This is a genomic window from Pseudarthrobacter sp. CCNWLW207, from assembly GCF_037203945.1.
GTDB lineage: Bacteria > Actinomycetota > Actinomycetes > Actinomycetales > Micrococcaceae > Arthrobacter.
On sequence record NZ_JBBCBS010000004.1, the window covers coordinates 57,672 to 115,342 of the forward strand.

General features: G+C 60.8%; 32 protein-coding genes (2 of these 32 cut by a window edge). 17 read left to right on the plus strand and 15 right to left on the minus strand.

Annotated features, from left to right (window positions below; translation table 11 throughout):
* The 5 genes from nrdE to V9L17_RS08235 form a co-directional block, all read left to right on the plus strand.
* Positions 1–1,956 carry the 3' portion of a class 1b ribonucleoside-diphosphate reductase subunit alpha gene (gene nrdE, locus V9L17_RS08215; RefSeq protein WP_337351259.1) on the plus strand. Its footprint begins 165 nt before the window's first position, so 1,956 of the gene's 2,121 nt are visible here — the last part of the coding sequence; its start codon lies beyond the left edge, outside the window; it ends in the stop codon at positions 1,954–1,956.
* A 96-nt stretch (positions 1,957–2,052) separates the two neighbouring features.
* On the plus strand, positions 2,053–3,027 hold the full coding sequence (nrdF, locus tag V9L17_RS08220) for a class 1b ribonucleoside-diphosphate reductase subunit beta (RefSeq protein ID WP_066291871.1): 975 nt from the start codon (positions 2,053–2,055) through the stop codon (positions 3,025–3,027).
* A gap of 368 nt (positions 3,028–3,395) precedes the next feature.
* On the plus strand, positions 3,396–4,592 hold the full coding sequence (locus V9L17_RS08225) for an SAVED domain-containing protein (RefSeq protein WP_337351083.1): 1,197 nt from the start codon (positions 3,396–3,398) through the stop codon (positions 4,590–4,592).
* Entirely contained in the window at positions 4,589–5,941 is a 1,353-nt protein-coding gene (locus V9L17_RS08230) for an SMODS domain-containing nucleotidyltransferase (protein ID WP_337351084.1), read from the plus strand. Before V9L17_RS08225 ends, V9L17_RS08230 begins: the two co-directional genes overlap by 4 nt.
* A 75-nt stretch (positions 5,942–6,016) precedes the next feature.
* Positions 6,017–6,826, plus strand: a complete 810-nt coding sequence (locus V9L17_RS08235) for a hypothetical protein (protein ID WP_337351085.1) — start codon at positions 6,017–6,019, stop codon at positions 6,824–6,826.
* A 67-nt stretch (positions 6,827–6,893) separates the two neighbouring features.
* On the opposite strand, the gene V9L17_RS08240 is transcribed toward V9L17_RS08235, so the two are convergent.
* A complete protein-coding gene (locus tag V9L17_RS08240; protein WP_337351086.1) occupies positions 6,894–7,100 on the minus strand; it encodes a hypothetical protein in 207 nt (68 codons plus the stop codon).
* A gap of 428 nt (positions 7,101–7,528) precedes the next feature.
* On the opposite strand from V9L17_RS08240, the gene V9L17_RS08245 reads away from it, so the two are divergent.
* The 4 genes from V9L17_RS08245 to V9L17_RS08260 all read left to right on the plus strand — a co-directional run bounded on the left by V9L17_RS08245 (position 7,529) and on the right by V9L17_RS08260 (position 13,420).
* Positions 7,529–8,299, plus strand: coding sequence for a TnsA-like heteromeric transposase endonuclease subunit (locus V9L17_RS08245; RefSeq protein ID WP_337351087.1), 771 nt, complete (start codon positions 7,529–7,531; stop codon positions 8,297–8,299).
* Positions 8,296–10,299, plus strand: a complete 2,004-nt coding sequence (locus V9L17_RS08250) for a hypothetical protein (RefSeq protein ID WP_337351088.1) — start codon at positions 8,296–8,298, stop codon at positions 10,297–10,299. The genes V9L17_RS08245 and V9L17_RS08250 overlap by 4 nt, the downstream gene beginning before the upstream one ends.
* A 113-nt stretch (positions 10,300–10,412) precedes the next feature.
* Positions 10,413–11,321 carry a TniB family NTP-binding protein gene (locus tag V9L17_RS08255; protein WP_337351089.1) on the plus strand — a complete coding sequence of 303 codons (909 nt, stop codon included), beginning with the start codon at positions 10,413–10,415 and terminating at the stop codon, positions 11,319–11,321.
* Between the two features lie 545 nt (positions 11,322–11,866).
* Positions 11,867–13,420 carry a zinc-ribbon domain-containing protein gene (locus V9L17_RS08260; RefSeq protein WP_337351090.1) on the plus strand — a complete coding sequence of 518 codons (1,554 nt, stop codon included), beginning with the start codon at positions 11,867–11,869 and terminating at the stop codon, positions 13,418–13,420.
* A 272-nt stretch (positions 13,421–13,692) separates the two neighbouring features.
* Here the strand turns inward: V9L17_RS08260 and V9L17_RS08265 are convergent, their stop codons facing one another.
* The 3 genes from V9L17_RS08265 to V9L17_RS08275 all read right to left on the minus strand — a co-directional run bounded on the left by V9L17_RS08265 (position 13,693) and on the right by V9L17_RS08275 (position 16,745).
* A complete protein-coding gene (locus tag V9L17_RS08265) occupies positions 13,693–14,466 on the minus strand; it encodes a metallophosphoesterase family protein (protein WP_337351091.1) in 774 nt (257 codons plus the stop codon).
* Positions 14,467–14,885: 419 nt separating this feature from the next.
* Positions 14,886–15,275: a hypothetical protein gene (locus V9L17_RS08270; RefSeq protein WP_337351092.1), complete on the minus strand. Its 390-nt coding sequence runs from the start codon at positions 15,273–15,275 to the stop codon at positions 14,886–14,888.
* A 150-nt stretch (positions 15,276–15,425) separates the two neighbouring features.
* Positions 15,426–16,745, minus strand: a complete 1,320-nt coding sequence (locus tag V9L17_RS08275) for a hypothetical protein (RefSeq protein WP_337351093.1) — start codon at positions 16,743–16,745, stop codon at positions 15,426–15,428.
* A gap of 73 nt (positions 16,746–16,818) precedes the next feature.
* Between V9L17_RS08275 and istA the strand changes: the two genes are divergently transcribed.
* Together istA and istB are read left to right on the plus strand one after the other, a co-directional pair.
* Positions 16,819–18,036, plus strand: coding sequence for an IS21 family transposase (gene istA, locus V9L17_RS08280; RefSeq protein ID WP_337351094.1), 1,218 nt, complete (start codon positions 16,819–16,821; stop codon positions 18,034–18,036).
* Positions 18,036–18,824 (plus strand): IS21-like element helper ATPase IstB, encoded by a 789-nt coding sequence (gene istB, locus V9L17_RS08285; RefSeq protein WP_337351095.1) that lies wholly within the window; start codon positions 18,036–18,038, stop codon positions 18,822–18,824. The genes istA and istB overlap by 1 nt, the downstream gene beginning before the upstream one ends.
* A 328-nt stretch (positions 18,825–19,152) precedes the next feature.
* Here the strand turns inward: istB and V9L17_RS08290 are convergent, their stop codons facing one another.
* The 7 genes from V9L17_RS08290 to V9L17_RS08320 all read right to left on the minus strand — a co-directional run bounded on the left by V9L17_RS08290 (position 19,153) and on the right by V9L17_RS08320 (position 37,370).
* Complete coding sequence (locus V9L17_RS08290; protein WP_337351096.1) at positions 19,153–21,285, minus strand: DEAD/DEAH box helicase; 2,133 nt, start codon at positions 21,283–21,285, stop codon at positions 19,153–19,155.
* A complete protein-coding gene (gene brxD, locus V9L17_RS08295) occupies positions 21,282–22,634 on the minus strand; it encodes a BREX system ATP-binding protein BrxD (RefSeq protein WP_337351097.1) in 1,353 nt (450 codons plus the stop codon). Before brxD ends, V9L17_RS08290 begins: the two co-directional genes overlap by 4 nt.
* Positions 22,627–25,383, minus strand: coding sequence for a BREX-2 system phosphatase PglZ (gene pglZ / locus V9L17_RS08300; RefSeq protein WP_337351098.1), 2,757 nt, complete (start codon positions 25,381–25,383; stop codon positions 22,627–22,629). The genes brxD and pglZ overlap by 8 nt, the downstream gene beginning before the upstream one ends.
* Positions 25,380–29,171, minus strand: coding sequence for a DUF6079 family protein (locus tag V9L17_RS08305; RefSeq protein ID WP_337351099.1), 3,792 nt, complete (start codon positions 29,169–29,171; stop codon positions 25,380–25,382). The genes pglZ and V9L17_RS08305 overlap by 4 nt, the downstream gene beginning before the upstream one ends.
* On the minus strand, positions 29,168–32,704 hold the full coding sequence (gene pglX / locus V9L17_RS08310) for a BREX-2 system adenine-specific DNA-methyltransferase PglX (protein WP_337351100.1): 3,537 nt from the start codon (positions 32,702–32,704) through the stop codon (positions 29,168–29,170). Before pglX ends, V9L17_RS08305 begins: the two co-directional genes overlap by 4 nt.
* Positions 32,701–36,918: a BREX system serine/threonine kinase PglW gene (gene pglW / locus V9L17_RS08315; RefSeq protein WP_337351101.1), complete on the minus strand. Its 4,218-nt coding sequence runs from the start codon at positions 36,916–36,918 to the stop codon at positions 32,701–32,703. Before pglW ends, pglX begins: the two co-directional genes overlap by 4 nt.
* Before the next feature lie 131 nt (positions 36,919–37,049).
* Positions 37,050–37,370 carry a hypothetical protein gene (locus V9L17_RS08320; RefSeq protein ID WP_337351102.1) on the minus strand — a complete coding sequence of 107 codons (321 nt, stop codon included), beginning with the start codon at positions 37,368–37,370 and terminating at the stop codon, positions 37,050–37,052.
* Between the two features lie 446 nt (positions 37,371–37,816).
* Between V9L17_RS08320 and V9L17_RS08325 the strand changes: the two genes are divergently transcribed.
* Positions 37,817–38,803: a PGN_0703 family putative restriction endonuclease gene (locus V9L17_RS08325; RefSeq protein WP_337351103.1), complete on the plus strand. Its 987-nt coding sequence runs from the start codon at positions 37,817–37,819 to the stop codon at positions 38,801–38,803.
* A 729-nt stretch (positions 38,804–39,532) separates the two neighbouring features.
* Positions 39,533–41,761 (plus strand): hypothetical protein, encoded by a 2,229-nt coding sequence (locus tag V9L17_RS08330; RefSeq protein WP_337351104.1) that lies wholly within the window; start codon positions 39,533–39,535, stop codon positions 41,759–41,761.
* Positions 41,762–42,031: 270 nt separating this feature from the next.
* Here V9L17_RS08330 and V9L17_RS08335 read toward each other — a convergent pair whose 3' ends face one another.
* Positions 42,032–44,167: a CHAT domain-containing protein gene (locus V9L17_RS08335; RefSeq protein ID WP_337351105.1), complete on the minus strand. Its 2,136-nt coding sequence runs from the start codon at positions 44,165–44,167 to the stop codon at positions 42,032–42,034.
* A gap of 221 nt (positions 44,168–44,388) precedes the next feature.
* On the opposite strand from V9L17_RS08335, the gene V9L17_RS08340 reads away from it, so the two are divergent.
* Together V9L17_RS08340 and V9L17_RS08345 are read left to right on the plus strand one after the other, a co-directional pair.
* Entirely contained in the window at positions 44,389–46,296 is a 1,908-nt protein-coding gene (locus V9L17_RS08340; protein WP_337351106.1) for a hypothetical protein, read from the plus strand.
* A 2-nt stretch (positions 46,297–46,298) separates the two neighbouring features.
* Positions 46,299–48,218, plus strand: a complete 1,920-nt coding sequence (locus V9L17_RS08345) for an ATP-dependent DNA helicase (RefSeq protein ID WP_337351107.1) — start codon at positions 46,299–46,301, stop codon at positions 48,216–48,218.
* 807 nt (positions 48,219–49,025) lie between these two features.
* On the opposite strand, the gene V9L17_RS08350 is transcribed toward V9L17_RS08345, so the two are convergent.
* On the minus strand, positions 49,026–51,182 hold the full coding sequence (locus tag V9L17_RS08350; protein WP_337351108.1) for an amylo-alpha-1,6-glucosidase: 2,157 nt from the start codon (positions 51,180–51,182) through the stop codon (positions 49,026–49,028).
* Positions 51,183–51,856: 674 nt separating this feature from the next.
* Here V9L17_RS08350 and V9L17_RS08355 point away from each other — a divergent pair.
* The gene (locus V9L17_RS08355) at positions 51,857–52,780 is read left to right on the plus strand and encodes a LysR family transcriptional regulator (RefSeq protein ID WP_337351109.1); all 924 of its coding nucleotides are present in this window, start codon (positions 51,857–51,859) and stop codon (positions 52,778–52,780) included.
* Between the two features lie 214 nt (positions 52,781–52,994).
* Here the strand turns inward: V9L17_RS08355 and V9L17_RS08360 are convergent, their stop codons facing one another.
* Both V9L17_RS08360 and V9L17_RS08365 read right to left on the minus strand, forming a co-directional pair.
* Positions 52,995–54,392: a peptide MFS transporter gene (locus tag V9L17_RS08360; RefSeq protein ID WP_337351110.1), complete on the minus strand. Its 1,398-nt coding sequence runs from the start codon at positions 54,390–54,392 to the stop codon at positions 52,995–52,997.
* Positions 54,393–54,674: 282 nt separating this feature from the next.
* Positions 54,675–55,982: an aspartate aminotransferase family protein gene (locus V9L17_RS08365; protein ID WP_337351111.1), complete on the minus strand. Its 1,308-nt coding sequence runs from the start codon at positions 55,980–55,982 to the stop codon at positions 54,675–54,677.
* Positions 55,983–56,720: 738 nt separating this feature from the next.
* Between V9L17_RS08365 and V9L17_RS08370 the strand changes: the two genes are divergently transcribed.
* On the plus strand, positions 56,721–57,671 hold the 5' portion of the coding sequence (locus V9L17_RS08370; RefSeq protein ID WP_337351112.1) for an acetolactate synthase catalytic subunit. The gene runs 768 nt beyond the window's last position; the window shows 951 of its 1,719 coding nt (coding positions 1–951); it begins with the start codon at positions 56,721–56,723; the stop codon falls past the right edge of the window.

Sequence of the window (57,671 nt, forward strand, 5' to 3'; positions counted from 1 at the left end):
AAGCTCGACTACCTGGTGAAGAACCAGTACTACGAGCGCGAAACGCTCGACCAGTACACGATGAACTTCATCCGCGAGCTCTTCAACCGCGCGTACAAGAAGAAGTTCCGCTTCGAGACGTTCCTGGGCGCGTTCAAGTTCTACACGTCCTACACGCTGAAGACGTTCGACGGCAAGCGCTTCCTTGAGCGCTACGAGGACCGCGTCTGCATGGTGGCCCTGCACCTGGCACGGGGCGACGAGCAGTTGGCCTTGCAGATGGTGGACGAGATCATCGAAGGCCGCTTCCAGCCGGCCACTCCCACGTTCCTGAACGCCGGCAAGCGCCAGCGCGGCGAGCTGGTCTCCTGCTTCCTGCTCCGCATCGAAGACAACATGGAGTCGATCGGCCGGTCCATCAACTCCGCGCTGCAGCTGTCCAAGCGCGGCGGAGGAGTGGCGTTCGCGCTGACCAACATCCGCGAAGTCGGCGCCCCGATCAAGCAGATCGAGAACCAGTCCTCCGGTGTTATCCCCGTGATGAAGCTCCTCGAGGACAGCTTCTCCTACGCCAACCAGCTCGGTGCCCGTCAGGGTGCCGGCGCCGTGTACCTGCACGCGCACCACCCGGACATCTACCGCTTCCTGGACACCAAGCGCGAGAACGCGGACGAGAAGATCCGCATCAAGACCCTCTCGCTGGGCGTTGTCATCCCGGACATCACGTTCGAGCTGGCCAAGAAGGACGAGGACATGTACCTGTTCTCGCCGTACGACGTCGAACGCGTCTACGGCATGCCGTTCTCCGACGTCTCGGTCACCGAGAAGTACTACGAGATGGTGGACGATTCCCGGATCAAGAAGACCAAGATCAAGGCGCGCGAGTTCTTCCAGACCCTCGCCGAGATCCAGTTCGAATCCGGCTACCCGTACATCATGTTCGAGGACACCGTGAACCGGGCCAACCCGATCGACGGCAAGATCATCATGTCCAACCTGTGCTCCGAGATCCTCCAGGTCTCCCAGCCCACCACGTACCACGATGACCTGTCCTACGACCAGACCGGCAAGGACATCTCGTGCAACTTGGGCTCGCTGAACATTGCGAAGACCATGGATAGCCCGGACTTCGGCCTGACCATCGAGACGGCCATCCGCTCGCTGTCTGCAGTTTCCGACATGTCCAACATCACCTCGGTGCCGTCCATCGCCCGCGGCAACGACCAGAGCCACGCCATTGGCCTCGGCCAGATGAACCTGCACGGCTACTTGGCCCGCGAGCGGGTCCACTACGGTTCCGAAGAGGGCCTGGACTTCACCAACATCTACTTCTACTCGGTGGTGTTCCACGCAGTCCGCGCCTCCAACAAGCTGGCCATCCAGACCGGGCAGACCTTCGGCGGTTTCGAGAAGTCCAAGTACGCCTCGGGCGAGTTCTTCGACAAGTACACCGAGCAGGAATGGGTGCCGCAGACTGAGAAGGTTGCGGAGCTGTTCAAGAACATCCACATTCCCACGCAGGATGACTGGCGCGAGCTGAAGGCTTCCGTCATGGAGCACGGCATCTACAACCAGAACCTGCAGGCTGTACCGCCGACGGGCTCGATCTCCTACATCAACAACTCCACCTCCTCGATCCACCCGGTGGCGTCCAAGATCGAGATCCGCAAGGAAGGCAAGCTGGGCCGCGTGTACTACCCGGCGCCGTACCTGACCAACGACAACCTGGAGTACTACCAGGACGCGTATGAAATCGGTTACGAGAAGGTCATCGACACCTACGCCGCTGCCACGCAGCACGTGGACCAGGGCCTGTCCCTGACGCTGTTCTTCAAGGACACCGCCACCACGCGCGACATCAACCGGGCCCAGATCTACGCCTGGAAAAAGGGCATCAAGACCATCTACTACATCCGTCTCCGCCAGCTCGCGCTGGAGGGAACTGAGGTTGAGGGTTGCGTTTCCTGCATGCTGTAGTTGTAGATTCAACTAAATTGTGACAGTACGACGGCGGGCGCCCGCCCGCCGTCGTACGCTTAACTTCAAAGAACAACCCAACATTTAGGGGATGACATGACCGAGAAGGTCAAGCTGCTGACGCATGTCGAGGCAATCAACTGGAACCGCATCCAGGACGACAAGGACGTGGATGTCTGGAACCGCCTCGTTAACAACTTCTGGCTGCCCGAGAAGGTGCCGCTGTCCAACGACGTCCAGTCCTGGAATACGCTGACGCCGGCTGAGCAGCAGCTCACCATGCGCGTTTTCACTGGCCTGACGCTGCTGGACACCATCCAGGGCACCGTCGGCGCCGTCTCCCTGATCCCGGATGCGCTCACCCCGCATGAAGAAGCTGTGTACACGAACATCGCCTTCATGGAGTCGGTACACGCCAAGAGCTACTCCTCCATCTTCTCCACGCTGGCCTCCACCAAGGAGATCGACGAGGCATTCCGCTGGTCCACCGAGAACGAGAACCTTCAGAAGAAGGCCCAGATCGTCATGGACTACTACCAGGGCGATGACCCCCTGAAGCGCAAGGTAGCGTCCACGCTGTTGGAAAGCTTCCTGTTCTACTCGGGCTTCTACCTGCCCATGTACTGGTCTTCACGTGCCAAACTGACGAACACGGCTGACCTGATCCGCCTGATCATCCGCGATGAGGCCGTGCACGGCTACTACATCGGCTACAAGTTCCAGAAGGGCCTTGAAGGTCTCTCCGAGGAGCGCAAGCAGGAAATCAAGGACTACACGTTTGAGCTGCTCTTCGAGCTGTACGAAAACGAAGTCCAGTACACGCACGACCTCTACGACGGTGTGGGCCTGGCCGAGGACGTCAAGAAGTTCCTGCATTACAACGCCAACAAGGCGCTGATGAACCTGGGCTACGAGGCCATGTTCCCGGCTTCCGTCACCGACGTGAACCCGGCCATCCTCTCGGCCCTGTCCCCGAATGCCGACGAGAACCACGACTTCTTCTCGGGGTCAGGTTCGTCTTACGTGATCGGCAAGGCCGTTAACACAGAAGACGAGGACTGGGACTTCTAGCACACGACAAGGTCCCCTCAGCCTTGTAATGCCCCGGACGCCAAGCGTGCTGTGAGATTCCAAGCTACTTGAGCCTGTTTCATTTTAGTTGAGCCAGCGTTTCAAGTTAGTTGAACCCGCTGCCGTAATTCGACGTCGGATGGGCCGCTGGGGCCTCTGCAACCGGAGGGTTTTGCGATCTCGTTTGCGATCCTGCAGAAGGCTTGGCTTTTAAAGATAAAGACGTCGGGCTTAGTTGTGCGACCCCCAACTAAGCCCGACCGTCTCCCCAGTTGGCGGTACACACTTTCCACTAAGAGCCTTCTCGACCGAGACGGCGACGGCTACATTGCTGGCGTGCTCGCATCCAGACTGCAAAGGATTAGATATTGGCCGAGGAACGTGACACCAAGATCGCTCGTAGCAATATTCCCGATAATGTGCGCGAACGTATTTGGGGACGAGCGGCGGCGAGGTGTGTTCTCTGCTCGGAGTGGTTGATTGATTCAACCGAATTTTGGCATTCAGTCCCTACTGGCGAGATTGCCCACAATGTTGGTGCTACGTCCGGGCCTAACTCGTCCAGGAGCAAGTCGACCTTGACCGCGGAGGAGCGGGCCTACGAATCGAATTTGTTCCTCCTGTGCCACACCTGCCATAAGAAGATTGACTCCAGGCACCACAGAGACAGCTATACAGTTGACTTCCTGGCGGCCAAGAAAAAGGAACACGAGGACCGAGTAAGGCAGGTAACAGACTTCGCCACGCTGAGGCCGGCGACCGTAATCCGGCTCGCCGCGGCTGTGCGCGGAACCTTCAGCCCGGTGCCCCCGGCCCAGGTCGCAGAGGCGCTGCGACGGGAAGGCCTGACGGGAATGGGGGACGACACTCGGAACGGCATCTTTGACATTTCTCTCCCTGACCCTGAAAGCGCAACATGGTCATGGGCTCGTGCCGAGGACCAAATCAATAAGACAGTCGATAGGGTGTTTGAGGCCATCGGTGCCGAGGACACCTCAGTTTTGAGCGTGTTTGCGATCGCTCCCGTTCCCGTTCTCATTTATCTGGGCTCGCGCCTAGATGATAAGACCGAAACCGTTCTGCACCGGCGTAAACGCGCGGACACGGTGGATACCTGGGCCTGGCCATCGATTGACAGCTTGACGACAAGTCCTGCTTTCGTCGTCGAAGACGCATCCACGCCGAGCAGTGAGTCTGTTGTGGCTGCCGCCAACGAGGTAGTTGTACTGGTCAGCGTCACTGCCAGAGTAAGCGGTGAACGGATACCGGAAGCGCTTGCAGATATGCCGGTATTGGAGCTCCGCCCCGGAACTCTGACTCCGGGTCCGGACCTGATCGACAGCCGCACCGCATTGAACGCCTTCGCGGAGTCATGGCGCGTGGCATTGAGCTTGCTCGAAGCGACCTATCCCAACGCCCGCAAGATTCACCTAATCGCCGCAGTGCCGAACACGGCCGCCATCACTATGGGGCGGCATCACATGCGTGACGCACATCCGGACCTGGTCCTGTACCAGCGCAATAAGGACAATTCCTATGAACCAGTAATGGAAATCACAACATGACAGCACGAATCAGGGAGATCAATTTCTTCCTGCGCGACTACGTAAATCTCGACGCAACCCGCACAAAAACGCTGCATTCGAGGGTCGCCGCAGTGAACAATTTCCTTGCGAGCCATTCGGGCTTGGATGATCTCGTCGTGGGAGATGTCATCCCTCAAGGGTCATTCGCCCACAAGACGATCATTCGGCCCTTCACAGGGAATGACTTCGACGCAGACGTTCTGGTGCCCATGGCCGAGCAGGGTGGTTGGGAACCGAAACACTACACGCAGGCCCTGCATAAAGCGCTGCAGTCGTGCGCCCGATATAGCGACAAGGCGGTGCTCGGAAAACGCTGCGTGAAGTTGGATTACGCGGGCGACTTCCATATTGACCTGGTTCCATTTGTGACCCGGGACGATGGAAACACCTACATCACGCACAGAACCCGGAATGAATTTATCCGCCAGGATCCGGTCGCATACACCTCCTGGTTCGAGGACAATAACCGGACCACCCACGGACATTTGGTTCGCGTTGTCCGCCTCATGAAGTACCTGCGAGATCGCAGTTCGATCGACGTACCATCCGTCGTCTTGTCCGCATTGCTGGCAGAGCGCGTGAGGTCCTTCGCAGGCGTGAATGAATATGACAACGTGGCGACCTCACTCACGTCGCTCGTGAAGGCCCTGCATGACTACCTGGACCCGATGTCCACGCCTCCATGGGTCGACGACCGCATTGGACAAAACCTCGCCGACCGGCTCACCCAGAGTGGATTCGACAACCTCAAAAGCCAGCTCAGTACCTGGTCGAAGCTTATGGTTGCAGCACTGGAAGCCGACGCGGACGAGAGCGTGGAGAAGTGGCGGAAGCTTTTCGGCGACTCATTCGGCTCAGCTGTCCGAAAGACCAGCGAGAGCGGAGCGCTGACGGCATCGGCGTACAGCTACTACGAAAAGGCGCCAGCTCCTGGCGAACAAGATCTCCTTCGGGATCATGGCATTCGCACTAATCTGGATCCCTCGCATCGAGTGCGCGTTGCCGGCCGGGTGTCGCCGAACCGAAAGGGCGTAGGCCGCTATCGTCCACTCGGTGGCCGCGGCAACCTCGTGCCCTTGGGCAGGTCGCTTCGGTTCACGATAGAGGATTGCACCGTTGAAAAACCTTTCCATGTGTACTGGAAGGTGCGCAACGCCGGTGAGGAAGCAGCCCGCCGGAAGATGTTCCGTGGCGAAATTAGGAAGCTCGGTGAGCAGATCACCGAGTCGAGCAGTTTCCATGGCGAGCATTGGGTGGAAGCGTGGATCGTCAAGGACGGAGTTGCGGTCGCAAGAGATAGACAAGAGGTGACGATCCTGCCCGACTGAGCTTCAAACTGGGCCGTCGTCGACTTTACAAATGACCGTCAAGGCTGAAGTTCGCAATTAGAAGGGGGACAGGGCATGTCAAAAGAGGCTAGGACGGCGGCGGCTCTCCGAACGATTTCAAGGTTCGTGCTGCGCGCACGCCTGGTCCAGGAGCACTCCCTGGCTCAAGACAAAGTGGCCCTCGAAAAATACGCAGCATGGACCATGACGTTCAACCTCATCGTCAACACCAAGACTGGTGAGAGGTCGGTGGAGATGAAGCCTGCTCCTTTGCTCCCGACGGAGCAGGTGGAGTCCGCTGCGGCACGGGTTCGCCCGCCCTTTTTGAAGGACGATGGCGTCCACTACGACAAGGTCCTTAACGCCCTTTCCGAATCGGTTGCCGAGTCACCGGCTTACCGGAAGGAGATCGAAGATCTCACGGTGAAGTTCAGGATTGCCGACCCTGACTACCCTAACGGCCGACTCAAGGCGGCGCGCTCGGAGCCGAGCATGTCGAACAAGGAGGTTGCTGGTGCATGGCTGTATGGACACCTACTGCATGAAGATGAAGTCCGCCGGTCCTATGCCAGTGGTATCAGTGCTGAGGAGATGTTGCTGAACGCCACAAAGACCGTGTGTAGTGAGATGGTGGCCGTCGTGGAGACACTCCACCTCGTGGAGCGCCTCGTCGTGGATGGCGTTTTGGACCTTCCGGAAGATTTGTTTACAGCGCCTGTGACAGTCTCGGCCAGCGAATGGGCGCCGACTCTCCTTGACGCCTACGTTGCCGACGTGGGCACACCGATGCCAGCGAATCTGAACGAACCGTTGGACGGTGCATGGCGGAAAGTCCATGACGAGTTCGGCCCGAGGAACGTCAGCGTTCCGCAATCCAACTCATAGCCTCGAATTCCCTCAACATCGCTCGTGCCGGCCGTCACGCACCTGAAGCTGAGGCCATTTAAGATCCTTACTCAGGACTCTCCTTGGAGAGGGCAATGATCCATTCGGGCGTCTCGTCGCGCGTCAATCTGTCGAGCGTGACCCTGGCCCGGGCCGCAGCAATCTGGACCTTCCGATCCTCAGGGTCGACCGATGCCGGCCGCCGTGATGCCAGGATGGCCTCATAGTCAGCGCGGGACAGTCCGCGGTGTCTGCCCAGGCATAAGATCATCATTGCGGACCTCCACTTGGCCTGCCATCATCCTCATCTTCTCATTGTCGTCAGTTCTTGCGCCGCAATCCAGCGCTGCCGGATACGCCTCACAAGTTGGGAGATGCGCAGCCTATCGTGTGAAGCCGGGCTGCTACTTGGAAGCGCCAAGAGCTTCCCATCTCTACTAAAGACGTTTGGACATCAGAATCGGCGATTGACCTGTGCAAATAGCTCTTAGGGTGGCCGGGTGCTGTTGGCGTCAAATCGCCATACTGTTACACTAAATGCGAGGAGGTCGTCACGTCCTTATTTTGTTGTGCCCCCACGCTTGATTCTGGTGCCAGTGAGTCACATACTAATGGCTAGGGCGAATACTCAGCTCATCCGAGAAGTCGGACGACCCTGGCAGGTGGGCACTACGAACCTTTCTTTCAACTCATTGCAGTGACATGGAACGCGTCACCGTGGCGTTGCGAGCGGCCCTGAACAACTGGTCAGAGGGCTCTATGCCGCGTGACGTCCTGTTCTGGGCGGACCCCGAAGTGCGCATCCACTCCGTAGAGGCGACTGTTCTCGCAACTACGTTGCCCTTCGAGACAGCACTCCCGGCCCGAGAGGGCACCAACTACCCAGGCAGACTGAACCACGCCGGCTATTACTGGTTTGCCGGGTCGAATCGTCATGTTCGGCATGAGTCGATGCTGGAATACACGGCGCTGATGTGGCTCGACTACACGCATCAAATTAGGTCTATAGCGGCCCAACCCATGGTGATCCGTTTCCGGGACGGAACAACCCATGTTCCTGATTTTTTCGCTGTTGAGAGGTCGGAACGACGACTGCTGATTGACGTGCACCCTGTCGACCTGATGGACGACATAGCTGTAGCCCAGTTCGACAAGACGGGGGCCATCTGCCGGCGAGTGGGATGGACCTACATGTTGTTGACGGAATTCAGGACCGGCTTCGTGAATAACCTCGAATGGCTCGCAGCCTATCGACATCCACGCTATGCCCCTACGTCGGACCTCACTGAAGCAGTGTGTCAGTTCGCCGCCCGGGCTACCAGCCTTGATGAGGCACTCGCGTGGCTTAAGACGGCTTACCCGGCAGCGGGTATGGGTGTTCTGTACAACTTGATGTGGCAGCGGGTCCTGTCCTTCTCCGAAGACGTGCCTCTGTCCTGGTCGACGAAGGTGTGGGCAGGACGGACGGCATGAGGCAGGTAAGGATCGGCGATGCAGTTCAGCTCATCGATGGCGCTTACCGGGTGACCGATTACAGCAGCGGCCAGATCATGCTGCAAAGCTTGGAAGACGGAGCGGAAGTTGCCATGGACTCCAGCATGATGGCCTTACAGCTGCAGGACGCGAGGGGGCGAGTCACTGCACCTCACCCCCGGGCCTTGGATCTGGCAAAGCCGGAGGCGCGCCGCCGAGCACTGCTGTGGGCGGACCATCTTGATGAGGTCCTTACTGGCAGACAACGTCGCGGGAAAGAGGGCGAGCCCCGGGTTGCTTATGACCCAAGTTTGACCCTCCACGATCGACTGGCGAGCAAGGCTCGCGAGCTGCAGGCGATGGGTTTGCCGTGTTCGGTCTCTACGTTAAAGCGGAAACTGCGGGCGTACAGGGTTGCGGGTGCGGCAGGTCTCTTGGACGGGCGGCAGTTACGTCGGGACCCGCCGCTTTCCCATGTCGACCCTCGTGTGGTTGAGGCGCTGGTGTCCGTAATTGCAGGCGAGACGAACCAGTCAACGGCCACTCGTGAGCGCTTTCGTTACCGTCTCAGGAAGGAACTGCTGCGGAAATATCCGGGCGAAGATGTCGTCGTACCCCCGCGCACTTCACTGTGGCGATATACGACGATCCTGACCAAGGGCAAATACACGTTTGGCAGCGCTTGGACAAGACGCTCTGCCGCGACCGTGCCGGGAAGAATGTTCAACCATCGTTTGAGGTTTTTCCCGGGACAGGAAGTCCAAATGGATTCGACTAAGCCGGATTTCCTCGCTCTTGACTCCCTGGGTAGGCGCAGGAAGGTAGTGATGACCATCATGGTGGACACTACGACTGAAAAAGTAGTGGCAAGTACTATTCGGCTCGGCGGGACTAAGGGTTTTGACCACACTGTTTGCTTGGCCCGGTGTCTTGTGCCGCGTGGCGTTCGGCCAGGGTACCCGCGACTGAAAGCAGCCGTCTCGACAATCGCGAACGGCACGCCTGCCACACCTGAAGGTCAGCCTGAAGGGGCGCTGCTGCAGCCGTTCATCTTCCCGCACCGCATTGTCACGGACAACGGCAAGGACTACCTATCGGAGGTGTTCCGGGCGGCCTGTGCCAAGTATGGGATCAGCCTAACGGAAGCGTCACTGCATACCGGAAGCGATAAGCCGATTGTCGAACGGTGCCTCGAGTCGATAAAGACTGAATTTTCCCAGTACTTGGGAGGCTATACGGGAGGGTCGACCATAATGCGGGGCGCGCATCCCGAGCGTGAAGATGTGTTGGACATCTATACCTTGAACGAGGTTTTTGAAGATTGGCTGGAGAACGTTTGGGATAACCGGCCAAGGAAGGGGCTTAGTGACGCCCTATTCCCCGGGGTCGTCATGTCCGCCAGGGCGATGACCATTGCCCTGCATGAAGTGACTGGAGAAGTCCCGGTCCCCTTCACGCAGAATGACTTTATCGACCTGATGCCGATACATCTTCTCACTATTCAGCCCAAGGGAATCACGCACCAAGGAAGAACGTATGACAGCGTGCGGTTGTTTCCTTTCCGGCTCCAGCCATGCCCTGAAACCCATAGCCGGAAGTGGCCTGTCCATTACAACCCGTACGATCCGTTCGCAGTGTGGGTCAAACACCCTGATGACGGGACGTGGATCGAGTGCACCTGGACAGGCGCCGGGCGTCTGAGTACACCCTTCAGCTCATTCGTCCGCCGCGAAGGACGCCGGATAGCCGAAGAAATAGGCGTCCTGGACAATGACCGGGCAGTGGAACTCACCATGGACATCATCCAGCACGGTCAACAGGAGCAGGATCGGATGGCCAACATGCAGGCCAGAAGCAAGGTGGCCCTGGAATACGAAAAAGCCAACAACATGCCAATACCCACGATGCCAGAAACTCCACCTGACCCGCCGCCCGAGGAACCGAGTGGCCGGGAACCGGGGATCCTGGAACCGTTCGACCCTGAAAGGGATCTGCTGTGAGACTTTTCACGGAAGAAATGCGGCAACCTCTCACCACCGTCGAAGGTCTGACCAGCTTCCTGTCCGGCACGGACGAGCCACCCTTGGTTCCTGACCTTGACGGCTACCTGCGCATGAGTCCTGACGAACGCGAGAAGGTGAATCGCGAGCGGATCGACCGTCTGGGGAACGGGCTCACTATAACAACGCCACAGCTGGAGTCTGTGATCCGCAAAGTCCTGCGCCTGATACTTCTCAACCGCTCCCGGTCGTCTGGCCGTGCAGGCCTCATGATCTCCGGAGAATCTGGAACAGGAAAGACGACCGCTGCTAAGGCCGCAATGAAGTATGTCTACGTGAGGTACCGGAATGACCTGCCGGATTTCGAGGCGCTGAACCGGATACCGATCGTTTACGTTGAAGTCCCACCGGGGTCGACCGGAAAGGCACTTGCGGCCCAGTTCGCTCGTTTCCTTGGACTGCCCCTTCACACACGTGACACCCTGGAATATCTGCTGCACCTCGTTTCCAGCGCACTGACGGAGGTCGGAACCAGACTTGTCGTGGTGGACGAGATCCACAATCTCCATCGAAGAAACCCAGGCAACAGCGAGAGCGTCGATGTCCTCAAGAGCCTGTCCAACCAGATCCCGGCCACCTTCGTTTACTCCGGAATCAACATCCACCAAGGCCACCTCCTCACCGATGAGAGAGGTCGCCAAATCGCCGGCCGTTTCGGTCTGGAACGGTTGGGAAGCTTCGGCATAGCAAATCCGTCACAAATGAATATGTGGAAACTGCTCATCGAATCCTTTGAGCAGCAACTGGGCCTGTTCAACCACCGACCCGGCGACCTCAAGGAACTGGCCAGATACCTGCACGACCGCACGCAGGGATCCATTGGCTCGCTCTCGCATCTGCTGCTGGGCGCAGCACAAGGGCTGATATTCGCCGGCACCCCTCCAGACCAGGAGCTCATCACCAAAGAGGTACTGGACGAGATCAGCCTGGACATCGCCGCCGAAATGACGAGCGAACCATGAAAAAGAACCCATCCGGAAAAAACCGAAACTGCGACGACAGGCCCTCCGGCGGCGCCGACCCTGGTAACAGGTCACCCAAGACGCAATGGGCGCAAAAGGAGCTGATGGCCGCGCGGGAACTTCACCGGCCATTCCCCATCAGGCCACGGTTGCTGGCACTGGAAACGCCGGAAAGCTACCTTCAGACGCTCCTTGCCGCCAATCACCTCTCCCCAGGTATTCAGTCAGTACTCAAGCTGCAGGCGAAGCTGGCAAGGCCCGGACTAACGCCTGAAGGCATCACCTCAGTGATCGCGGAAGCGAAGGGCAGCCTCAACCCGAACGCTTTCCCCAGGGCTCGTGCTGTCATGCCACAGCATGATGACGGTACACAGTGCTCCCGCTGCTTCGTAGGCATCGACCACAGGTATATGTGCAGACTTTGCTCACAGGGGCGGAAAGTAGAGCAGTACCCCCACCTGCAAGCAAACGTCTGCAGTCGGCACCATCTGTGGGTTGGCCCGGGGACCGAGCCGGCCAACCAGGCGAAAGTCGGGGCGGGGGCAGTGGCCAGCGACCTGATCTTCCAAAAACTGAAGAATCAAAAAGCACTGGATGCTCTGCGCTACATGGAACTCCGCGCGATATTCCGACGGTGGGCCGCCGCAGACACCAGGGAGACCACAAGGTTCGAGGAAAAGGAACCACAGCTGTATCCAATGATGATGGCAGCCGCTGCAGCAGTCCTGCTGCCTGCCGCGCTGAAAAAAATCCTCGATCCCCGCGCAACATACGCGTCAGCGTACAGCCTGCTCCACACCACACTGTCAAAGAATGTCGTCAAAAACATTGATGTCCTGACCGACGGGTTCTGGCTGCTGCTGCGCCCAGCCTTCCTTTCCGTGAGAGAGCGGATTGAAAGCGCTCACGCCCAGGAGTCCACGGACCCACACTCCATCCGACCACCTGATTTCCCCGACTCAGTCATAAGCCAGGTCATCCGCCCTCTCGAACCTTTCAGCCGCTACCTGAATCAACTGAAAACTTGCGATGTCGACCGCTGGCGCGACGTGAACCTCCGCTTCTACGACTATGGCCCGTTGCCCGTGACACACGAGAACGTGCCCAGGAAAAGCTACTTGTCAGCGAATTACATATGCAACCGGGGTCACCGTCACCAGAAGGCACCCAACACCATGGCGGCCGCCATGAAACAAAACCGTGCGGGTTGCCCCTACTGCACAAACGCCCTGCCACTGGCCGGATACAACACCTTGGCCGAAACAGACCCCTCCTTGGCAACCGAATGGCATCCCAGCCTGAACAAGACTGCAACCCCATCTGACATTATTGCGGGCGGCAACTCCAGGAAATATTGGTGGCTCTGCCCCCGGGGCCACGCGTACCAGGAAACCCCGAACAACCTTTCACGCTCTGACCGGCGGCACTGCCCGTACTGCTCCGGGCGGCTGCCCATTCCTGGCGAAACGACTCTCGATGTAACAAACCCACGGCTGGCATCGGAATGGGCTACAGAACTGAACCATGATCTAACACCGGGAATGGTGTCTGAAGGCTCCGGCAGGAAGGTCTGGTGGCTCTGCCCAAACGGCCACTCCTACCTCGCCGACATTGCTTCCCGCAAACGGACCGGATGCCCCTACTGCGCCAATCTCAAAGTCTGGCGGGGATACAACGACCTCGCAACCACCCACCCGCGGTTGGCGGCAGAATGGCATCCCACACTCAACGACGATCTCAAACCCACCGACATTGTCGCAGGCACCAACCGCAAGATCTGGTGGCTGTGCCCCCGACAGCATGCATACCAATCGGCGGTCTACAGCCGCGCGGCCGCAGGCAAGAAAGGCTGCCCCTACTGCGCTAACCAGCGAATCTGGCCCGGGTACAACGATCTAGCCACCGTCGCTCCGGGCGTGGCCTCGCAATGGAAATACGATGCGAACGCTGGCCTTAAACCCATTGATGTCGGGGCCGGCACACCCCGGAAGGTCTGGTGGATCTGTCCGGAGGGACACTCCTACCAGGCTGCTGTGAATGGACGCGTTGCTGGTTCAGGCTGTCCGGAGTGCTTCAGGCTCAAGCGCGCTCGGCACTAATAACACGGAAACAGGAACTAGTACGACATTTACCCGAACGGCAGGCGAAACAAATGACTACCTCGCCGACTCCAGGACTTATCCACATCATCATTCACACTGCTCCTGCCGAGTGGTGGCAAATTCTCGCCGTTCTAGGTCCATACGGAGTGCTGCTCGTTGCTGAAATCTGGTGGTGTATCGAACTTATCAGGATCAGGAAGAGACAGAATGCCGCGCTCCGCGGACTCACAAAGGCTCCGCCCTGACGGGATGATCGAGGGGTACTGTTGCTAACCGCCTCGGATGGCCAGAGGTTCAATGAGCAGCGGTGGATCGCCTGGCGATACGAGGATGCCGTTTCCCATGCTGGAGTTCTCCATGTCGAGCACGTCCACTCGCGTGATCCGTCCGTCCGGGTGGGAGATTTCGTGTATCCGTCGCTGGTGCCAGTGGCCGCAGAAGACATGAGGAACAGCTGTTGCGTTAATTACCTCCCGCAGCAGTATGCGGGTCTCTTCCGCTTTCTTGGCGAGTGCCGGCGGGACGTTGACGTCACTAGTGAGTGGCACGCCTGCGGGCGCATCGTGGGTGATGAGTACATCGAGAGGTCCGCCGCTGACTAGTTTCTCAGCCTCAGCAGGGGTGGGTTCTTCGGTGGACCACCAGTCTTTGCCCTCTGTCCGATGCCGATAGTCAACACTGAAGGCGCCTCCCAGAGCGCCAATAACGAGGCCCTCCACGGTGGTACGGCCTCCCCTGGGTAGAACCCGGATGTTGGACCGAACGGTCGCAAGGCCGTCATTTTCAACCGGCAGCTCTCTCAGTGTGTCCCAATTGTCATGGTTACCTCCGGAGACGACCAGCATGACTCCAAGATCTGAGAGATATTTGTTCACCTTGGTTTCGTGGCGCCCGCGCTTCGCCCCGGGCCAATCGAGGCCGAAGTCGCCGACATGGAGGGCAGTATGGGCCCCTGCCCGGGCAGCTGACCGGACCGCGGCCACCGCCCAACCGGTGTCGCCATGCCAATCACCGAAGACGGCAATGGGGGAGAACATTGGCATTTGTCCAGCATACGGAAAGGACGTTCGGCTGGGGGCAACCAAGAAAATGTGGTCCTAAACTATGCTGATAGGGCATGCCCTCAAATCCCCTCCAGCGAGGATTTTCGAGTACAGCGCGATAGTCCAGCCTGTATTCGTCTCGGGATATTGTCCTACGCCCGGCCGAAAAATAAAGCCGGTCGAGGACGTCTTCGAAACTTGCTGAACCCATGGGAAGTATCTTGCCTTATAGGCACGAACCCGGAGCAATTCGCCCACTTCCGACGTGCCGACCTGCCTTCCGACACGCTGACGCCGCACAGGGGGTTTTTGCTGTCCGGATCACCTGAGGATATGACCCGGAATCCTACTCCTGACGGGCAATGCCTGCCTGCGGGCAGAAAAGCCAGTCCTGGGCTGGAAGCAGCACCAAGCGTCCCTTAGGCTTGAATCACGGATTCGGCGCGGCTGAGAAAGCCCATGCCCGGGTGGAGTCGAAGGGCCTTAATTCCCCGCGTCGTCCCAACCACTAACAGCACCACGGGAAGGTCCCTCTGGACGAGGAGCTGGAAGGCGCCCACAAGAACGGGAAGGGCCGTCGGAATGGGTACGTCGACATCGCGAAGAACGACGAGGCCGGTCTCTGTCAATACTGACGGATCCGGCTCGACATTCATCACGGAGAGCTCATAGACGGGCCAGCCGGCCATCGCCGCAACACTTTTGGCTGTTTCAATGACTGCATCCCGTCCTGCGGCGTCCTTATAGCTCGCCACGGTCATCTGTGCCAGTCCATGACCATAGTGGGCCAATGTATCCGCCAGCTCCACAGCCCACTCCGCGGCGTTCAGCCCGGCACCTCCATTCCAACTGAGACGTGCTTCATTCCGCTTCCCTAATCGCATCGTGAATTGCCGGACAGCCAATGAAGAGGCCCGTTGCCCCACAGGAGTGTATATGTGGCGGCCCGCTGCGTCGTATTACGGGGCTTCATTTGTCGCTGCCGTGTCTGCCCGTTCACTTCCTCTCAATGTCAGAATCAATGTCCGTGACTGAAGCGGCTTCCAACCCCTGAACTGGGTCTCAATCCGTCCGTCTTCCATTAGCCGGTGGTGGGCCGCGTCTGGAAGGAGTCCCGGCTCAAGGGGATGTTTAGCCTGCGGATTGTGATACACATCCATGCCCTCAATCCAGGTCTCCGGATCGTCTCTGACTACGAAGTGAACGTACGGCACAGGCTCTGATGCGTCCGGATCGGGATCTGCGAAAAAGCCTTGTCGAATGAGTACGGTGTCGTCTGATCCAAAACCAGCGCCCACCCCCATTCGGTTGAACTTCGAGATGGTTGCGCTGCTATTGAAGATGACCGCGCTGATGTTTTCGGCCCCAGGAAACGAAAAGAATCCGGAAGGTATGGTCTTCTGTCCCCACGTGTGCTCGGTGATCTGCCGAGGCACAACTGTGAGGGCGCCCGTTGAGTCTCGTTGCGCCTCGTGCGTAAATCCGTACAGGTATATCGCCAGCGCAGTTCCGCTATATGTCATTGACATCGTTTCGTGGAAGTCCTGGATGGCGAAAACCAAAGGCTTGTCAGCTGCTGCGGGCTTGGTCCAGTACTCCTTGCGCAATTTGGCGGTCAGGGGTCCTGCATATCTGATTGGCAAATAGTGCTGAACGTAAGATGCAATGTCTGATTCATTGCTCGGCCTTTGTGATGCTGTCGGCTTTCCATCTGGTCCCACACTTGGATTGATAGTGGTTGCTTCCAAGGCGAATTCTCCATTGGGTCCCCGAACAAGAAAATCGGGGGCAGGGGAGGGTCGCTCAATGAACAAGCCGGCTTCAGTCAGAGCAGCGAAGAGATACAGTTCCCAGAGACGCGCATCGAAGCCTGTGGTTTGGAACTGCTCCACGAAGTTTCCGTCAACGTCCTCGTTCCAGCGCATCATTGCGCTGATGATGCCTCTTGCGGCCGAGAATCCCTCTGAAGAAGCCATTTGAAGGAAATCAGAACTGAGCTTCTCTTTGGACGTAAGAGGAGCGAAGAAGTCGATTGGCTTACCCGTCTCATCACCTTGAACGCGTAGCCGATCCAAATCGGGACCAATCTCTACGAGCCGTTGGTGGAGAGCCGCCAGCGCTCCCTCTGGGGTCTTCACGAAGTTCGTTGCTCCGATCCACCGGAACCGTTCGTCTAGGTCTCGGGCAAGGATCATCGCACCATATTCGTCGTCTGTGTCCACTATGATCGTCGCGATAGTCTTCCCATCGGCGACCTCGAACCACGCCAGTTCCTGCATTGTCGGTGACGGTCGAAAAGTGAGCCATTGTGACGGTTGAAAACTGAGCCACTCGTTCCAAACGATTGGGTGGGTGATCACAGTGGAGGATTGGGCGCTTATTCGGCGGTTGCATCTTGCCGAGGGTGAATCGATGAGGTCGATAGCGGCACGGCTGGGGATTTCCCGGAACACGGTCGCGAAAGCTGTCAGTGCTGACGGACCGCCCACCTATGTGCGTTCCCCGCAGGACTCCGGGATCAAGACGGTGGAACCGGCCATCCGTGCGCTGTTGAGGGAGAACCCGCGGATGCCGGCGACGGTACTCGCGGAGCGTGTGGGCTGGTCCGGGTCCCCGGCATGGTTCCGGGAGAACGTGGCCAGGATCCGGCCGGAGTATGCCCCGGCAGATCCCGCGGACCGGATCAGTTACGAACCCGGGGACCAGGCGCAGTGCGACCTGTGGTTCCCCGAGGTCCGGATACCCGTCGGTGCCGGGAAGCCCCGGGTTTTGCCGGTGCTGGTGATGGTGTCCTCGCATTCACGGTTCATCATGGCCAGGATGCTCCCGTCCCGGATGACCGGGGACCTGCTGGCCGGGATGTGGGAACTGATCGGGTCCCTCGGTGCGGTTCCGCGGCGGCTGATCTGGGACAACGAAACCGGCATCGGGCGGCGGAACACCTACGCCGCAGGGGTCGCGGCGTTCGCAGGGGTCCTCGCGACCAGGATCGTGCAGGTCAAACCCTACGATCCGGAGAGCAAGGGCGTGGTGGAACGGGCCAACCAGTTCCTGGAAACCTCGTTCCTGCCCGGCCGGACCTTCACCTCACCGGAGGATTTCAACGCCCAACTCGCCCAGTGGCTGCCGCTGGCCAACGCCCGGCTGGTCCGGCGGACCGGGGCCCGGCCGGCGGACCTGATCCGGCAGGATAAGGCGGCGATGCTGGTGTTGCCGCCGGTTCCGCCCGTGACCGGCTTCGCCGCCCGGGTCCGGCTGCCGCGGGACTACTACGTCCGGATGGGATCCAACGACTACTCCGTCCACCCGCAGGCCATCGGCAGGTTCATCGACGTCACCGCGGACCTCGAAACAGTCACAATCAGCCTCGACGGGCGATGCGTCGGAAACCACACAAGGTCTTGGGGCGCCGGCCTGACGATCACCGATCCCGACCACGTCGAAGCAGCCCGGACGATGCGGAAAGCCTTCCAAAACCCCGCACCGTCCATGGACACGGCCGGGCTGCGGGACTTGGCTGATTACGACCGGGCCTTCGGGGTCGTCCTCGATGACGGGCAGGTCGCGTGATGACAAACGCGAAGGAAACCGCCGGCCAGATCGAGTACTACTCCCGGGCCATGAAAGCGCCAAGGATTCGGGAAGCAGCAGCCAGGCTCGCGGACCAGGCCCGCGAGACCGGCTGGACCCACGAGGAATACCTCGCCGCGGTCCTGTCCCGGGAAGTCGCCGCCAGGGAAGCTTCCGGCGCCGAGATGCGTGCCCGGGCCGCCGGATTCCCTGCCCGCAAACCGCTCGAGGACTTCAGCTTCGACCACCAGCCCGGCCTCAAACGCGACACCATCGCGCACCTGGCCACCGGCGCGTTCCTCACCGAAGCCTCCAACATCGTGCTGCTCGGACCTCCCGGCACCGGCAAAACCCACCTCGCCACCGGGTTGGGGCTGCGGGCCACCCAGCTGGGACACCGGGTCCTGTTCGCGACCGCCATCGACTGGGTCGCCCGGCTCCAGGCAGCGCACCAGGGCGGCCGGTTGCCGCAGGAGCTGGTCCGGCTGCGCCGCTACGGGCTGATCATCGTCGACGAGGTCGGCTACATCCCGTTCGAACAGGACGCCGCGAACCTGTTCTTCCAGCTCGTCTCCTCACGCTACGAGCACGCCTCGCTGATCCTGACCTCGAACCTGCCGTTCGCCCGCTGGGGAGATGTGTTCGGTGACCAGGTCGTCGCCTCCGCCATGATCGACCGCATCGTCCACCACGCCGAAGTCATCACTCTCAAAGGCTCCAGCTACCGGCTCAAACACGCACAGACAGACTCGCTGCCCTCGACAAGACCGGAAAATACGGCAGAATAACCAACGTCAACGTGGCTCAGTTTTCAACCCACGAAATGGCTCACTTTTCGACCAGCGCTGACACTGCATAAGGAACATTGCTCTGGGGGAGCGGGCATAGGCTGCAAGGGCATCGAATCGGGAGCGCGAGATCGATCGCATGGGACTCCTCTTCGTCCGGGGTTCAGCGTCTATCGACATAAGCCAGGAGTCTAGCGTGTTCCAATCGGCTCAAGGAGTGACCCTGTATGCGTTTCCCTGCTTGCGTATAGTCGATTCCTTAGGCTGAAGCTACCGAATAGTGTGCCCGCCGTCAGGGAGGCCGTGATGTGGCGCCTGGACACCGCATCTACCTGGATGCGAGCTGTCTGGTGGAGATCGCGGCGGCACCTGCGTGATCGCTGTTTCGCTCTGCCAAGGTGCCCACAGCCAATGAAGGAGGCAGTAGTTCCGCGAACTTCAGTGTTCTGAGCGCACGCTCATCAACCTGCGGCAGGAGCCTCTGCGGCTCGTCTTGAAGAACATCACGGATTTTGCGTAGGGCCTCAGCCAGAGTGGAAGCCTTGGTGTCGCCACGCAATCCGATTTGCCAGTTGTTGTAGGCCCGAGATTCGTCCAGCAACGCAGGTGCGAGGTCAAGCAACCCAGCGGCCAGGACGGCGTTCGCGCGGGCGCCTGCCCAGGTCCACCACCGGAGCCTCCCGTTCGACTCACGGAGCAGGACTGTGGAACCATCCAGCACCCGCTGGGAATACTCCTCCCGGAGTTCATCTAGCTTGGTCAGAGCCCTTTTGGACAGCAGCACGTCGGCGGGAGTGGCACCGAGCAGCACCCGCCGAGTTGCATCGCTCAGGGCATAGGACTCTGGCTGCGGCATGCTGGACCATTTGGAGTCCGCGGCGTTTGCAGACGGTTCTACGTACGCGCGGTGACGCTTCCAATCGACGTAGTTCACCTGCCATGCCCGACCTCCCAGAGTTAGGAGCCGAGGACCGTCGACTTTTCGCTGCAGCACCATCGGATCCACGGAGCCGATTCCCTCGCGACCGTGCAAAATTACGACTTGTGGGTCCGCGGTGAACACGGCCATGAGGTCCCGGTAGTGAATGCCGCCGTACTTTCGCTCAGCTGCCGGGCCCATAAAGAGCATCCCTTGGTCGGAATCGAGGTGTCCGGTTTCCACCAGCCATACCGCGATTTGTTGCCAACTATCGGCCACGGCTAGCCCGAGCCCAGAGAACCACTCGAGCCAGGTGTTGGCCCCGATTCGCCGTTCCTGGAGGGTCAGTCCCAAGAGTTGTTGTGCGGCTACATGCAGAGGCGACGGCGGGGGAATGACCGGCTCCACATAACCCTCTGACCACAGAAGCAAGAGGCCGCAGGCTCGGAGGAATTGCGCGTCGTCGGTGGACAGGAAAAGCATGTTCCGTGCGGTCCCCGGTCTGCGGCCGGTGCGGCCGAGCCGCTGCAGTACCGAGGCCACGGTTCGCGGTGCGCCGATCTGGAGGACCCTATCGAGGTCGCCCACGTCGATGCCGAGTTCCAGCGTGGAGGTAGACACGATGACGCAGTTGCGGGCCTGCGAAAACGCGGTTTCAGCTTGTCGCCGGGCATCGACGGACAAGGAGGAGTGCGAAACGAAAGTCTCCACTTCAAGTTCCCGCAGCCCCAGCGACACCTTTTCCACCGTTCGCCGAGAATCGGCAAAGACAAGCCGCTTTTCGCCTTGATGCAGGGCAGCGATCACTTTGGCGGCATTCAGGTCGCTCCCCACGAAGTCGAGTTGCATCTCCGGTAAGGCCGCAGAGCCACCGTCCGGAGCAACGACGGACGCAGCTTTCTCCGAGATCCGATTGCTACCTTGCAGCCAATACAAGAGCTCCGGCGCATTGCCCACCGTCGCGGACAGTCCGATCCTCTGGAGGGGACGGCCAGACAGCTTAGAAATGCGTTCCACAACTCCCAAGAGGTGCCAACCCCGATCGTCACCGGCAAAGGCATGTACTTCGTCGACGACGATGGCACGTACATCTGCAAAGAGTTGTCGCGGATCCGCCAGGGTGGAGACCAGCATGGACTCGAGCGATTCCGGAGTGGTCAGCAGGATGTCCGGACGTTCGAAGACTTGGCGTTTGCGGGCACCTGCAGGCGTGTCGCCGTGCCGGACCGCCGCGGTGCGCCCGAGCCATCCGGCGTAGGAAGCGACCCGTGGTTCCAAGTTGTTCAGCAGCGCGCGCAGGGGACACACGTAGAGCACAGAGGTCCCTGTCCACGCCTCCTCGGCCATACGGGTCAGCAGCGGGAACAACGCTGCCTCGGTCTTACCGCCGGCAGTGGGAGCCAGGAGCAGGCAATCGTTGCCGGCCAGTAACGGACCGATGGACTCTGACTGCAGCGGCCGCAGCCCGCTCCAGCCCAGGGTGTTGGCGATGTGGTGCTGGACCACCGTGTGGAGCGCGTCGAACCCTGCGAGCTGGGTCATAGGTCGAGTTCGACGTCGTCCGCGGTCGCCGCATAGCTGCCGACCATTCCGACGCTGCCGCCAACGGCATTCCGTTCCTCGGGGCTTAGGTCCTCGCGGGCGAGGGTCAAGGCGTAGTGCTGGCGCGGGTCGAAGTCAGCGAACTGGTCAACGCGGTCCAGTACGTCACCGATGAGCTTTTTAAGGAAGATCCTTGGCGCGATGCCCACCTTGCCGCCCAGACCGCCGGTCACCGCGCCGGCCAGATCAGAGACGTAGGGATCGTCGACGAGCTGGCGGATACGATCCGGAGCATCGGCACCGAGAAGGTAGAGGTCCCGTACCTTGATGCCCAATGCTTCAAGCGCTTCACGGTCAAAGCCAGCCAAACGGATCTGTACGGCGCGAGGGTTGTCGAAGCGCGCATCGGTGCCGAAATCCGTAGCTAGGCGCTGTGCAAGGGGCGCTAGGCGTGGCACTCCCGATGGGCCGGTGAAGAAAGCCGGTGTTCCGGTCAGGACCAGATATAGCCCGGGGAAGCGTCCGGAGTCTACTTCGTCCATGAGTTGGCGCAGTGCGTTGAGGGCTTTGTCCCGTACATCCGATCGCATTCGTTGCAGGGTCTCGACCTCGTCCAATACCACCAGCAGGCCGGGATGCCCGGCGTCGCGCAGAATCAGGAGCAGACCCTGCAGGAAGCCCAAGGCGCCGAAGTGGTCAAGATCGCCACGAATTCCTGCCCCGCGCTTGGCCGAAGCGCCCACATGGGGCTGGCCGCCGAGCCAAGCGGCAAGCCCATCCGCAACGGCAGCATCTCCAGTGGCTACGGCTGCCCGGTAACCGCGCAGTGCCTGGGCGAAGGCAGGTGTCTTCGCAGTCACCTCTGCCAAACGACGGTCCAGCAGCTCATCCGCGGCGGCCGCCAAGTCACCCGCCGAGGCGCCAGCCAACGCGGGGTCTGCGGCGATGGCATCGTCCTCAAGGGTGAACAGCCAAGCATCCAGGACGGAACGGAACGCGCTGGGCGCCACCGAAGCAGTGCGCAGCGATTCGGTAATCCGCCGGTAGACGGTTTCAAGCTTGTGCAGCGGTGTCTCGGTCTCGGAAATCTGCACCTCGGCGGCGGCGAAGCCCTTCCTAAGGGCCTTCTCCGCAAGATGGCGGGTATAGAAGGTTTTTCCCGTGCCGTACTCACCACGGACTGCCTTGACCACGGCACCACTACCCGCGACCGTTTCGAGTTCCTCGTCCACGGCGCGCTGGAACCGGTCCAGACCGACGGCGAGCAGGTCGAGTCCGTTGGAAGGAACCGTGCCACGCCGCAGCGCGTCGATCACTTCACGGCGCCTGCGCGGCGAGACGTCAGCCACGATTTGTCACCCCGAACTGTTCGCGGAGCAGCCGTGAGTCCAGGACCAGTATGGAACCGTCGACGCGCAACACCCCGTAGCCTTCGACGTTGAGCAGCTTCTGCAGTTGGGCCACCGCGCCATCCATGCGCGTGGGTGCAACCTGGAGGACGACGGCGGCAGCGTCCTTGGCCAAGCGGGTCCCCGGCCCGGCGGCCAGCGCATCCAGCAGCGAAGCGACTTGGTTGTCGGAGACTGCGAGTCGGCCCGCGATCGCCTTCTGCGCCTTGTACATGGTTGAGGACACCACGGCGGCGCCCAACCGCGGCGCGGCGGGAACCGGGTCGGGGGAGTCGAGGATGTCGAGCAGCGATGGGGTGTTGTCCTTGGCTGTCTTCGTTAGTCCGGCACCGGTACTTGCCGGGCGCGCCGCGGCGCCGTTGGCTGCGACCGACCACCACAGTGGTTCCTGTGACGGCGCCAGCTTCCACTCGTCGGGGACGTTATCGCCGGGAACCAAGACAACGACCGGAACCACGACCTCGGCGGGGGAAGCGCCTCCGTGGTACCCGGCCTTGATCGGTCCATAGCGCAGGGTTTCATCCACGGCGAGTACTGCGCTCCCGCCTTCGGCCAGGACACGGCGGCCCTGGACCAGCACCTCGTCGTCACCGGCGGGAGGTTCCGGTGTACGGGACCGTGCGCTGCTCGTTTCACCGAACGCTCGCAGTTCACCGCGGCGGCGCTCCACGATGTGCCCGTGATCGGACGTCATGACGACGGTGCGCCCGGCTGCCATCGCGGCGGATAGCAAAGGTCGCAGATGCCGGATGGTGTCCGGCGTCCACGTGGTTCCGGCCGGGTCGCTCTTGTCTAAGGCGTCATCGATGGTGTTCAGAACGCAGGCCACGAGCCTCGTCTGTGGGTCGGCGATGGCAACGGAAATGTCGTCTTGCAAGGCCAATCCTGGACGCGACGAGTCCAGGGGAGCCTTGTGGAAGAGCACGGACTGGGCGATCCCGCCGGCTTTCGCCGCTGCGGCGAAGCCGGACAATTCGCGGGACTGCCCTCCCGACGTCAACTCGCCGCTGAACAGGGAAGTTCGGCTGAGGTTCGTGAGCGTCGGCAGCACGGCCACGGCGGAACCGCGGCGTTCCGATGCTGCCGGGATGACCTCTGCCCAGCCCTCGTTCCCGTGAAGCACGGTGGAGGCGAGTTCCGCGGCGCTGGCGGCGCTCATGCCGTCGAGAACCAGGAGGAGTGTGTTCCGTGCTCGAGCGAGTGGCAGAACGACTGAGGGCAGCAAGCGCTCCAGATGCCACACGGGGTCCCCTGCGCCTTCCAAGCGGCCTGTCGCTCTGCCTTCGTCCGAGGAGGTCGAGGTGGCCAGGAGCCGTGCGAATTCTCGGTCATGGCCATGGCGCCGCTGCTCAGTGAATCGCAGGATGGTGCCGAGACCTTCGCCCAAGAGTTGGTCGCTGACGCCGGCAGCCACGTCGTTGTAGGCGGCGTCGACCCAGGCGTGGATGTGAGCGTGCAGATGCGCGGCACCGATGAGACTGTTGGGAAGAGTGTTGTCGCTGGTGAGCCAGCGGGCCAGTCTGACGGCAGCGTGGAATGGAGCCACGCGCGGATCCTGGGCGTTCGCGCGTATCGGATATGCCAGACGGTGGTCCTCGGCCGCTGCCCAGGCCTTTTCCACGGCGTCGATCCCCGACCCAGGGAACGAACGTAGCGTTTCCGCGAGCCGTTGCAGCATCGCGGTCAGTCCGGCGGGGAGCAGCTGCGAATCTCGGCTCAAGCTGGAAGCCTGGATCTTTGTGAGTAATCTATCGGCCGCCTGCAAGGCCGCGTGGGCCTCCTGCCAGCGGGCCGGATCCTCCAGTTGCGCTTCGACAACGTTGCGGGCTGACTTACCGAGTGCCGCCAGCATGGAAGGGGTGATTGGTTCCGCGGAGCCGGCCCAGAGGTGCTCGAGACGTGCCAGCGCAAGCTCGCTGAGCTGTCGGTCCTGGGCTGTCCGCCCGCCCGTCTCGGTAAGCACGTTCAAGGCGATGCCGACCGGCACTGCTTCGGCGGCGCGGCCGGCGAGAAGAAACCTCTGGAGAGGCTTCCCTGCCAGTCCTGCGCGGTCGGTCAGCCATTGCAGAACTGCGTCGGCAAGTTCGTTACCGCCAAACTCGCGTAGGTCTGCCATTCGATCTGTGGCATCGGTCCGCATGGTCCAATCGAGGACGCTGAGGCCATCTACCGGACCACGCTGCAGTGCCAGCTGCCGCTCCGCGACTGAAGCGAAGGCATGGTCGATGGTCAGGACTGCTCCGGGAGCTGCAGGCCATCCTTCATCCGGGGTGATGCGCAGTAGGCCTTGTGCCACTGGCAACCGCTGCTTGAGAGTGGACAGGGGCCGGTCGATCCGATCAGCACCGAAACGCTCCTTGAGTGCTTCCCACGCGCCTGGTGTCTGGAGCCTTTGGTTCGCAAAATGCCCGAGGATTCCGGCCCCCAGATCCTCTTCCGGCCGGTCCGTCAGGATCACGAGCCATTCATCACCAGCACGGTTGCGCAACGCGTCTCGGATGGCCAGCGATGAAACACACGGCAGGACGTGTACGCGCTCTCCGGAATCTGCGAAGCGTCGTTCAGCATCGGCGTCCGGGACTGCACGGAGGCCGATCACGCGCTGAGTGCTGTGCTTGCGGGCCGCGGAGATTAGGGAACGGACCACGGCGGTGCTCACCGTGCTCTGTACGGCTGGCTGGCCGTTCACTCGAAGATCCTCCACTGCACCTCGACACGGCGACCAGGGTTCTTCAGGATGAACTCCTGCAGTTCGGCTACCGCGTTGTCTCCGCCACGGGCTGTGCGCCATTCCCCACCTGGAGTTGATGGCTGTGGCGGCGTGAGCGGAAGGTTGACGTCATCCGGGAGTTCGGGCGTTCCACCGGTGGTTTCGGGGGTATCCACCGGTGGAACAGGTGGAGAGACAGGAATGGGAGGCGCGACAGGCGGGGGCGGCGCCGTGGCGAGCCAATCAAATATTCCGTCTTCGGTGGTCTTGAGCGCCTTCGCGCATGCGTAGGCGTGCTCATGGCCGTTCAGGGCGGTTGTGAGCTGGTCTAGGACTTCTTGCGCGGCATCCGCGCGAGTATCTTGCCCCTTGGCAGCTTCACGGACGGGAGCCAGCCGGTTCCACGCGAAGGTGGATAAGGCTGCGGCAACTTCCTTGGCGTGGGCCAGGGATGCTGCCGCTTCCTCTGGCGAAGCCGGGAGATCAAGGCCAGCCAGGGTCTGGATCAGCGTGACACCGTTCTGGTGCTGCAGCGCTCCCAGAGTAGTTGCAATCCCACGGGCAAGTTGAAGCCGCGGCCCGCCGTCGATCCCGAGTCTTGTTGCAGCGGACTCCAAGGCGTTGACCAGCACATCCGCGTCAGTAACAGTTCGGCGTGCGAGCGTTCGGGTCGCGTCGGCAAGGGTGGCCACCGCGGCCGGGGTGCGGTACTTGGGGGCCTCGATACCCAAGACGCGGCCCGCGGTGGCCCGGGCGGCCTCCCATTCCTCTTCAGTGGGCATCGGCTGCGGGCGCAGCTCCATGCTGGGCTGGAGCGAACCGGGCGGTGGGGTGGCGGGTAAGGCTCCGCCATGGTTGAACCAGGCACGCTGGCGCAACAAACCCCACGCAATGACGATCACGTCCGAGACCTCGTTGCGCAGCCCATGTGCCGGTTCGACTCCGGCGATGATTTCGCGCAGCTTCGAAACGGTGACGGGGTCGTCATTGCCGATGCCGACGCGGGAGAGCCCTCGCTCAAGCGCGGCGCCCCACGGTCCGAAGCGGCCGTCACCGAAGAGGAAATGCGTTTCTCCTGCGAGCCCGACTTCTAAGGGGTTGGCGATCCGGCGGACTGTCCGGGCATCTCCCGGGTAGGGGGCGCGGCCTTCAGGATCGGCAGCGGCGGCCTCAAGCGCGGAGGCAACCGCCTTGAGGTCGGCGGCCCTGATCTCGGCGTCCTCCGGCTCGAAGCGCGGGTGCCCGGGGTAGGAGGATTCGAATGCTCGATTTACGAGCTGCCTGAACCCTGCCCCGAGGGTTGCCCCTACAGGCGGCTGGGGTACGTATTCCGGATCCAGCGAATACAGGACTTCCACATGTGCGGGATCCTCCAGCAGAGTCCCGGGTGCGGGCGTCGCTGCACCATACGCCTGCTGAATGATGCGCAACAATCCCTCGCGCAGGGCCGCCTGCTGCGACTCGAGGATACCGCGTGCCTGGTTGCGGTCGACTTCGCTGAGGTGGTTGGCGTGGCTGTTCCACCGGTCCCCGGTACCTTCCAACAACCAGTCGAGAACCACGAGCCGGCGCAAGTCGCGCATCGAATCTGACGAGAGAAAGCGGGGTAGCCAGACGACCGTTCGCGAGGTGAAATTGCGGGCGCGCATGTTTTCGATGCGCTCGATGTCTTCGATAGCGGTGTGCTGTTGTTCATCGAAGGGGTGGTCGATGACGAAGCGCCAGGCGCCGGCCCCTGCACGGAAATGCTCGTCTGTGAGCCAGCCTGCATCGCGCACATTGCCGAAGACCAGTTCGACCTCGCGTTTGGAGCCGCGCCACACCACCGTGTGCCGGTAGACGTTCCATGCATCGGGGTCGCCGAGTTCCAGGCCGAGCCCTTCGGCCACCAGCTTGCGGATGAGCTCACGCTGGCGCCCGGGGTTGTCCTCGCCCTTGGCTTTCTCCACGATTGACTCGTAGTCCACATTAGACAGTTGAACCCGGATGATGGGGTTCAGCGGTTCCGAGCCCACATGGATTTCGGGCACCTCACGGGACCAGTTCTTGACCTTGGCCAGCACAATGTTGGCCTCTCCGCCGGGCAGCGGAGAAGCGATGGAGCCGTGATTCAGCGAGGCGAGCCGGGAAGCCGTCAGCGCCTTCAGTGCGGGGACGTTGGGGGCGACGGCGGAGAGCAATAACGTCTTGGCAAGCCGATCGTCCGCCCGAAACGCCGGGGATAGCCGGGAAGGATCTTGCAGGTCCGTTGCAGCAAGGTGATGCGTGGAGAGGATCTTGGGCAACAGCTTGTCCTGGTACAGCTGGGTCGCGGAACGAAAGAGCGCCGCGGCCTGCGCGTCTAGGGCGGCCCCGGCCTGGCCTTTGACGATGTAGTCGAAGCTGTCCCCGACCGGAATGACCTCCTCGATGCTCATGGTGTTCCGGCGATCAACCAGCATCTGTTGCATGACCTTCAATGCGGTCCGGTCACGCTGCATGACGCTGGCCAGGGATCGCAGGGTGGAGACCAACGCGGGGGCAAACGGATAGGTGAGCCGGAAGGCCTTCTCATCCGAACCTCGGTGCTGGTCGTCCGAGTTAACTCCATCGAGCAGCACGTCCCAGACCTTGGGGTTTCGGTCCAGCCGGGTGAAGGCGTCGTCAACCGACTGCCTCGCGGCCTCGTCCTTCGGCTTCAGGAGGCGTTTGCTGGCGACGAACGGGAGATTATCATCTCCAAGTTCGATCTTCGCGAAGCGTCCCTCCTGGTGCCGGAACGCGGACTCGAGGGCCTCCTGCTGGACGCCGTTGGCACCGGCGTCGGCGAACCACTTGCGCAGGTCCATCTGCCGGGCTACAAACGAGACCAAGGGCGCTTCGAGGCTCCCGTAGGAGCCCTCCACCAGTTTGGTCAGTTTCTGCGATTCGCGGCGGAAGAACTCGGGTTCGTGCATGCCGAAGGCGAGCCAGAGGACCAGTTCATCGAGGAACAGGACGACGGCGTCGTACCCCAGCGTCTTCGCGTGTGCAGACATGGCGGCGAGGCCTGTGTCCAGGTCCACATATTGGCCGGAGTGTACATGGGCCTTGAAGTACGTCCCGACCAGGGCGCTGACCAGCGACTGCCGCTCTACGCTTTGGGCCGGCGCGGTGAGAGCTCTCTTGTAGCGGTCGAGGCCCCAGCCGCTTGAGCCGAGCAGGCCGGAAAACTCATCGAACTCATCGTCGGCCTGCCCTCCGCCGAGGCCCTGCAGGAACGAATTGTCGCCTATCTGCTGTCGCAGATTTTCGGCGTCCTCAAGGAGTGCGTCGGAGGCGAAGAGTGCTGGCAAGGTTGCACCAGGATGCGCGTCTTGGATATGGCGTACGTAGGAGTCGAAGATCACCTGTTCCATCGACTTGCCGTCCAAAAAGTGGAAGGCCAGCGGCAGGATATTCCGGCCGGACAAGACAGAGTCATGCCGGGCCACGGTTTCTTGCAGCTCCGCTACGGAACGTGCCTTTGGATCATGACGCAGCAGGGCGTGAAGGACGGCCATGAAGTGAGACTTACCGGAGCCGAAGGATCCGGTCAGAAACGCCCCGCGGTTGATACCCGTGGTCAGCGCGTTGGACACCAGGCCCATTGCCGAATCGAACGCATCGACCAAGGAAGGTGTGACCACATAGTCGTCGAGGGCGTGACGGGCGCCGTCACCGCTGACGGCGTCGGTGAGGCGGAGTACGTAGTCCTCCACTCCCGCGCGTTCGGGGATGTCGAAGACGTCACGAAGCAGGATGGTCATGCGTTCTCCTTAACAGCACGCCGGCCGCGGGAGGCCGACGTAGGACGCCAGGCCTTCAGATCGGTGGTCGAGACATTGAGTTGGGTCATGCGTTCCTCCAGCTGTGCGGAACAGAAGTCGGCCATGCTCACGCCGAAGCTCGGATCCAGATCGCCATGCCACTGCTTGACCCAAGGCAGCAGTTCCGCCATACCGGCTACCAGCGGGATCAGCTGAGCGTCATCGGTTCCCTCGGCGATCCGCTCGTCCATGATGGTAGCGAGGACGAGGAACTGCTGTACGTGGTCCCACCCAGCCCAGCCGAGCAGCAGGGTCGGGTCGCTGGATCGTCCGGCGTCCGGGTACAGGACGAAGCGTTCCTTCGGCACGTCAAGTTTCCCCCGAGCCTGCCACCATGAAGCCTTCCGGAAATCGGAGGTGGCGTACTTGGGCGGGACCGGGATCTTTCCCACGTGCTCGCCGTTGTCCTCTTGGCGCTGTAGCTCCCACGTTTCCTCCCACGCTTGGCGCTTCCGCAGACCGGAGTCCTTGAGCCGCTGGGCAGCGAGGTAGGGGACAGCCTCGTCGGTCAATAGTTTGGAGAGGGCCTTGGTCACTTCGACGTCCATGGTGCCGTCCCAGAGTGCCAGGACGCTAACCAGATCCCGGTCGCGGGAGACCATGTCCGCGAGCTGAGAGATGCTGCGAGCCGTTGGCCGGTCGTGTGCGTCAAACCAGTACGAGCGGTTCTCCAGCCGGTCCAGTAGCCAGCCACGCAGGGCTTGTTCCTGCTGTTTGTCCCACGGTTCCGCTGCCCAGCGCCGCTTGTACTCCGGCCTTTCCAGCAGCCGGATATTCGGATTGCTCTCGATAATATCGAGCCTACGCTGGACGAGCGCTCGATATTCCTCCGGCCAAGAAGCGGGGATCTGGGCGACGGGATTGAAGCCGTGCCGGGTAAACCATGTTGACTCGGAAGTGCCTTTGGCGATTCGGCGGGCGAGCACAATTTCGAAAGCCCGCTGTCCTGGTTCGATCTCTGGCAATGAATGGCTGTTGTGGTTAAGGACTTCAGGAATCAGGCCGTAAAGCTTATAAGTCTCCCAGTCGAGCTCTTCCTGAACTGCCACCATTTGACGGCGAATGGATTGAACTTGCTGACCTGCTTGGGCCAGGACAGCCGTTGTCGGCAGAGTGGATTTCAAAACCGTCGACGGTGCATGTTCCGCCAGCTTCGTACTCAGTTTGTCGAGCTGCCGTGCGAAATCTATCGGCAGGAGTGACGGAAGCGGGAACTCAGCGACATTTGAGCCATTGAATTCGTATCGCGTCGCCCAGACTTCGTCGATGTGTGGCTTTGGCTGACAAACGGATCGCAACCAGAAGCAAGCGGTTGACGAATTGAGTATGCCAAGCAAGGAAAGGTGGTCCTCTTCAGAAGCATCCCGAGGCAGTTTAATGACCGGCGCTGTCTGTTTGAAGACCCTTCCACCTCGGTCGATCACGAAGTGGTTGTGTGTGGAAACGAATGCAAAGGCGAGAGAAAGATCGCTAGTTTCAGCATCCTTGGGCAGCTGATGCCACGACCACCACGGCTTGCCGGAGCTAAAGTATGACCCCGAGAATGTTGCTCGATTGCCGAGTTCAGTTCTGAGCGGCCACAGGATTCGCCAGATCAGTGACGATGTAGGCGGCGGGTGCTCTTCGCCTGCGTCATAGGGGAACCAGGTAACGTCAGCCCCATTCACCGAGAAGTCTCGGATGTCCGACCCTGACACTAGTTCTGGCATCGTAGCCCCGCCGGATCGTGCCGAGAATGCTCCCGATTGGTAGTACGTAAACGCATCATCAGCATGACTCATTGCCATGAAACCAATTCGCTTGGCTATGCTGCCAAGTGAATGAGCGGCGGAACCCTCAAGAGCGGTCTTAAGCTGTGGAGCTGCACCACCGGATAGACTCCAGGGATGGCTGGCCAATCGTTGACGGGGCAGGTCTTCGACGGAAATCCATTCCCCGTCGTATCCAGGCTGGTCGACGTGGTTGGTGATTGCGCGCCAGACTAAGCCCTGGGCAGGATCGGTCGGCTGTACAGGTTCCCCTCGCACACCCAGCACAGCCCGCACCGTATTACGGACAGGGCGTTGATGTTTGCCGACGAGAATGACGGTCGGAGTGCTATGGCCTGGGATATGCGCGCCTGAAGTGTCAACGATAAGGCGTAGATCTTGTCGGATAAGGTAGTCCTCGATGATCTTGGAGCCGAATTCGCGCTTCATAAATGAGTTTGAGGTGATTTGCCCGGTCCAGCCTGCAGTTTGCTGGTCTGAACCGAACTTGGCGAGCCGGAAGAACCGCTCCATGAAGGGAACTGAGAGCGCGTAAAGTCCTTTGCAGGTCTTGTAGAGCTTCCTGTAGCGCTCGTTGAGCGTCTTGTCCTTGACCGTGATGTAGGGCGGGTTGCCGACCACCACGTCATACTGGTTCTCAGTGAGGAGCGTCTCGAGGAGCTCGCGGTCCTCGAGCGAGTACGCAAAACCGCTCATCTTTGCGTCTAGGTCGAATCCTTCCTGTTCGAAGGGTCGGTCGGCCCCGCCGTAGAGCAGCGAATCTCCGGCGGCCAGATGGAACCGGAAATCGGGAGCGCGCTCCAGATCGAGCTCGCCCGTAGCCTGAAGCGCGGCGATCGTGAGCCGGAATCGGGCGATGGCCACCGCGAACGGATTCAAGTCGACGCCGTGGATGGCATCGAGTGCCTTCTGCACGTGTTCGCGGGCTTCCAGGTTCGGAGCCTTTGCGCTCCAAGCGTCTAGCAGCCGCTGGAATCCGCCCAGCAGGAAATGCCCTGACCCGCAGGTGGGGTCGATGAGCTTGAACCCTTCCAGCGGGCGCTCGGCCAGCGCCGGGGTGAGGGTCTGGTCGAGGATGAATTCCTCGACAAACTCTGGGGTCTGGAGTAGGGCGAAGGTTTTCTTTGCGTACTCGGAGAGATCTTGGTAGAGGTCGCCGAGGAACCGTGTGGAAAGTTCCTCATCCTGGAAGTCGTAGAGCGGGACGCCGGCTTCGTCTGTGGCCCGCCAGAAATCCAGGATCTCCTTGGCCATGGCGCCGGAGGGGGAGGCCTGCCACAGTGCGGCGTGCTCGTCGACTAGAGCGGTAGTGGAGGGGAACGACTGCAGGTGGGTAATGCCTTCCAGGATCCATTCGCGCCAAGTGCTTTCCGGGTGTGCACGGAAGTAGGCGTTTTCGGCGTCGAACGCTTCCTGGCGGCGGGCGCCGGGACCGGCGATCCAGATCTTAGAGAGCAGTGCGTTGTCCTCGCAGAAGCGCAGGAACACCGTGGTCAGAACCCAGCCGACGGCAGCCTGGGTGAGGCGGTCGTCACGCCAGCTGACCCACGCGGAAGAGGTGCGTTCGGCGCGCAGCGCGTCCGCGTGCTCGGACTGCCACTTGGACTTGAGCTCCCGATCTTCTTCCAGCCTGGCGCGCAGGTCGTCTTCGACCCGGAGCACCAGCTTCTGCAGCTTGGGAGTGAGTTCCTTGCCAATGGTCATGCGGTGGCTCCTTCGACGGCTGCCGGGATGAGGTCTGTCTGGGCGTCAATCCAGGCGGTTTCGACACGGAGATACTGGTTCGGGGAGGTCTGAACCGAGACGCCGTCGAGCAGCGGTCCCTGGTTCGCTCTGACCTGAGGCAGGATCACCCACACCGCCTGGCCGCGCGGGGTGGCCAGATCGCTCCAATGCCGGATGAGGTCAGCATGTCCATAGCGGACCAGGGGCGAAGCTTCGACGATGAGGACTGGCCGGGGTGCCTGTCCAGGAGCGTTGGCAGTCGCCTGCGCGATGGCCGCCTCGACAACGGGCACAGCCATCTTCACTGCTGCGGCCACACCACGGGTAGCCCGGTCGTTCTCGGGCTGTGCGTCCGCGCGCACCAGCGCGTCCCAGGACGGGAAACCCTCCTGGAGGCTCAAGGACTTCAGCTCATCCAGCAGCAGGGCAGTGACATCGATCCGCTGCACATTGAACTCCGCTTCCAGCTTGTCCGCCAGCGCGTCGCAGCGGTCGGCGCGGGCGCCCAACGCCAGGAACGACCGCAGGGTGACGCTCTCGTTGAGTCTTTGCTCCGGTGTGGATTCGCCGGACACAAGGCCGCCGACCTGTGTTCCTGTGCCCAGGCGCGAGGAACTGCTCTGTGTCGGTTCCACAATAGTGGGCGCGCCGTAGATCCCGGACTCGGGGTCGTGGACGAGGTCCAGGCCGGCCTCGCGCAGCAGCTCGGCGAGGCGTCCCGACGTCGGAAGAGCCTGCACGGCCGGGAAGCGGACGCGCACACGGTCCACGATTTCGCGGGGCGACAGTCGCTGCGGCCCCGCCACTCCGCGCAGGGCAAGCCCCAGCGCCTCGACCTGGGACAGATCCCGGTGGTGCAGCTCGCCGGACCCCGACGCTGCGGCATGGCGGGACAACCCGGCGGCTAGGCGGGCCAGCCGGACCCTGTCGCGCAGCAAAGGATCCTCGATGCCTGCAGCGTCGAGTATCGCTGACAGTCGCTGCTGAACGCGTTCGGCAGGAACGAGGGCGGGCTGCGCCGTTGACTCCGCAAGCAGCGCATCGCCTTCACGGCCCAGACGTTCTGCCACATCCAGCAACGGTGGCTCGCTGGCGATCAGCAGCGCGCTGCCCTCTCGCCGGCGCAGCTCAAGGGGTTCGTCGTTGACATCCGCGCGTTTGAGGGCCCGCTGACGATCAATGACGATCCGAAGGAGACCCCGGGCGATGCGTTCGTTCTCTCCGGTACGCTCGGACTCCACCGTGGTCTGGGCGAGGACTTCCGCGGCCAACTCATCAACCGTTGCCGTCCCGCCAAGGGCGGCAAGGCGCTGGTTGACCACGCTGGTCAGGTGACGCAGGTAACCCAGCACGCGTGGTTCCTCGGCCCAGGAAGTCTGGAGTTTCCCGACGAGCTGGTTCGCGCCGGCGGCGGTGACAGGGTTGGGCAGGTTTGCACCCAGCTGCGCCTGGGTGGCGAAGGCGTCCACATCGCCGTATGTGCCAAGGATCAGGCCGGCGGCAGCTCGGGACTGCACCGCCTTCCGTGTTCCAGCTGCCTCGATGAGCTGTTCGGCAAGGGCCAGCACCGAGGGGAGCGGAGCGGTCCCCTGGTTTCCCTGCTTCTTCTCGCCGAACTTTTCCCGCCACAGGCTAGCCCGCGCTGAAGCCTCCCGACGGGTGGCCAGTGCCACGCCGCGAAGGGCGTTTAGTCGGATCGGGTCAACGGCTGTAAGTTCCCCAACGGTGGCGACTCCGAGCGGTTCAAGTGCCGAGAGGGCGCGTGCCGAAAGGCCGGACTGCTCCAGCGGGGTGGCCGGTGTTGCCGCGGCCGCTAGTTCGTCCGAGTTCTCCGGGGCGGTGGTCGCATCCGTCGGGAACGCAGCCCGCCAGTTCTCCAGCATTTCCGTAGCGGTGTCATAGCGTCGCTTGGCATCGCGGGCCAGCGCTGTGCGGAAGAAGGAGACGAGGCGTGGGGCAACGGCCCGGTCGAAGTCGTGGGCCTCGATGCTGGCTTCGTCCGGTACGGACGCCGGGTTGGCAAGCGGGTCACCATAGAAAGGCGTGTGGCCGGCTGCCATTTCAAACAGCACGACGGCGGCGGCATATCGTTCCGCCGCGGAATCGAACCGAGTCCGGAGCCCACCCAAGAATGGATCCAGATAGGGAGGGGTGCCGGCAGCGATGTCCGATGCTGCAGCCCGGGAAAGAGAGAAGTCGAAGAGTACGAGGTGTTTGCCGCTGCGCTCTGCCCGAACGCCCAAGTTGCCTGGCTTGATGTCTCGGTGATCAACACCGTCCTTGTCCAGCTGGACCAGTGCTTCCAGGAGGTCCCGGCCGAGTCTTTCCAGCAGGTCCAAGGATAGGCGCTTTCGCTCGCGCAGCAGCTCGCTTAGCGTTTGCTCACCAGCGCTCTCCAGCAGCAAGGCTGAGCGGTCGCCGAGGGAGAGCGGCCCATCGACAATCTTGACCAAGCGCGGACCGGACAGCGCACGCAATACCGCGGCCTCTTCGTGGAGCCGCTGCGCTGCTTTGGCATCCACCGCAACCTTCAAGACCCGCTGCGCGCCGTCGTCGTCCGCGTCTTTAACCAGCAGCCCGACGGCAGTCGAGCCCCGTCCGAGCCGGCGTACGACAGTGAATCGTCCGTCAGCCAAAACCGTGCCCGGAGTAGCCTCGACGGCGTCGACGTCCTCACTTACGGCGGAGGGTGAGGAAGAATCGAACAAAGCATCCAGGAACTTACCGACGCCGTCGAACCGCTCGCCGGGTGCGGGCCTGGTGGCACCCAGCACGGCGTCGCGAATGCTTTGCGAGATCGAGGGCAGCTCGAGGGACAGATCCAGGCCACGCTGGTTCCGCAGCCGCTCCGAGAGGACCAGCGATGAATCAGCAGGACGTTGCGACGCGAGGATGAAGTAAGCAAGGGCGCCAAGCGAAAAGACGTCCACCCGGATACGATCTGCTGATTCCGGTTGCCAGCGTCCCTCTGGGGCCTCAAAAGATTCGGTCAGCCAGGCGTCTGGCTGATTGGGGTCCGGCCTGCGGTCCAGCAAAGAAGTGACGCCGTCGGCGGCGTGTCCGGTGAGGACTTGGCCCGAGGCCAGGCCAGCGCTTTGCCAGTCGCCGATAAGGACCTTGGGCTGTCCGTGCACCGTCTTGACCCAGACGGCCTTGGGACTCAGGCCACGGTGGACCACCTGGTTGCGGTGGGCGTAGTCGAGGGCTTCTGCCAGCTGACGGATGATGGACAGGCGCTGATCCAGGGGCAGCCCGTTAGGCTGCCCGGCGAGCCACAGATCCAGCCGCTGCATGCCATCGGAGTAGTCGTAAACCAATCCGACACCGAGCTCAGAGTCGACCAGATCGCGGGGCCTCAAGAGACCGTCGTGTGAAAGCCGGCTCATGAGCCGGAATTCGTGTTCGGCGATCTTGTAGTTGCGGCTGGCTACGGACCGCGATGTTCCCGGCGGCGTGACCTGGAAACGGATCCGCACCGTTTCCTGCTTGGAGACCTTGTGATAGCCACTCCAGTCCTGCCAGCCCGGGCCCTCGTCAAGGGCTCCGTCTGCAATGATCCACGACCCGGCCTCGCGTTCGCGGCGCTGGACCAGGCCAATGCGGGCCATGAGGTCTACGAGGATGGCTTCCTGGTTCTGACCAATGGCTGCGTTCGCACGTGGTTCCTGGCCAATCAAGTCGCTGATGCCCGGAAGATGGCTGACGGCTTCCACTTCATCGAGTCCATAGAGACCGAGCGCCGAGGAAGCCGGGAGCTCGCTTACAAACCTCGGGTGATGGAGGAAGACGGCCTGGCTGACGAACGGGATGACGCTGCGCTCGTCCTCGATGTGGATGTCCTTCTCGCGTGCCCAGTCACGGAGAGCGTCCTTGAGCTTCGAGGCCAGGTATTGGGCCTTACGCCGGGCCAGCAGCAGGGGTGACGGTTCCGCCCGCCTGCCGTCACGTAGCCACTGCGTGTCATTGCCGGTAAGCCGGCCGGAATAGTACTTGAGCTCTAAGAGGTGCAGACCGCCGCGGCCCAGTAACAGGGCGTCGACTTCATGCCAGCCACCGCGGCCGTCCCGGAACTCGAAGTTGCTCCATACCCGATAAGGGCTCTGCGCTGGGATCTTGTCCTTGAGGTAGGCGAGGCCTTCGATCTCATGCGGGAACTGGGAATCGCTTACTTCGATCCAGCGGTCTTGCTCCACACCAGTTCCCCCACGAGACTTGCTTCCGAACTCTTTGACACCACTGGCTTACATTACCAACGTTTGCCTTGCGTGTTTGGGTCATGCCGTGAGTCGCGACGAGTGTTTGCTGGGTCTCGGCTGGGCGCAGCTTAGAGCTTGTCAATCCAAGTGTCTTCTTCACGGTTGTCCCAAGCCGAGCCGGAGGCTGCTGCCTGGGTTCGGCCCCATCCCTCAATGCGTGTCAGCACCTGGCGCACGTCGCGTGAATATAGTTCTCTGATGTTCGAGATCTTCCTAATCACGCAGCTCTGAATGACCTCTTGGCGTTCGGCCATTGAAGCGATTCCCGCATTGTCGAAGGCGTTTCGGATGCTCGCGATCTGTTCGGGAGAGATCGGAATTTCTTCGACGACTGGAGAAGTGGGTGCTGCCGCCGCCAGGTCGAAGAGCCCTGATTCCTCATAAGTCATTTGCGCGGGAGATCCTTAGTGTGGCTGGGCGGGGAGACGCCCATTTTATCCGGGTCAGCGCTACCGCCATAGCCAGATTTCTGGCGCAGTCGGCACCGGGCCTGGCATTACTGGTCAGCACCTCCTGCTGCAGGCACCTGGCCGGCGTTCCCGTCCAGCTCAGGGTTGCAAGTGTGTGCCGTGGCCCGGCAATGCTTATGAGGGCCGATTCTGCCGAGTTACTTTGCGGCTACTACAGTCGAATCCGGAGTGGTGCGGCCGCACGGCTGACCGTAAACGCCGACTTGGAGATCAGCCCCCTGTGTCCAAGTCCGCAAGTAGATCGATGCAGAAGTGAGCGGAAACTGAAATGACAACCGTTTATCGGGAGAGGGAGAGGCCATCAATTTTTCCTTGGCGCGATCGGCCCAAAAATCCCAGCTTGTCAGTGATGGGGGGCGACTTCCTTGAAGCAAGGCAGCGGTGAAGAGACTTGGCTCGTGGAGCGGGGCTTGGGTCCCTTGCTGCCGGGAGAACGAGGAATTGCCCGCCGTGTTCGTTTCCACCAGTCATGGTTGCGCCTAAACATCATGGGCATTGAGAGCTATGGGATTTTGGAAAGCCGCTCGCCAAAACCTCTCGGCAGTGTGTTGCCAGAAAGAGAGGCCAAAGAGGGCCGAAATTTTGTGGGGAACCTGGCACATGTGGAGTATTTGGCTCGTCGCAAGGAAGGCTGGGGTGTCGATCCAGTTCGTTGCTTGCAGTACCTGACCTCGAGTCAGACGCTGACGATCAACCTGTTAGCCTCGTTGAAAGCCAATCCGAGGTGGCTGCTTGCCTGCTTCTCTAAGCTTCTGCATCGTGATGACCTGCTAACGGTTCGTGCTTGTGCCATCGAGTATGCGCCGGCAAGTCCAGCCGCGCTGCTTGGCGACAGGACGAGGGTCGATACCCTGATTGAGTTCGAGACAGAAGCGGGGCTTCTTGCCGTCGTCATGGAAGTCAAGTACACGGACCGAATGAACAGCCGCAAAATTGCTATACACCGGAACGAGCGATACATCGAGTTGGGCGAGTCAACCTCGCTATGGACCGATGCAGAGGGTGTGCTCAATTCGACAAGAATGAATCAGTTGGCGCGGTGTCACGCCCTGGGTGTGGCGTACGCTCGGCAACAGAGCCAAGGATCAAAGTACGAATGTGCCTTGGTCGTCGTGCACCACGCCGCAGATCTCGCTGCCACCTCAATTCTCGATGAATACGGAGAGAGCTTGGCCAATCCTCGTAGCTTGGCTGGCTTCCAACTCAGTGACTTCGTTTCCGCAATGGCTTCCACAGCCCCAGACGCGGCTGCGCTCAAGACCTGCGACGAGTTGCGCGTGCGCTATGCCAGTGAAAGCGTCAGCGAATCACTCTGGCAGGAATTCCTGCAGGAATGCGGCAGTAAGGGGTAAGCGTTGATGCAGGCGCCGAGCTTCGACCCCGGGCTGGCTTCTGATCCGCCTCAAGAAAAGCGAACCTCATTCCCATTAGGCGGTGTAGGCCCCCACATAGAGCTCGCCAATGTTGGCAATTCGGCGAACGGTGCAGGTCTGAATTAGTTGCTGGCGTTCGTTCATGGAAGTGATACCGGCGTCGTCGAACGGCGGGCGATCGCGACCTGCTGATCGGTGATGAGGGGCTCTTCGTCTGAACCGGTTGCGGAATCAGCCCGGGCCGGTCGAAGACCCTTGCTTCGTCCTGCTGCATTGTCTCGCTTAGCCCTAGGAAGGTTGGTACCTGGCGGGTCCAGTCAGCGTAACTGTGCGGATTTAGGCACGGCCCACTGACGGCGCAGGCGAGATCCAGCAGAGGTTCAGTCTCAAGAATTTGCTGATGCGATTTCAGCACGAAGCCGATCGTGGTCCGTTTCAGTGCCAAGAGCGTGTGAAGAGCTGGTTCGAGAGGACTCATTGCGGCCATCCCGACAAGCTAGGGAGTCAGGGGCAGCACGTTGCGGCCCTAACGTTAGGATCGAGAATGGCCTGCGCTCCTCGGCTCCACCGTGATGTCAACGGGTGGGCGCGAGATACGACACTTAAGGTGGAAGGCTTCGCAGGAAGAGGCCAATTACCGTGAGATGAGGAGCACGTGACTGACGGATGCTTATGCCGACAGACGAAAGTTCGGGGTTGGTTAGCACGATGACGATCAATGCGTATGGCGTCGCAGACATCCTGACCGACGCATTGAAGGCATTGGGCCTGTGTGAGAAGCCTCCCAGATTACTGTCGTACGACGGGGACGACGTTAGCGGTTGGATAAACTGCGCCTTCCCTCTGGAATGGGAGCACCTGGTTCAGGCAGTAGACCCTTCTGATCCGACCATCGAAGCGTTCCTCGATGTTCGCTCCCCGCTCGTATGGGTTCCCCCACTGCTGGGGCCAAGGGGAGAGCATATTGACGCGCTTACGGAGATGTTGCCTCCACAGGACAGCCAGAGGGAGGGCTCCCTGGTCGTATTGCTGCCTCTGAATGCATTGACCCAACGAGCATGGGGCAATTTTCGGCAACGCCTGTTTTCCATTTGGCAGCCTCGAGTGGTTTGCGACATACCCAGCTCTATGATCAGCCCGGCTATCCACAGCGCCTTTAGGTTCATGCTTGTGCTACTGAAGCCTGCAGAAGTGGCTTCGGAGCTGGATACGAAGTTCTTCCGGTTTCCTTGGGAAACGGCACCCCGGATCGGTGATGTAGCAGATGACTTCAAGCGTTTGATGAGGATGAAAGGAGGTCAAACGGAGCACGGCTTTGTAGTACGAGGTGAAGTGTTTGATGGCAGTCCCCTTCATTTTGAGTCCGTCGACCCCAAACTTCGAAGTATGCGGCGCGAACTCGCAGATTTTGGGTCAACGCGAAGACTTGATGATCTGTATGAAGTATTGCCTCCCGGACATCGTCCGGCCTCCCCGGGCAGGACTGATGCGCATCCGGCTGAGGAGGAGCAGCGGTCGGTGCGTGTGCTCCAGGGGCGGGACATCCTGCGCACTGGAACGATTGCCGACACTGATGGCGAGGACGGAACGCAGTTCGTTACTGTACCGCTCGACCGTCAATTGGAACCTGGTGATTTCGTCGTCAGGGCCCTCGTCGGCAAACGGCCGCGAGATGGGCTGGTTCTGGCCGAAGTGACCGCCGAAGACCTTCCTGCAGCCGCGGGATCAGGCGTCCTGGTACTCCGACCTAGAACGCGGTCCCGTGGACCTATCCACGACTTTGTCCTCGCGTACCTGAGATCGCCCAGATGCGTCGAGCTCAGCATCCTCGATCAACTTATGGGTCACATGCGGCTCAGCGTACGATCACTATCCGAGTTGCTCGTCCCGTACCCCGACGAGGAAATGATCACGGCCCTGACACATCTTCAGGAAGTCAAGAACAAGATGCAGGGCTGGCAGGATGAGGCGGACGAACTTTTAACCTCTGTCTTCGACGAGGAATCGGCGAAGGCAGCACGGAAACGAATTATCGGAGAAGGACGGATTCTTCGCCAACGGGCGAATGAAGCCGATTCCCTTACGCCACTTAGCGGCCGCATACGAAAGCGGTTTCCCCTGCCCTTGGCGTACCGGTGGCGGGCAATGGAAGCGGCGCTGTCCGGCGGAACGTCGCGGGAAGGCTACGAAGCGATCTTGGGATTTTTCGAGGTGCTTTCCGCATATTTGGCTCAAATTGCCGTTGCAATGGCCGCAAACGCAGGCATCAAACTCCAGGAGGTCGATGACATTGCTGCCAAGGTTGGTGCCGGACGCGGCGGGACCACCGTGGGGGACTGGCTTGCCATCCTTGAGAGCACCAAGGGCAAAAAGTTCCGGGCACTTGACGACGATACAGTGTTGGGCGAAATCCGGAATGCCCTAGGACCAGAAGTTGCCGAGGCACGCGTGTGGTTGAAAGAAGCACGCAACGACAAGGCGCACGAGAGACCAGTGGATGACGTGCAGCTTCCCGCCGCCATTCAAGCAGCCAAAGGCTATCTGGACCAGATAATGGAGGACCTGTCATTCCTCCCTGATCTTTCCTTGCGCTTTGTCAGCGACTTCCAATGGGACGACATCACCGAAACGGGAGAAGTGTCCTATGAGGAACTGGTCGGGGACCACCCGGTCGTTCCTGCTTCTACCGGAACCGTGGACAGATTCCTCGAGAAGGGAAGTCTCTACATCGTCGACCCGCTAGACAGATGGCATCGGATTCGACCCTTCTTGGTCCGCGAGCGGTGCCCCGAATGCAAGACATGGTCAACCTTCTATCTTGATCGGCGCGCCGGTGGTGAAATCAGGTTAAAAAGTCTTGAGCACGGTCACGTCATCGTCGCGAAACCCCACGTGGTCAGGGCGCTGGAAGCGGTCTCCTATTTGCCGGCAAATTAACAGGGGGCGAGATTCCTCGGCCAAATCCTCGTCCTAGGCCCGGGAGACCCTCGGTCCGGTCGGCCCGAGGCAGTCAAACAAAGTCGAGGCAGTCCCTCGCGATGCGCAGGAGGAATGGCCAAGTACTCAGAAAGGCGTCGCCTACTTGGAAGTGTTCGAAGTAGTGCCACCGAAGCGGGCCCCCTTCTACGGATAACGTCAAGCACGATTTACAGTCGAACCCGAGGAATCGTATAGCCGAGAGTAGCAATGCAAAAAGTAGATTTTGGCTTAGATATTGGATGGATCGGTGGCCTGTTGAAGATGAATCCGATCGGGATCACCGATGAGGCAATAGAAGGCAGATTCCGGAACATAATCATGTTTCAACCAATTTTTTACGCGCTCCTTGTCGCCGAAACCGTCTGCGATCTCTAACAGGAGGGCTTCCGTATCACCGTAGACGTTCCCGCGATGGATTCGCTTCGCTGAGCCGCCGATCTTGAATATTTCGTGCGGCGAGGGACCGCCGGCAAGAGGCCGAGTCATGAACCATTCTTGAAACATCGGATGCCCGGACGTCACATCGTGGACAGCGTTGCTCGTCTGAACTCGATGCCATACATCGCGGACCGACCTGTGGTCCTCGCGGCCGGCTAGAACCTCGGTCATGTAGACGAACAAGCGCTGCATCAGCACCGCGTTATGCAGGACATTCACAGGCACCAGTGTCCCTAGCACGGCGATGGCTCCTTCGCGCAGAAGGAGATCGGCAATCGTAACAGCGCCGGTCCCTCTCGGTGCAACATGGCAGGCGCTCAAGATGACCAACGGCGGCAGCGGGCCAAGGTCGATGCCCAGTGAAAGTTCTTTTCCGACTTGGATGCCCGCCACATTCTGCGCAGGATTGGAAAACCCGTGGGCACTAATCACCAGAACGTCTGGCGCGTGCTCTGCGATGGCACTTCTTAAATCATCGACCGACAAGGTTACCTGATATGTCATCGACGACCGAGGATCGTCCTGGGAAAAGATTGCGGCGACGGCCTTCCAAGCCCGTCGAGAGGCTTGCCCGACTGGGTCCTCGGCAAGAATGCACTCGGCCACTAGTACCTTGAATCCTTCGCTAAGCTGCGCGTCACGTCGCGGCAACAAACCGTTCGGGACCGACCTAGTCAAGGGCAGGAGCGGACGGTACGAAACAGGTATCAAACATGAGAGCGGGTCAGATGATCCATGAGGGCTGCTCAGTCCGATGGGGAAGCTTCCGATGACGGTGAGAGCGGAGGACCGCACTAGGTTGTTTGCCAAAGGGGCTTCCCAAACTGGCTGCATTGCCTTGTTCAGTTGCTTTAGTAGTTTTCGGACAGCCGGCGGGCGCGCGCTTTGGCCACGCTTTGCAAGGTCGGCACAGTGCTGCTCTAATGCGGCTAGGGCTGTGAATGCTTTGGGGGGAACGGCAGGCATCGTTATCCCCATGGAGTCGTCGGCGATGGCTTGATGCGCAACCAATAGCGCGATGGCCGAGGACTCAATCTCAGAATCGGAGGCACCCTCGTAGCGTTCAGGCCAAACTGAGATGGATGGGCGACCCGGGGCAACGACGGGAGTATCCTCGTGCTGCACCTGGTACAGACGCCGCTGCTTCGGGGACACTCCCGGCAGACCGATCGTCAGTGGGCGTCTAAGTCGCTGCGCGGCGGCTTCCCACTCCGACGGCAATCGATCGTCTGCCTCTTCCGCTGTGCAGTTCTCGGAGTCAAGTCGAGCGAGTGCGGAGAGAAATGCTTGAATTCTCCAGGCCTCAAGAATCATGCTCTCTGGATCGGTCGGCAGCGGCAGCTCCTTGTTCTTGTTGCCAAGTTGTCGAAGTAGGCGAAGCATGGGTAGCTCGATTCCCGCCGTATCCAACGCCGTTACAGGTTCGATGTAGGTTTCGCGCGATCCTGCAGGAACAGGACCAGCATGGATCTCAGCAATGGCCTTCCAATGCGTCCGCAACGACATCGTGGACAGCTCAGAGAACACGGCGACGGGCAGGCTGAAGCCAAGGTCGCGGCCCAATCGGTCTAGCTCCGCCCGCTCATCCTCAGGACCTATCAGCAGGGTGCGGGACCATGCGCTCGGAATGCCCGTTAGCGACTGGCGCACCAGACCCATAGGGACTAGCCGCACATTGTGCGCGAAGGCTGCCTTCTGAAGCCAAGGCAGGTATTTGGTTCGAATGTCAACAAGGTCATGAGGGCTTTTAGGCAGGTGAAGGCAATACCAAAGAGCCGGAAGGGCTGGAACCATCTCTCGGCTTAGCAGTTGGGGCCGCGTACTGCCCTCACCCGGTTCCTCCCAGTCAGTAGTGACGGGGCTATATTCGGCACCCGAGTCGTCTTCTGAGGAGAAAGCCACCACATAGAGGATTGGTTCACTCATCTAGAAGTCTGCTCCAATGTCCGAGCCTCCCTTTGGCGGTCATGGGCCCTATTCTTGCACCTCGCCAGCTGTGGCCTGAGTGTCGCAATCCTGCGTGGCGTTCCCCTTGGGTAGGTTTAAAGTAAGTCGCTAAGGGAGGGCCCGTCCGGGCTTAGATTGACTCTCGGAACAGTCCCGATCTGATCAACAGTAAGTGCTTTTACACAGGAAGGTCGGTTGCCATGGTCGGCGTTCAACACCTCTCGATGCGGGTCCCGTGGCGGGACCGGGCATGGGATGACCGCGTATGCGACTCGCCTTTGGGGAACTCTTCCTGCACCTTGCTGGCGAATATAGGCACCAGGCGTGACGATGCCTACGAACAGGCTAATGCGGGTTCGACCATCACCTCCCTTGACACCAACCGGCTGCCTTGCCTTAGCGAGCGGGCGACCTTCATGTCCCCGAACGGCTATCGGTCGGTCAAGACTCATCCTTATGGAAACAACCGTGCCCTCAAAGGAACTCTGCACCCCACTCCTGTTGATGTTCCGGGTTACGCATTCGAGGCGGTGCCGTTCCGGTGGCTGAACCGAAGCTCCCTTTACAAAGAACTTGGTGTCAATCGGGTCCGAGGTTTTAAACCGGACGCCGAGAGCGCCGCCGATTTCGCATTGGGCTGGAACGACGCTGCGTGGGTGATGGATGGGGAAAACCAGCAGGCGGTCATCCGGGAGTTCTTCGACCCGGTCGCGGCTGACGACTCCTTGGTGCTCATGTACCTTAAGCACTCACCGTTCCAGGAGGGGGAACTGACAGGCCGGCTCCTTGTCGGTGCCGCGCGGGTAACCCAGGTCATGCCGCCACCGATGTGGCGGCAGAGCGGGAACCCGCCATTCAACTCCTCGATGTGGGAGACCATCGTGACCCACAGCCTCCGCCCCGGTATGGTCGACGGGATCCTCCTGCCGTACCAGGAGTTGGTGCCACTCTTGGATGCCAGCACCGATGTCTCCGCAGCATTGGCATGGGCACCTGAGGGCCGCGACATCGAATTTTCATACGTCACGGAACATGTCAGTGACGACGCAGCGATCCAAGCCCTCACCAGTTTGTTGACCGCAGGCAGAGCGTGCCAGGATCTGGGTACAACGTTGCCGGACGCCGCCTTGTCATGGGTTGAAGCCCAGATCGAGCGGTTATGGCAGCTGCGTGGGCCTGTCCCTGGATTGGCCTCAGTGCTCGGACATCTCGGTGTCGAACGCCCTTACGTGGCAGCCCGCGCGGTTGTGGCGGCATGCGAAGACAATGCCGACCCATGGGAATATCTTGCTGCGGGATTCGCTGACCGTGCACACTTCGGCGCCGCAGTGCAGGGTGTCCTTGGACCATCGATCGGCCGGATCTGGAACGGGCAAGATCAAGAGACGCAAAAGGCCCTAAGGCTCCTGTCGGCCATGGACATCAGCCAGGTTCAGGTAACAGCTCTCATGGAGGGCGACACCGCGGTCTCCTTGACGATCGAGGAGCTGTTGACAAACCCGTACTTGGCCTCCATCTGCACGTACGGACGGGACGAACACATTCCGTTCACCACTGTCGACCGGGCTTGCTTCCCGCCTGTCCATGTCACCTGGCAAACGCCACTTCCGGATACGGCCCGCATGGATGACAACCTCGACCGCCGACGCATTGAGGCGCTGTTGATCGATGTTCTGGAGGGCCGCGCCATTCACGGCGACACACTGCTCCCGCAAGGTGAGGCCCTCGACCTTGCGGCCAGCTATGAACTGACCCAACCGCCCCAGCTCTCCACAGTCGTGCTCAAGGGCCTCGGTCTGGACCATGCGTCGCTGCAGGAGATGCAAGACGCCGGAGAATGGTCGCCACTACTTGGCGTTGATCTTGCCGACGGCACAGCCGCTCTAAAGTGCCTGCGCCACGATGACATCTCCTACGTTATCCGTGCATGGGTCGAAGAGCAGCGCGCTAAGTCCGATTACGGCGAACTAGTCGCCGCCCGCGAGCTGCTGGACCGATCGCTCGGCGGAACTATCGCAGTGTCGCCAACCAGTGAAGTCGACCCAACCGAAGAACGCGCCCGACCGAAAAGGCCGCTGGGCTTTCCCAGCTTTTCTCCTCACCCCTGAGTGTGCTGATCGGACCCGCAGGCACCGGCAAGACGACGCTGCTGCGCGCTCTCGTCGGGCTTGACGGGATCGCCAACGGATCTGTCATCCTTCTTGCACCCACCGGCAAGGCCAGGGTCCAGTTGCAGACCAAGGTTGGGCGTCCCGCCAAGACCTTGGCCAGCTTCCTGGCACGCTCCGGCCGGTGGGACGGTGTGCGATACCGAGCAACTGAAGACGTTCGCACCCGCGTTCAGGCGGATCTCGTTGTTATAGACGAGGCTTCCATGCTCACCGAGGAGATGCTGGCGGCAGCCTTAGATTCCGTCCGCGACGTCAAGCGGATGATCCTTGTCGGTGATCCGCGCCAGCTTCCGCCGATCGGTCCGGGGCGCCCGTTCGTTGACCTTGTGACCGAGTTGCGCCCCGACGAATTACCCGGCGCTGAGCGTGTGGCTGCCGGGTACGTGGAGCTGACCGTCACCAGGCGTCAGTTGCCAGATGGCAGCGACGGAGTCAGACAAGACCTGCAGCTTGCGAGCTGGTTCGGGGAGCGTTCCGGCGGCGGCGCCGACGATTCTATATGGGAAGATTTGCGGCAGCATCCCTCGACGCCCACCATCACTTACGAGCCCTGGGGTGGCCGTACCGCGGTTGATACGCTGACCGACGCGCTGCAGCGCTTCCTGCCGGAACTCGCCAACAATGATGACTCTGAGCGCGGGTTCGCGTTAACCTACGGCGGGACCGAAAATGGTCAGTACTTGAACTGGGAACTCGGGGCAGGGAAGCGCGCAGAGGAATGGCAGATCCTCTCTCCAACCCGTTCCAGAGCGTTTGGCGTCACCGAACTGAACCGCCACATCAAGCGCACGTACCGTTCGAGGGATCTTGACCATGCAAAGCACCACGGACGGTGGAATATTCCGCGCCCGATCGGCCCCGAGCAAATTACGCGCGGCGACAAGGTTATGCAGACGCGCAACTCCCGGATGAACGGGTGGACGCGCGACCAGACCGCTGAAAAGCTGGACTACGTCGCCAACGGTGAAATCGGTGTCGCGATCGGCCGACTCGTCGCCGCGGCCAAGCGCCCAAAGAGCTCCCTGCAACTCGGTGTGGAGTTTTCTTCCCAGCCTGCCGTCACCTACTCCTACTGGCCTTCTTCGACCGATGACCCACCGTTGGAGTTGGCGTGGGCCGTTACGGTACACAAGTCACAGGGATCGGAGTTCGGCACCACATTCCTTGTGCTACCGGCGCGCACCAATATCTCTCGCGAGCTCATGTATACGGCGCTTACCCGGCAGCGCGACCACGTCGTGATCCTTCACGAAGGAACCCTCGAAGATCTTCGCGAGCTAGCCCATCCATGGCGATCGGAGACTTCTCGGCGCCTCACGGACCTATTTGCCCCACCGGAGCCGGTCACACTTGAACTTCGGGGAGAGGCACGCCGATTCGAAAGAAAACTGATGCATGTAACGGCGAACGGTGTCCCGGTAGCTAGTAAGAACGAGGTCATCGTCGCTGCCATCCTCGACGAACTCGTGCCCGGCCATTGGGAGTACGAGAAGCCACTCACCGGCACCGACGGCCGAACCGTCCTCCCAGACTTCACGATCACCCTCCCGGACCGACGAACCATCTACTGGGAGCATGCCGGCATGCTCGACCTGCCCGACTATGCCCGTAAGTGGTCACTAAAAAAGCAGTGGTACGCCGACCAAGGCATCGCGTCACACGATAATGGAGTCGGAGCGAACGGGATTCTGATGTGGACCGACGACCGCGACGGCGCCGATGCGCAAGCGTGGAAAAACCTCGCCCAAGCCGTCTTTGGGACGATCCTGCCCGCCCGCCCACCGCATGGGACCGACGCACCCAGCGGCCGCCGCGCAGCAAGAAAGGTCACTCCGGCCAGGCCCCAATCGAAACCGTGACGGGCCGCGCCCTACATCCAGACACGCATTCCCGGTGCAGCCAGTCCACCGAGCTGCAAGGGCCTGGACGTCCGCATGGTTGTTGGCCGCCGAGGTACTAACAGTTGGGGAGCGCAGGCAGTCGTCACCAACAGCGACGACTGGGACGTGGGCGTTTCCTGCAATAAAGTACGAAAAGGTCGACTATGGTGGAACACCGCCATCTTAGGTCCGGCAAAAAATCACGGAACTAATGGGACCAAGTATGAAGAATGAGTCCAGGTAGCTCGGAATCTCACAGCGGCTAAGCCACAATTTTTGAAACCAAACTGCGCGAAATCGGCCGCCGCGCGACGCTGCCCTATCCTTTGTCCATCCAACTGTGCCTGAGTTTTTTCGCTTGATGAACGCCACGCGGCCTTGTCTCTCCTCCCGCGTCATAGATCTGCCGTCCGCCGGTGTGCCCCGTTTCTACCCGCCCCTAACTAGCTGCTAGTTGGTTCCACGGTACGTGGCCATTTTCCAACTTAGATGGCCACGTTTCACGGTAGTTGGCCAACAAAGTGCTTTTCTAAGATGCCGATGTGCGGTCTGAAGTTAGTTGGCGATAGTTGCTGTAGATGGACAAGAAGGTTTCCAACCAACGTCGCAACAGGCTCGATTTGCAGGAAAAAGTATTACTGTTTGGATTAGTTATTCGGATCTTTGTTGAGATTTTTCGGGGCAATTTGGCCTAATTCTGAACAACTTGACTCTCGGTCCAATATCTTCCGAAAGCAGCCGCACCCCGGAGCCGCCAGCAGGCAGGACGAAGAGCCCGGCAGCTTGCTAAACGCTCCTGCGGCGGTCGGCTTGCTCCACGAGTTCGGTCATCCATGGCCGGTGCCCGTGGTGGAACACCATTCCTTCGGGAAGCCCCTGGACGGTCGGGACGGAATTGGTGATGTCGATGGTGATCCGACCTCCGGCCATCGGTGCATTGGTGATGTGCAGGTCGCCGAAGGATTCCGGGAGTACGGGATCCATCCACAGGCCGCCGCGGGAAACATGCGCGTCGTACTGCATCAGGCTCGTCACCATCCGGATCGGTGAGGTCGCTGCCCAGGCCTGGGGTGAGCATGCTGTGGGATAGGGGACAGGTGCGGCGAGCTGATCCCGGTTGAAGCCGCAAAATAACTCCGGTAGCCGGCCGCCGGTGTAATCGGCCGCCTCCAGCAGGGCGGTGGCGATCCGTTGCGCCTCCGCCACGAAGCCGTAGCGCATGAGACCGGCCGCGATGATCGCATTATCGTGTGGCCAGACCGAACCGTTGTGGTAGCTGATGGGGTTGTAGGCGCCCATGTCGCTTGAAAGGGTGCGCACGCCCCAGCCGCTGAACATCTCCGGGGACATCAGCCGTTCGGCCACCTGCGGGGCCTTGTCCTTGTCGACGAGGCCGAGGATTAGGCAGTGGCCCATGTTGGAGGCGCAGGCGTCGACCTGCCGCTTCTTGCCGTCCAAGGCGATGGCGTAGTATCCGCGTTCGGGTATCCAGAATTGCTCGTTGAACTGTTTTTTCAGCTGCGCCGCGCGGTCGGCGAGCTCGTCCGCCAAGGCTAGGTCGCCGGCGTCGTACGCGATCCATGCGCGCGACAGATAGGCGATATAGACGTAGGCCTGGACTTCGCAGAGCGCGATCGGGGGCTCGGCCAGCGTTCCGTCCGCGAAGTTGATGGCGTCCCAGGAGTCCTTCCAGCCCTGGTTGATCAGCCCTTGGGGGTTGAGACGCTGGTACTCGACGAAACCGTCGCCGTCTTTGTCCCCGTAGTCCCGGATCCAGTCCAGCGCACGATCCGCGTGGGGCAGCAGCGCGGCGATGGTTTCCTTGGCGAAGCCCCAGCGGCTGACCGTCCCGAGCGTCATCACGAAGAGTGGCGTGGCGTCGATACTGCCGTAGTAGGCGGATTTGCCGCCTAGGGAAAGCCCGCTGGAGACATCGAGCCTGACCTCGTGCAGGATCTTGCCCGGTTCCTCCTCGCTCACCGGATCCACCACCGTGCCCTGGCGGTCCGCCAGCGTCTGTAGCGTGCCCAAGGCCAGGGACGGATCCACGGGCATGGCCATCACTGACGCCCACAGCGAGTCCCGACCGAACAGGGTCATGAACCACGGCGCACCCGCGGCCACCACAACCCGCTCCGGATGGTCCGGGTCCTCGATGCGGAGCGCGCCCAAATCGTCATAGCTGCGCCGCAGGGTCCGTTCGATGGAGTGGTTGCCCATATGCAGCACCGGAATCTTGGCCACCCACTCCCGCCGGCGCCGGTCCCGAGGGGATAATCCGTCCCTGTCGGAGTGGACGAATGCCGCTGTGGAACCGGCTCCCTCGACGCTGGGCATCACGGTCAGGACTGTGCTCCAGTGTCCGTGCGGCGGGACGGTCACCCGGTATGTGAGGGCTTCCGGCGAAATGTCTGCTCCGGGGGCCTGGACGACCATGCCCTTTCGGATGTCCTGCCAGACGGCACGGATGGTGAGCGCGTCGCCGTCGGCCTGGCGGGTTTCGTCCCATTGCCGCTGGATCCGCGCCTCCTTCACCTCGAATACATCGGCGAAGTCCGCCTCAATCTTCAGCGAGATCACGCAGTCGGCCGGCTTCAGGGAGTAGTTGCGAACGGTGACCTGCTCCTGGATGCCGGCCCCCACTTCGCGCAGCCGCTCCATGACCAGCGGGCTGTCCGCATACCCGTCCGAGCGGGCAACGCGGCAGACGAACAGCCCCCGGTACGGCTCCTTCGTCTCCGCCGCCAGCGGCTCCAGCTGCTGGCCGTTAATGGTCAGGCTCCAGCCGGACAGGATGCGGGTGTCCTGAACGAAGAGACCGTGTGGATGTTCTGGGCGGATGTCCCCGTTGGGCAAGGAGATGCAGAACGATGATCCCTCCACCAAGGTGACTGCCCCGGCACCCAACGGACCGGCCGCCGTATCGGCGTTCCACCCAGCCATCCCGGCCCCTTCAAGAACCGACGCCGCATGACCTGTCCCTGTGAGTTAGGCGCTGACGTCGCTGCCAATTCTTCAATCGACGCTACGCCTGCTTTCTCTGGGATGCCAGAGCGAGGACACCTGCTGTCGCGCAATGGCATCCCACATTCGAGAAAGACGGATAAGCCGAGACTTCCGCAGCGACCGGTTCAACAAGGGCAGTCGAACGGCATCCTTGTATTTGCTGAAGCTGTCTAGGAGAGCAGGGCGGATTTCCTCCGGCCACGGATGCTCTCGGGCCGGACGCGCCGCAAGAACCGCCGCAAGTTCCGGGCAGCTTTAGCGGTAGGGGAGTCGATCGGGCTACGATGCGCAGCCTGTCTTCGATACTTCTGGGCTCGTAGGGCTGGGCTCTTTGAAATTCCCTGTCTAGTTCAGCGTGTCGAAGCAGAAGCCTTCGGCAGGTCTGAGCTCACCTGCCAGATTCACTACTTCACACTGAAAGACCTGAGGCAATCCAGCTTCACCCTTTGCCTCGGGAAGTGGTACAGGCAATCAGATAATGTCCTCGCGCTCTGCAGGGGTTGCGGGGATGCCTATCGCATCCCTGATGAGGTAGGGCTTGAGAGATTTTTCGTCGCGTTCCGCGGTGCGCCCGTAGAGACCACATACGGGCCCGTTTGGTAGCATCAACCGTGCTGGATCTGAGAAAACTCGAATACTTCCTCGTGCTCGCCCGTGTTGAGCATTTTGGGCGCGCCGCGGAACGGCTGCATATGACCCAGCCCGGTCTTTCCCAGCAAATCAAGGCCTTGGAACACGAGTTGGGCGTTCGCCTTGTAGACAGAACAACTAAACCTATCTCGCTCACTCCCGCTGGTGAAGTTCTCAGGGAACAGGGCGAGCTCGTCCTGACGCAGGTCGGTCTATGCGTGGAGCGCGTGCGCCTCGCCGAGAAGAAGATTTCCGGACTTCTGCGCGTCGCCTACACACGCTCGGGCGCAGACCTAAACATGTACAAACTAGTTGACCGTTTCCGTTCTTTGTACCCTGAGGTCGAAGTGTCGTTAACCTCAGCATGGACGAGCCGAAACCTGCAAATGCTGGAAGCCGGGGAGGTCGACATCGCCTTCGCAAGGTCCGTAGTCGACGGACCAACGATCGACACGATGGTGGTTGCAATCGAAGAGCTTGTTGTCGCAGTCCCCGGAGACCACCCCCTCGTGAATGATGAGTTCGTGACTACAGCCCAGGTCCGTGAGTACCCATTGGTGCACTGGCCCCGACACCAGGGGCCGGACTATTACGACGAGATCAAACGGCAGATTTGGGGGGGCATTGATCAGGAAATCGTCATGGAGCAACCCGAAGCGGAGCATATGCTTCGGCAAGTAGCCAACGGCGTTGGCATTGCCGTTCTTGATGAGCACCGCGCGGAAAAGCTCTGCCCGCCTGGCGTACGCGTCAAGCACTTCCAGGACCCCGCGCCGACGACAACTTTGGTAGTTGCCTGGTCACGGGACGCTGCACATTCATCCGCCGCGCAGCGTTTCATTTCCATGTCCCGACAGCACGTGTTCCAACCCGAAACCAGCAACGCAGAGCCTCCCACCGCTTAGTCGTGGGAGGCTCTTCGTTGCTTTATTGGCGCTCTTGATCTCTCTTTGTACGTAGCGACGCAGTGGATTTACCTGCCTCGCGCCTCCGCAGACTGGCCCGAACTGGACCTGAAGGGGAGCGGTTCACCGCGATGGTGTTCCTGGCGATGCCGCATCGGCGCAGACTCCGCGTACGTTGGCTACTTCAACATCCGGAGCCGTGAGGGGAAGCTGTCTATTGGCCAGCGGTGAGCAGTCTAGACAACGGCCGGCGGAAGAAGAGTAGGACTGTGCCGAGTAGCGCGCCTGTGCCTGCGACGATGAGGAAGTAGGCCGGCGACTCGATGACAGTGAACAGTTGCCCGAGCAGTCCTGAGAGCGAAGAGCCGAGGGCCAAGGTCAGGAAATTAAGTCCAACCATCTGGGATTTGAACGTTCCTGGACCAATCTTCGTTGCAAGTGAAAGCCCGATGGGTCCCACGAAGACTTCCGACGACCCTGCCATAACCATGAATATGAAGATGAGTGCGAGCGGGATGAATGCGTCGCCGGCGCTCTGAGAGATAATCAGCAGGAAGAAGTAGGCCGCTCCGATCTGGATGAGCCCGATTGCGAACTTGGTGACGGGGGAAGGCTGTCGATCGCCGAGTTTGTTCCACAGACGCGCCACCAGAGGGATAACAAGCACTAGCGCGAGAGGGCTTGCTGTGGTGATCCACGCGACAGGGAGTGTCCAGTCGCCAATGTGTAGGTCGATGCGTTCCTTGATGAGGATTGAAATCGCCGTGAACTTTTGGAAGAGAAGGCCGAAGTAGATACCGGCCGCCAGGAAGAGCGGCAAATAACCGAGGACGCGGCGTCGCTCGTCCTTGGTTACCGTTTTTGCCGTACACATGGTGACGAAGTACGCGGCGGCGGCGATGAGGGAGAGCACCGTGGTGGTGCTTGCGAGATTTTCCGCGCGCAAGAGTCCGGTCAGTGCGGATACGACAACCACGACGATTCCGGCTACACCGATTCCAATGACGAGTGGGATACGGGTTCGGGGGAGCGGGTTATTAATCTGGCTGGCTCGCGCAGGGAGCCGCTTCATGGACACGATGTACTGAACCAACGCGGCCGCCATGCCAATTACAGCAAGACCAAAGCCGAAGTGGAACCCGACTTGATTCTGTGCAAAGCCGGTGGTGAGCGGGCCGGCTACCGCCCCAACGTTAATTGCCAAATAGAAGTAGGAGAAACTGACGTCACGATCCTGCTGCTTTTTGCCTTCAACGATGAACCCGACGATCGAGGTGATGTTTGTTTTGAGGGCACCCGTTCCGAAGACGATAAGGATGAGCCCTGCACCGAGGCCGGCGAACCCTTGGGCGAAGGCAAGGACAAGATGGCCGATGGTGATGACGATGGCCCCATAGAGAACCATGTTCCTAGGGGCTACGAGTCGGTCCCCGAGCCATGCGCCGAGGATTTGGGCAAGGTAGACGGAGCCCCCGTAGGCGCCCACGATGCCGGCAGCGGCAGCGGGTGCCACTTCGAGCCCGCCCTGGGAGACGGAGTACAAAAGGTAAAAGGAGAGGATGCCCTGCAGTCCGTAGAAGGAGTAGCGCTCCCAAAGCTCGGTGCGGGCCATGCTCCAAACTCCGGGAGGGAGCTTGGGTTTGGTGTGTGGGGTTGAATGATCTTGTTGGGTAACTGACGAGGTGGTCATTGTTGAAGTCCTGCCGATAGAGATCCGCATCGGGCGACGAGGGATCTTTTTGAGTTTCTAACTGTGTCCCAACCGGCGGCGCTGCCGAGGCGGTACAGTTCGTGAACCGGGGCTTGCTGATGGGTGACGCGCTCCCTCAATGTGAATTCGTGATCGTTCCGGGAGAGATGGGTGAGGTTTGTGCCTTATAACGTGTGGCGTAGTTCAGGCTCGTGTCGCGACGGTTTCCGCCAAGGCTTCGTCGACCGCGCGTAGCGTCTGGTCGATGTCCGCGTCCGTGTGGACTGTAGAGATGTACCAGAGGCCGGTCTCGCGTGCGTGAATTCCGCGTTTGATGAGTTGCTCTGAAAAGTCTTGCAGGGGCTTCGTTTGTCCTGCCAATGAGTCGGCGTAGCTGCGTACAGGAGTTGGGGCGTTCCAGTGGAGACGTAGCAGTCCCCCGGCCTGTAGTACCTGGAGAGGCGCGCCATGTTTGTCGGCTTGTTCTCTGATGCCTTTGGCAAGGCTCGCCGAAAGGGTCTCGAGACGCGGATAGATGGCATCTCGGTTGGTTTCGAGGGTCTCCAGCGTCGCGTTGGCCGCTACGACTGCCAGAGTATTGCCGTTATATGTACCAGCGTGGCCGACGGTCGTCTCGGCGACGCGCATGATTTTTGCTTGCCCGACGACGGCACTGATGGGGAACCCCGATCCTAGCGCCTTGGCGAGCACAGTCAGATCTGGCACCACACCGAGGCGCTGCTGGGCGCCACCTGGGGCCAATCGGAAACCGGTCACGACTTCGTCGAAAATGAGAAGGCAGCCGTATTCGTCGCAGAGCTCCCTAGCAGCAGCGAGATACCCGTCGTCTGCCCAGAGGTTGCCCCCGTTGACCGCAACCGGTTCCATAATCACTGCGGCGACATCGGCTCCGCGCCGGCTGAGGAGATCTGCAAGAGCCTCCACGTCGTTCCATGGACAGACGAGGATTTCGGGACCAACGACGTTGTAGCTCGCTGTTTGCACGGGTCGAGGCGAGGGCCCCGTTCCAGGAGCGCTGCCGGGGCCATTGGCGGTAAGCGGATCCAGCCAGCCATGGTAATGACCCTCGAATTTTACGACAGCTTTGCGGCCCGTCGCGGCGCGTGCGATCCGCACGGAGGCTTGATCCGCCTCGCTGCCCGTCACGTTAAAAAGGACCCGCTCGGCGCTCGGCACCATGTGGATGATGCGCTCGGCGAGTTCCCCCTCGGCCTCATGCTGACCGCCGTACAGGACTCCAGCCGTCAATTGTTTCTGAACTGCTGTGATGACGGGTTCGGGTTGGTGCCCGAGGAGCATCGGACCATATCCGGCAACATAATCCACATAGGTATTGCCATCAATATCCGTGATACGGCTACCCTCTGCGTGATTGAACACCAGAGGCGTGGGCCGCAGCATTGCCCGGCGCGATGAAGTCACCCCCCGGGGGATCAACGTGCGCGCCCTATCCATATAGCGAACTGAGCCGCTGAAGTTCCGGTCAGTCATGACCTGGTTCCAGCATCCAGCTCATACAGGTGATGACGTACTGCCGCAGCCAGTGCGTCAGCAACACTTCTTTCCATCTTCATGTCCTTTCCATTGACATTGCGTTTGGATGGATAAATTAGAGCACCCATCATCTCAATGCCTCCAATAAAAGAATCCGCTCCTTTCATAAGCAGGGCTTATCAGCTCGGAAGTAACGACGACTCGGATTCATTCAAGCTCTGCAGGTGAGTAAGAATAAAACCCCTTACCTTAAGCCTCTGCCTTAAGTGCTCACGAGATCGATAATTTTTGCTTATTGGTGATGCTGAAGTTCCTATTGGACGGTCCTCAGGGGCAGCAGGTTTCATGGAGATGAACAAAGCGTGGCCGCAAAGGTCTGAAACACCGTGGAGAGCGTCTGAGGCAGCTGCTGGCGATGGCTTCGGCCCGGTACTGCCTGCTTCGTTGTTGCAGCGGAGAACGGGATGGGCTGTATGCGCCTCACTTTCACAATGGCAAGGGCTTTGAGTGTGCTTGCCGTGGAAGTTTGGTCGAATCGCCCGGCAACCGTTGACCCTGCCGGCGATCGCCGTGTCAGAAAGTGATCGTGTGACCGATGCGTCCGCGGAGGCGGGAGTCTCGTCGACCAGCGTGGGAAACCCTAGTTCAAGGCCGGACCAGGCAAATGGCTCTTCAGCAGTGAGGGAATGTGCTCTCGAAGGACGATGAGCACCTACATATTTAGGAGACAGTTGAATGATTGACACAGTCGCGGATGTCATCGCCAAGGTACTGAAACGCAATGGGGTGGATAGCGTCTTCGGGCAGAGCCTGCCGTCTGCTTTCTTTCTTGCTGCCGAGCGACACGGCATTCGGCAGGTTAGCTACCGTACGGAGAATGCCGGCGGAGCGATGGCCGATGCGTTTGCCCGTCGGTCTGGGAAGATCGGCGTTATCGGAGCGCAGAACGGGCCGGCCGCGACGCTGTTGGTGCCCCCGATGGCGGAGGCGATGACGGCGTCCGTGCCGATGCTCGCCCTCGTGCAGGAAGTCCCCACGACGGCCGCTGACCGGAACGCCTTCCAAGAGATTGACCACTACAAACTCTTTGAAGGAGTCACCAAGTGGATCAAGACCCTGCGCGACCCTGAGCGCGCCGAGGAATATGTCGAAGCCGCACTGCGAGCCGCGTTGTCCGGCCGTCCTGGGCCAGTTGTGCTCCTTCTGCCGAAGAACCTGCTCATCATGGAGGCGCCCACTGTTAGTGACCGTCCCCGGGAGGGAGCGTCTGCGTCGTTCCCCTTGGACCGCGTGCGGCCCGATGCAGTGTCGGTTCGCCGGGCCGCGGAGATCATCAGCAGTGCTGAATGCCCCGTCGTCATCGCGGGGGGTGGCGTGCATCTTTCCGGGGCAGTCGAGGAGCTGGTGGAACTGCAGCACCTCGCCGCGCTGCCCGTGGCCACGACGAACATGGGCAAAGGTGCCGTCAGCGAGCTCGACGACCTATCCATAGGCGTGACCGGAAACGCGATGAGTACGGAGTCACCGCAACGCCTTGCCCGTGAGCTGCTCGGGAAAGCGGATGTCATCCTGCTCGTCGGCTCACGCACCAACGAGAACGGCACCGACGCCTGGACGCTTTACCCAGAATCCGCGAAGGTCATCCACATCGACAGTGACGGCAACGAGGTCGGCCGCAATTACGCC

What these genes read in the sequence shown, in the direction of transcription:
- V9L17_RS08330 (WP_337351104.1), top strand. Translation starts at nt 39,533, where the DNA reads ATGACGATCAATGCGTATGGCGTCGCAGACATCCTGACCGACGCATTG.
- V9L17_RS08320 (WP_337351102.1), bottom strand. Translation starts at nt 37,370, where the DNA reads ATGACTTATGAGGAATCAGGGCTCTTCGACCTGGCGGCGGCAGCACCC.
- V9L17_RS08255 (WP_337351089.1), top strand. Translation starts at nt 10,413, where the DNA reads ATGAGTCCTGACGAACGCGAGAAGGTGAATCGCGAGCGGATCGACCGT.
- V9L17_RS08365 (WP_337351111.1), bottom strand. Translation starts at nt 55,982, where the DNA reads ATGACTGACCGGAACTTCAGCGGCTCAGTTCGCTATATGGATAGGGCG.
- pglX (WP_337351100.1), bottom strand. Translation starts at nt 32,704, where the DNA reads ATGACCATTGGCAAGGAACTCACTCCCAAGCTGCAGAAGCTGGTGCTC.
- V9L17_RS08305 (WP_337351099.1), bottom strand. Translation starts at nt 29,171, where the DNA reads ATGACCATCCTGCTTCGTGACGTCTTCGACATCCCCGAACGCGCGGGA.
- V9L17_RS08290 (WP_337351096.1), bottom strand. Translation starts at nt 21,285, where the DNA reads ATGACCCAGCTCGCAGGGTTCGACGCGCTCCACACGGTGGTCCAGCAC.
- V9L17_RS08360 (WP_337351110.1), bottom strand. Translation starts at nt 54,392, where the DNA reads ATGGCCCGCACCGAGCTTTGGGAGCGCTACTCCTTCTACGGACTGCAG.
- V9L17_RS08245 (WP_337351087.1), top strand. Translation starts at nt 7,529, where the DNA reads ATGGAACGCGTCACCGTGGCGTTGCGAGCGGCCCTGAACAACTGGTCA.
- V9L17_RS08230 (WP_337351084.1), top strand. Translation starts at nt 4,589, where the DNA reads ATGACAGCACGAATCAGGGAGATCAATTTCTTCCTGCGCGACTACGTA.
- V9L17_RS08235 (WP_337351085.1), top strand. Translation starts at nt 6,017, where the DNA reads ATGTCAAAAGAGGCTAGGACGGCGGCGGCTCTCCGAACGATTTCAAGG.
- istB (WP_337351095.1), top strand. Translation starts at nt 18,036, where the DNA reads ATGACAAACGCGAAGGAAACCGCCGGCCAGATCGAGTACTACTCCCGG.
- nrdF (WP_066291871.1), top strand. Translation starts at nt 2,053, where the DNA reads ATGACCGAGAAGGTCAAGCTGCTGACGCATGTCGAGGCAATCAACTGG.
- V9L17_RS08240 (WP_337351086.1), bottom strand. Translation starts at nt 7,100, where the DNA reads ATGATGATCTTATGCCTGGGCAGACACCGCGGACTGTCCCGCGCTGAC.
- V9L17_RS08340 (WP_337351106.1), top strand. Translation starts at nt 44,389, where the DNA reads ATGGTCGGCGTTCAACACCTCTCGATGCGGGTCCCGTGGCGGGACCGG.
- V9L17_RS08275 (WP_337351093.1), bottom strand. Translation starts at nt 16,745, where the DNA reads ATGCAGGAACTGGCGTGGTTCGAGGTCGCCGATGGGAAGACTATCGCG.
- V9L17_RS08335 (WP_337351105.1), bottom strand. Translation starts at nt 44,167, where the DNA reads ATGAGTGAACCAATCCTCTATGTGGTGGCTTTCTCCTCAGAAGACGAC.
- V9L17_RS08265 (WP_337351091.1), bottom strand. Translation starts at nt 14,466, where the DNA reads ATGCCAATGTTCTCCCCCATTGCCGTCTTCGGTGATTGGCATGGCGAC.
- V9L17_RS08350 (WP_337351108.1), bottom strand. Translation starts at nt 51,182, where the DNA reads ATGGCTGGGTGGAACGCCGATACGGCGGCCGGTCCGTTGGGTGCCGGG.
- V9L17_RS08250 (WP_337351088.1), top strand. Translation starts at nt 8,296, where the DNA reads ATGAGGCAGGTAAGGATCGGCGATGCAGTTCAGCTCATCGATGGCGCT.